Here is a 57,671-nt window from a genome sequence, read left to right on the forward strand (position 1 = left end):
AAGCCATCGCCGCGAGATGGTCTCGCCGGTATCGAGCTCGAGCGCGCAGGCAGGGGGATCGCGTTCGACCTGTGTCTCAAAAAGGCGATAGAAATTTCCATCAAACATGCTCAGGTGCTCCACGGTCTATCGCTGGTTTCGAATACGCCATCCGCGGCCCCCACGCGGACGGCCTCTTCGATCGAGCCTGGAGTTGCAAACGCCGCCTTGTTGAGTGCCCCCATGGCGAAAGGCGGAAGCACGAAGAGCTGGGCGTCGGCCATCATCGTCACCGACGTGGCTCCGGCGCCGAGTGCTGCCTGAATGCCGCCCCCCCCGCGCTCCGCCACGACGAGCTCCATGCGCAGCCCTTGACGATGCAGAGCCCGCATCACCAAGGCCAGATGCGCGAGATATTCCGACAGGACAAAACGCTCATCGAATAGGCTCGAGCTATGGCCGTCAGCATTGAGAATGACCAGGCAGTGCCCCGGACCGTCAGGGCGCGCAGCGTCAATCAGCGCCTGCGCGAGCGTCAATGCTTGTCGAGCCCCAACCCCGCGGTCCGCTTGCAGGATAAATCCCCACGAGCCTCGCCGTGCCTTGCTGCTTACGACGGGAATGCTATGCGATCGATCCACGTCGTATCCGTCACCAAAGAACGCACGCAGAGCATTCCCCACGCTCGATCCGATCTCGGCGACTCGCAAGTCGCAGGATTGGCCAGCCCGGGCATTCGACAGAAGGCGCCGCTCCAATGACCGTCCTGAGTCGGCCAATTGCTCCAGCGTAAGCCTCCCGATCGGCGCCGCGCACAACCAGGCGCGAAATCTCTCGATCAACGCCTCTTTGGCCGCGGGCATGAGCTCGAACCGCGTAGAGCACGACGCCCGTGCGGTTCCCGAAATCAGCCGGCCGATCGTACCCAAGTCATCGGAGTCCGGATTAGCGGAGTGCGCAATGAGCTTCGGCCCCGACATTGCGAACGCGCAGCATCCATCAATCAGCCGGAGCTCGCACAGTGACGCAAGCATGCTGGCGCCGCCAAACGTATGGTTCGTCGCCACCGCCAGCATGTCTTTCCCGTCTAGCCGAGCATCGAGAGCTTCGCGCAAGATCATGCGGAGCGAGGCGATACCCGCGATACCATCGGTGACGCGTATGCCGCTGGTATCTAGAACTAGAGCCAAGGCCGCGTCGGTATTTCGAACGCGCCGAAAGGCATTGACTAACTGCGTCGCTTCCTGCACCCCGATCGAGCCATGGTTACGCTCGTAGTCGAACGACACCACCAGGCATCGCCGGGACGCGGCGGCGATCTCCACGGCGACCAGATCTCCGGGCCCGAGATCGACGGCTGCCGAGCCGCCGATGGCTCGCAAACTCTCGAGGACGGTTCGGGAGTTGAGTCTGGCGCTATCGAGAACGTCAAGACGGGGCATACATCGCTCCGCCGTCCGCATCGATGACGACGCCACTGAGGTAAGACGCCCGAGCGGATGAGAGGAACACCACGAGATCGGCCATCTCCTCCGGAGTGGCTGGCCGTCCGAACGGAAGGTGCGTCAGGCAATCCTGCCACCTCTCTTCGTCCCCAAACCGCTCCCGAGCAATTCCCCGGTAGAGCGAGATCAACCGTTCCGTCCTGGTCGGACCTGGATTGACGCCGACCACGCGGACGCCCTTGCTGGTTGCGTGGGCGCCGACCGCTTTCGTGAAGCTGATCAACGAGGCATTTGCCATAGATCCGCAGACATAGTCATACCGCGGATTCGCCCCAGCAATGCCGATGACATTGACGATGACACCTGACCGGCGGTCCATCATGGCAGGCAGCGCCGTCCTAACGGCGTTGAGGTAGCCGTAGACCTTCAGCTCCCATGCCTGACGCCATGTATCGTCATCGATGCTCAGAAGACCGCCACCGGGAATCGCGCCAGCATTATTCACCACAACGTCCGCCGATCGCAGGCTCTCTTGGAGCCGTAACGCATCGGATTGTTTTCCGAGATCGATGGAAAGACCGACAATCCGGGCGCCGTGCTCTCGCGACAGCTTGTCTGCAGATGCCCGGACGGACTGCTCGTTCCGACCAACGATCGTGACCTGTCCTCCTTCCTCAAGGAACGCCTTGGCGCATGCAAAGCCAATTCCCCGCGATCCACCGGTGATGACGACACATTTCCCTTTGAGTCCAAGGTCCATCACTTGCTCCGGTGCTTATATTCGACGTCCGAGATGAAATCAGACACAACCCGGTTGAACATCTCTGGCTCTTCCAGATTGACCGGATGCGTCGTCCGCGGAACAACCCAAAGCCGGGCATCCGGGATGCATCGCTTCATGAACAGCGCAGGCTCCAGGCAAGGCTCATCGTCGTCGCCGGTTACGACCAGTGTGGGGATGTCCATTACCCTGAGGCCCGCCTCGAGACCGTAAATGGTAGGTCGGCGCAATTGGCAGCCTCGCGTGGTGAGCGACGACCCAATGGCGGAGTGTTCCGCGAACTGCCGGTTGAATTCCTCGAAGCCGCGCGGATCCTTTTCCTTGTATCGCCGCCTGATCGGGCTGTTCGCGTAGTGAACGATACCCTCCTGCATGCCGAGCTTGATCAATCGATCAGCCAGTTCGGAGCTGTCGTGCAAGAACTGCATCCGCTTGTCCGGATCGGACCCGTGACCGGCTCCGGTCACCACAAGCGACAGAGCCATCTCCGGGTGAGCGAGACCGAAATTGAGCGTGGCATAGCCGCCCATCGAGAGCCCGATGATGTGGGCGCGTTCGACGCCAAAGTGCCGCAGCACGCTAGCAATATCTTCCACCGCCAACGCTTGGCTATATTGCTCGACATCCTCAGGAACATCTGAGGGCGGATAGCCGCGCGCGTTGAAGGTGATGCATTGATGCTTGCGGGCGAAGAAGCGGACCTGGTTTTCCCAGTTCCTGTAGTCGCCAGCGAATTCATGCACGAAGACGATCGGTGTACCAGTTCCGGTCGACTCGGCGTAGATCCGCACGCCTTCTGATTGGACGAATGGCACTTTACATGCCTCCCTCAGATTTTCCGAATGAGTAGATGTTGACGCCCTTCGTCTCCTTCAGCAGCAGCAGGCCGATCACGAAGCAGGCTCCAGACAGCGCGACTGGATACCAGAGACCTGCGTAGATATCGCCTGTACTTGCCGATATCGCGAATGCCGTCGCCGGCAGGAATCCACCGAACCAGCCGGTGCCGACGTGATACGGCAGTGACATTGCGGTGTAGCGGATGCGAGACGGGAACAGTTCGACGAACATCGCCGCGATCGGTCCGTACTGCATCGCTCCGGCCAGTGCGAGCAACAGGATGAGCAGCACGATCATCGGCTTGTTGATGTTGTCCGGGTTCGCCGGCCCTACCGAGTAACCCGCGCTCTTCAAAGCAGCGCCGAAGTCGCTCGCGAGGCGCTTGGCCTTGGCGGCTGCATCAGGGTCGCGACCATTATAGGACTCGACCGTCGCCTGACCGACCTGAATCGTCGCCACCGAGCCAGTTGGGGCTGAGACCGACCGGTAGTTCAGGCCCGCCTTCGTGATCGCGCTGCGCGCGATATCGCACGAACTGGTGAAAGTCGCTGTGCCCGTCGGATTGAACTGGAAGCCGCACTCAGCGGGATCTGCTACCACCGAGATCGGAGCCGCCTTCTGCGCCTCCTCGAGCGCAGGGTTAGCGTAGTGCGTCAGCGCCTGGAAGATCGGAAAAATGGTGACCGATGCAATCAGACAACCCGCCAGGAACACCGGCTTGCGGCCAATGCGATCGGACAATCTGCCGAAGATCACATAGAACGGCATCGAAATGACTGCGGCGATGATGATCATCAGGTTGGCCGTGCTACCATCGACTTTGAGCATTTGGGTCAGGAAGAACATTGAATAGAAGTGGCCGGTGTACCAAACCACTGTCTGCCCCATCGACATGCCAAAAAGCGAGATCAGAACCAGCTTCAGGTACCTCCACTCACCGAATGCTTCCCTGATCGGCGCCTTGCTGGTTCGGCCCTCTTCCTTCATGCGAGTGAACTCGGGCGACTCGTTGAGGCGCGTGCGCACCCACAGCGATATCGCGAGCAGGACTATCGACAGCAGGAACGGAATGCGCCACCCCCACGCAGTGAACTGCTCTTCGCCTAGGATTGCGCGACACGGCAGAATTACGGCGAGCGACAGCAGCAGTCCGAGAACGGCAGTCGTCTGGATCCATGCCGTTTTCTCGCCGCGTCGCTCGTTGGGCGCGTGTTCCGCCACGTAGACCACGGCACCGCCATATTCTCCGCCAAGGGCGAGGCCCTGCAGCATTCGCATGGAAATGAAAAGGATCGGCGCAATGATGCCGACGCTGGCATAGCCGGGCAGCAGGCCGATCAAGAACGTGCCTGTTCCCATCAGCCCGATCGTGACCAAGAAGGTATACTTGCGGCCGACCCGGTCGCCAATCCGGCCAAACACCAGTGCGCCGAACGGACGCACAGCAAAGCCGGTAGCGAAGCTCAAAAGAGTGAAAATGAACGCAGCTTGCGGATTGACGCCCGAGAAGAAGCTCTTCGATATCTCTGCGGCCAGCGCGCCCGCGAGGAAGAAGTCGTACCATTCGAACATCGTCCCTAGGGACGACGCGATCAGTACCCGAGTCTGTGTACCTCTCTCGACCGGCGCGCTTTCGGCTATGGAAGTCGAAGCCAAAACACTCATGGTATATGATCCCTCTTGCGTTTCCTGGTTCGAGCAATCTTGGCGCCTGTCCGCGATTGGTGACTGCGGACCCGGGATTGCTTTCTTGCGTTGTTGGACCGTCGTGCGTGCCACCGGCACACTCATCGGTCTGTTTCTGGGAGGCTGGCGACAATCGAACGACTCGTTCAACTAACTCGCGCGGTAGACGACTCCTCATCCAAGCCGCGCCGTTCGGTAGCCATCAAAACGCTACTGTTGCGCGCTATTGTTTGGAAATATTAAGAAGTGATCCATAAATAGAATTATCTTATGCCCCCGCGACCTGCGAGTTACGAAGCGCGATTTGCAATCGCCGTCCACGGCTACTTCGCGACGATCAAAACTATCGCTCATGTTTCGAGAGCGCTTCGCCCATAGGCGTACCAGGCGGAAAGGCCCGCACCGACAGCAGCAACTCCAGCCGAAACGCCACCAAGAGCAGCGGGACGGCGTCGCCTGAACCTTAGGAATCGAGACGGCAAGCTCCAGTGCCCACGCCGCTCTTCTTCGCCGCCCGCAATTGGCGGCCGCGCCCGAAACACGAGCACGCCGTGGCTGAGCACCTCAGCAGCCAGGCCGACGGTCCCGCGCCCGCTTCTCTCTACCGGATTTGTGTCGCCCTCGGCGATGATCTTGCTCTGTTGATCATGATCCCGGTGCAATAGGCTGACTTGTCCGGCAGGCCGCTGTACGCTCCCACCTAGTTGTTCAGCAGCACCGGAGTGGTGTGGTGGCGCCTTTTGCGATCGTCTCGCGCCTGCTTCAAGCCGCAGAGACTTAAGGACAGGCGCGGCTTGTCACAATTCGTCCAGCGTAGGTGCTTCGAACCAGTTCGTGAGCGACAGGCCACCGTCGACGACGAACGCAGCACCCGTGACATAGGCGGAGATCCGGTTCGAGAGAACCGCCAACGCCATCGGTGCAAGGTCTTCGGCTCGGCCGAGGCGCCCGAGAGGGATGTGCCGAGTTAGCGATAAATCGGCGACAAACCCGCCCGCGGCGATCGCTCCGGGTACGAGCGCGTTGATCCGGATACCAAAGGGCCCCAGCGTCTTCGCCAACTCCTTGGCTAGCATCGCGAGTGCGGCCTTAGAGGCGCTGTAGTGCGGTAGATTGCGTGGTGTGCCAGCGTGAAGGGAGGTGAGCAGGAGAAAGGAGCCGGGCTTGCGGGCCGCAATGAGCTGACGCGCAAGTTCGCGCGAAAGATGGAATCCGGCATCGACATTGACTGCGCGCATCTGGTCCCAAGTTTCGGCGTCGACCGCCAAGGCGTGATCGGTCTCGCGTCGCGGCGGTGAGGCGCTATGAACGAAATGAGTGACCTGCCCCACGGCGGTTCGTGCATAAGCGAGGAGCTCCTCCCAACTGTCGGGACGCGCCAAATCGCCAATCCACGGCACCGCGAGCTCCGGACGAGGCGCAACCGCGATCGCGGCCGCCACCCTGTCAGCGCTCACGTCGGCGAACACCGTTCGTACGCCCTCGCCGACCAGGGCCTGCGCAATGGCGCGGCCGATGCCATTTCCCGCGCCAGTCACCAAGGCAGCGTCGTGCGCGGGTTCGAATGGATTGTTGAAGAGGCTCATCGTCTCGATCCGGTTCGATTGAACAAAACACTAGGTGGTCGGCGCCATAAGCAGTGCGCCGACCGATTGTTCTTTGATGCCACAGCCGCGGAGTGAAGCGGCAAGAGACCGCTCACTCCACGTCCGAACCTACGCCTTCATGTTCGCCTTCACCGCTTCCGCCGTGATCGGCAGCGCCCGGACGCGGGCGCCTGAGGCGTTGAAGATGGCGTTGCCGATGGCCGGAGCGACCACCGTCACCGCCGGCTCGCCGACGCCGGTTGCCTTTTCGCCATTGGCGATCACGGCCACCGCGACTTCGGGCATCTGGCTCATGCGGAGCGGCGTGTAGCTGTCGAAGTTGGTCTGCTCGATGCCACCATCCTTCAGCGTCGCCTTCTCGTACATCGCAAGCGACAGGCCCCACAGCGCCGCACCCTCGACCTGGGCGCGGATGTTGTCGGGATGCACCTGCGTGCCGACATCGGTCGCGACCGTGAGCTTCTTCACGGTCACTTCGCCTGACGGCGCCACCGCGACATGCGCGACGCAAGCGGTCCAGCTTGCGGTCGCACGTTCCTGCGACGACACGCAGGCCACGCCCATGCCTTCTCCCTTCGGGAGTTTCTTGGTGCCGTAGCCGGCGAGACCCATCGCGGCGAGCAGCGTGTTGCGCAGCCGCTGCGCGCCGCCTTCGTTCTTGCCGGCGCCGTCGAGCAGCGAGATGCGGTATTGCGCCGGATCCTTGCCGGCCGCCGCCGCGATCTCGTCGATCATGCTTTCAACCGCCCAGAAGGTCCAACCCGGTGCCACCGAACGGAGCTGACCCGACGGGGTGGCGTTGTGCGCCATCTCGTTCTTGATCGCCCGCACGTGATGGTTTGGCACCGTGTAGAAGAAGTCCGATCCGTTCACCGTGAAGGAATCGAGCGGACCCTTCTTGTCGACCGACGGCGTGAGGAAATCAGGAATTCCCCAGCGCTGCGTCGGCCAGGCCGAGACCACGTCGTGGCTGAGCGCGACGAGCTTGCCATCGCCATCCACGCCGGCCTTCACCTTCTGCAAGGTGAGCGGACGCGAGAAATCCATCGTCATGTCGTTCTCGCGCGTGTAGATCACCTTCACCGCCTTGCCCACGGCCTTGGCCGCCTGCACCGCCGGCACCATCATGTCGGCATCGAGCCTGCGGCCAAAGCCGCCGCCGAGCCACATCTGGTGCATCACCACGAACTTCGGATCGATCCCGGCGGCACCGGCTGCAATCGCACCGGAGCGTGTCGCGAACTGATTGCCGGAATAGATGTGCAGGATGTCGCCCTTGAACTCCGCGGTGGCGTTCATCGGCTCCATCGGCGCGTGGATGTTGATGCTGGTGGTGTATTCCGCCTCCAGCACTTTTGCCGCTGTTCCGAACGCAGCCGAGGGATCGCCGTCCTTGACGAAGAACTGGCCGGAATCGTCCAGCTTCTGAAGCCGCTTGGCCTCAGCGAGCAGCGACTCGCTCGACGCTTTCGCATTCGGACCGCCGTCATAGCTGACCTTCAGCGCCGCTGCCGCCTTCTTGGCGTTGGCGTAGGTGTTGGCGACCGCAACCACCCAGCCGGTCGTGGTCTGGGTCTTGTCGTCGAGGGTGACGGCCTTGATGAAGCCCGGCACCTTCTTCGCAGCGGAGTCGTCAACCGATTTCACCGTGGCGCCGTAGCGCACCGGCGGCGTCACCACCGCGCCATAGGCCATGCCCGGAATCATCACGTCGATGCCGTACTTGGCCGTGCCGTTGGTCTTGGAGGGGATGTCGAGCTGCGGCACCGACACGCCGATCATGGAATACTGATCCGGCGTCTTCAGCTTGATCGCCTTGAGCTCGTCCGGCGTGAAGGTTTTGGTCGCCTTGCCGCTCTTCACGACATCGGCGAACGACATCTGCTTCTTCGATTTCGCATGCACGATCATGGAGTCGCGCACTGCGAGCTCGCCTGCCGGCACGCCCATCGCGGCGGCAGCACCTTCCGTCAACGCCATGCGTCCGGCCGCACCCGCCCGGCTCATCGCGTCAAAGTTCATCATGGTCGACCAGCTGCCGCCGGTGATCTGCGCCCCCAGTACGGGGTCGTTGAACTTCGGATCGTTGGAGGCGAGGTTGACCCGCATGTCGCTCCACTTCGCGCCGAGCTCCTCGCAAACGATCTGCGCCATGGTGGAGGCGATGTGCTGGCCCATGTCGGCCTTGCCGCAGGTCACGGTGACCAGGCCATCGGGCGAGATCGCGTACCAGACGCTCGGCTCGAAATTGGTAGGCGCCGCAGCGAGCGCTTCACTGACACCGGGCACGCCGGCATAGCCGAGCACGAGGCCGGTGGCCGCGGTGCCGACCAGGAAGGAGCGGCGGCTGAGATCTGATATCTCGGGGGTGACGTTCTTCACGTGCTGATTCATGTGGGCCTCCGGTCGTTGCCGGCGGCGGATGCGGTGCGCATCTCGGTGGCGGCGCGCATGATTGCCTTCTGGATCCGCGAATAGGTCATGCAACGGCAGAGATTGCCGTCCATATGCGCCACGACCTCTTCCTTGGTCGGATTGGCGTTCTTCGCCAGCAGCGAAGCCGCCTGCATGATCTGCCCGGACTGGCAGTAGCCGCATTGCGGCACCTGCTCGGCGATCCATGCCTTCTGCAAGGGATGATCACCCTTGGCGGACAGGCCCTCGATGGTGGTGATCTTCTTGCCGGCGACGTCGCCGACCATGGTCTGGCACGAGCGCACGGCTTCGCCGTTGACGTGCACGGTGCAGGCACCGCACAGCCCGGCGCCGCAGCCGAACTTGGTCCCGGTCATCTGCAATTGCTCGCGGATGGCCCAGAGGAGCGGCGTGTCGTTCGCCGCATCCACGGACATACTCCGCCCGTTGATGTTTAACATAGGCATGAGCAAATACCCTCCATATTGGTATCTCTAGTGCTGCTCTATCATCGAGCGACGTCCTCGCAGCGATGTTCTTCGGCTTCCGTCAGCGCTCCCGCGGCAGGTGAAAAGGCCGGCACCGAAGCGCCGGCCAAGTTTCGACGATGACTAACACCGTCAACTCCCGGGGAGGAGTGCGGGAGATTGTTGCGTCGAGTGGCGAGCTCTCGACTTAGCGCATGGCGGCTTTCGTACAGCCTCTTGCGCTAGCATACATGTTGATCTCCATGCCCACGGACACTTCAACGATCTTTGGCGGCGTCCACTTCATTTGCTATCCTCCTGGTTGAGATCGAACTTCGACGACTCGGCCTTTGAACAGACCTAACAACTTCCACTATCGCTCAAGCCACGCGCACCGGCTGGAACACTCGTTGCATGTAGCTGGTCATCGCTTCGACCACCTCGTCGCGCGATTCCGACGATATTCCGGCCAATTCCTTGGCAAGATCCTTCTTGAATTCCAACTCCATCCCACGCGCGATCTGAATCCGTTGCGCCTGCGGCGAGCCTGCGCCATGCATAGATTCAGTCAGGTATCCGACCGCATTCCGTCCCATCGTCATGTTCTCGATCAGTCGCAGAATTCGTATTCTCGCCTCGGTCGGCACGTCCGGGCGCCCCTTGAGGTACTTGTCGATCAGGGCGCCGATTTCCGGATGCCGCAGTTCCCGTTCCGAGGGCAGCGTGACCATCAGACCGCCCGCCAGATCCTGGGCCAGCCGACCGATTTCGAAGGGCAGCCTAGTCACATGATGCTTGCAGACGTTCGCCAACATCTCGTCGGGTTGATAGACGCCCGATTTCATCGCCGTGCCTTGATAGCTCGCGGATACTCCCGCGGCGTAGATCGTTTCGTTCAGGAACGTCATCTCGACCAGCTTGTCGCGCACGTGCGACGCACGTTCCACGCCGTTGTAGTCGGCAATCGTGGCCGCCGCTCCGATCAGAACGTCGCCAACGCCTGTTTTGCAGACATAGCTTCGGCGGTGATAACAAGTGAATCGCTCGACCAGGCTGGAGGCGAATTCGAACTCTCCGTCCATGAAGACGTGCTTCAGAGGAATGAACACATCGTCGAAAATGATCATCGCTTCCTGGCCGGCGAAGCGGGCATTGCCGGCATCGATATTCCCCTCTTCCATGCTGCGGCTGTCGCAAGACTGCCGTCCATAGATGTAGGTTATGCCTTCGGCGTCGACCGGAACGGCTCCGACGACCGCATAGTCTTCGTCAGCCGGCCCCAGTCGCATGGTGGGCATCACGACAATCCAGTGCGAATTCAGACAGCCAGTCTGGTGAGCCTTCGCGCCACGGATGTAGATTCCTTCCTTCGTGCGTCGGCTGACATGAACAAAGAGATCGGGGTCCGCCTGCTCGCTTGGCATTTTGCTGCGATCGCCTTTGACGTCCGTCATTGCACCACCCACGACCAGATTGCGGCGCTGTATCTCCGCAAGGAAATCGAGCAGGCGCGCATGATAGCCGGTGCCGTGCTTCTCATCGATATCTGCGGTAACAGAATGCAATGAGTTGAGTGCGTCCATTCCGACACAACGTTGGAAGCAGGTTCCTGTAAGCTGTCCGAGACGTCGCTGCATCTTGTTCTGCATCACAAGGTCTTCCGGGCCCCTCGCGATGTGCAAAAATCTGTTCGTGCGCTCCTGAACGTAGGGCGAGTGCGCCGTCGCAAGCTCCGGTTCACGCACGGCTAGATCGTATGTTTCCGCGAGGGCATTTATCGAGGGACGGATCATCGGATGATCGACCGGCTCAGATACCAGTTCTCCCATCAGATAGACCTTCAGACTACGACCACGCAGGCTCTCGACGTACTCTGCGCCGGTCCTGATTGGGTCGGCATCCTTCTTGCGGCACGCCGATGCCATGGCAGAAGTCCCTTCCGTCATGCGACACCGCGCAATCGTTCTGTGTAACTGACACTCACCGATACGCGCGTGATGGCTGCGTTACTCTGCATCTTCCTGAACCGTCTTTAGAAAGCCGTAGATGGCGTCGATCGTCTTGGCGTCGAGCACCTCCGCCCAAACGGGCATTCCCTTGTCGAGCCGCCCGTTGATGACGGTCGACCTGAACACGTCATCCATGTCCGAGCCGTAGCGGGCCCGGAGATGCCTGAGATTGCGCTCGGGCTGCCCAGCCGCTGCGTCCGGGCCGTGGCAATGCGCGCATGTCTGATTGAAGAGGGAGCGGCCTTCTTGCGCTTGCGCCTGATCGTCCACGCGAGTCGAAGCAGATGACACACTCGCTGTGAGCGGGGCGTCCGCCGACGACGCCGGACAAGTTGCAGACGCAAACGCCACCAGCGCCGCGGCGATTGTCGAATATGGGATCCTGGCCATCGCCATGTCCTTCGCAAGGCCTGCCGATGGGACCGGGGTCGGTCCCATCGATCCAAGCGCGCCTAGTTTGGCAGTTCGAACACGAAGAGCGTTGAGCCCTCGGTCGTGGAGGAAAGCAGCTTCTTGCCCTGCTCACCCATGAAACTCGGCGGACCGACGAGACGTCCCGATGCGACGGCGATGTACTGCTTGCCGCCGACCTCATAGGTTACCGCTCCTTGGTTGATCCCCGAGCCGGTCGGAAACCGCCAGAGCATCTCGCCCGTCTTTGCATTTAGGGCCTTGAAGTCTCCATCCATGTTTCCATAGAAGACGAGTCCGCCGGCGGTGGATAGGGCGCCGCCCAAGAACGGTTTCGGCTCTGTCACGCCCCAGATCTTCTTCTTCGCGATTGGATCCCAGGCCACGAACTCGCCGCCATGTCCGCCCGGACCATATTTGCCGGCGTCGAACTCGGTCCCGAGGAAGAAGATGCCCTTCTTGGGTTCTCCCGCATCGCGCCCGACCTCATCCATGCAAACATTGAAGGTTGGGATGTAGACCAGATGCGTATCCGAGCTGTAGGAGACTGGCGGGAAGTTCTTACCACCATAAAAGCTGGGGCAGACGTCACGCGCCCAGATGTCCTTCTTCGGCCGCTTGTCGGGATTCTCCACCGGCCGGCCGTCCGCATCGATGCCCTTCGCCCAGTTGACGTGCACGAATGGTGCGGCAGAGATGAGCTTTCCGTTTTTGCGATCGAGCACGTAGAAGAAGCCGTTGCGGTCGGCCGTCATCAGTGCCTCGACGGTTTTTCCGCTGATCGTGAGATCCGTCAGCACCTTCTCGTTGACCCCGTCATAATCCCATGCATCGTAGGGTGTATGCTGGAAGGACCAAACGATTTTTCCGCTGTCCGCATCGAGAGCTAACGTCGACGACGAGTGGAGGTTCGTGTACCTGCCGTATTCGCTGCTGTCGGTGCCACGCGCGTGCGCCGCCCAGGGCGCTGGATTGCTGGTCCCGTAATAGATGAGGTTCAGCTTGGCATCGTATGAGCCGACGAGCCAGGCGGCGGCACCCCCGCGCATCGCGATGTCGGACGATGGCCATGAGTCACTCCCGGGCTCGCCGGGTCCGGGGATCGTGTGAGTCCGCCACACCTCCTTGCCGGTCTCCTGATCGAATGCCGTAATAGCGCCGCGCGTCGCATACTCGCCACCGGCGTAGCCGATGACGACGAGGTTCTTCGCAAGCGTTGGCGGCGACGTGATGTCGTCCCCAGCCTTGTAGTCTGCAACCTTCGCTTTCCAGAGTTCCTTGCCGTTGCTTGCATCGAGCGCAACGAGGATGCCGTCGAGCCTACCAACGAAAACCTTCCCGTTTGCGTAAGAGACACCACGATTCACCAAGCCGCAGCATACGGCAGATGCAATGTCCGCCGGCATCTCAGGCGCGTAGCGCCACTTGACAGCCCCGGTCTTCGCATCCAGCGCGAAGACGTATTTCGGGCCGCGCGGAGACGTCACATACATCGTGCCGTCGATGATCAGCGGGGTTGTCTCCTGTCCTTCGAGCACGCCCAGGGGGAATGCCCAAGCGACTTTGAGGTCTTTGACGTTCTTTGTGTTGATCGAATCGAGCGTGCTGTACCGCGTGTTCGCCCAGTCGCCGCCATACGTTGTCCATTCCTTCCCGCTCTCGGCGCGAGCAGGACTGGTCAGAAGTTGCGATGCCAGCAATGCGACCGCCGCCGTTCCGAGCAGCCGCGACATGCGTGAGCTAAAGATCTTGTGCACGATATCCTCCCTGATACTAAGCGCCATCTGACGTAAGCCTCGTTACGTCTTATCTAGCCCTGTCGAGCGAGCGAGATGTGATTGCGATGATTTGCGTTTCCCCAGGTCTGCCGGATTTGAGTGGTTAGCTCGAACCGCCACACCGTGATTGTCTCGGACGCTTTTCAAAGTTTCTTCTGCGTCACTAGCTGCGGACCGTAGCGCCGGCAGTCATTGAAACAAAATATGAAGAAACAATAGGTCTCTAAGAAAATCATATCGCGCATTATCCGGTCTTGCGCGCGTGCGAGGGCTGGTGCGCCCTCCAGCTGGCGCCGCGACAACTAGCATCAACCTACGGGCTCGACGCGCATCCATTGCTTGGACGATATGAGATCCTTCACGATTTCTATGATGTTCTCTCTGACCAGTTGGGCCGCGTTGCTGAGTGGCAGGGTGTCGGAGACGCAGATTGCAAGCTCCCGCCGCAGCGTCAGGTTTTGGATCGGAAGAGCAATCACATGGCCGCGGTTGATATCGTCGGAAACCGCTGACCAGGGAAGCAAGGTCCAGCCAATCCCCGCCCTAACGACCCTGACCAGCATATCCGTGGCGCTGACTTCCCCAACGAGTTCGTAGGTCAGTTGCGCATCCATGAGAGCCATGTCGATCCGCTGACGGATCGTGCTTGGCCAACTCGGCAACACCAGTGGATTTTCTGCCAGCTCCTTCAGGGTTAGCGAATGTCGCTGGCCGATCGAATCCCTTCGAGCAATCACCAGGAGCTCCTCGAGCAGGATCGGAGACAGTGCGATCCCACGGCCCGGGGCAGCGTCGACCACCACGGCGACATCGAGTTTTCCGCTGGCGACAAGAGCCTGGAGTTCCGCACTGGGACGCTCCACGATCTCGAGTAGGATCCGACCTTGCTTCTTCAGCTTCTGAAGCAAGGGCACAGACAGTAGCTTACCGGTGCTTCCGGGAATTCCGATCATGACTTTCCCGGTGGGATGCATGTCCTCGTCAGAGACCGCCAAGCGTGCATCATGAACCTGCTTCAGGATCGATTTTGCATAGCGGTAGAGAACCTCACCTGCCGGGGTAAGCTTGACGCCTGATGTGCTGCGGTCAAACACGCGCGTTCTAAGATCGCTCTCCAACTTCGCAATCTGCTGCGTGAGCGCGGGCTGGGCGATATTCAGCGTCTCCGATGCTCTCGTCATGCTCCCAAGATCGGCAATGCTGATGAAGTATTTGAGCTGCTTGATGTCCATCGTCACCCCAATCAAATGAGATCCAATTTTGCGCAATCTGCGAGGTCGATCGCTTGCTGCGTGGAGCCTCCGTGAGACCCCTTCCAAATATCCGCTGAGGCGACCAGGTAGAGATCTTCTACAAACAACGGTGTAACTTGAAGGGTGACGAACGGCATTGACGTGGTATAGCATTCCAAAATCGATAGTTGCTTCCGTCAGCCATTGCTGCACGTGACGCTCATTGCATCCATCGCCCTGAGCACAACATCAGGGTACCCCTGTCGCACGGTTTCGGCCAGTGGCACCATAAGGACGTTGCTGATAGAGCTTGGAAAGGCGAAAGGTGACCCCACCGTTCGATTTAAACGGATTGGCGCGCACCTCATCTATCGCGGCTTCGAATGCACGAATGATCTCAATATCTCTCGCATAGAGACTCTGCCCGCTTTTCCGTTAGCGTTAGTCCGCGCGCGTGATCTTTGACGGTCCCAATCCTCCTCGAGGATGGTTTCGACGTTACCCACGAATCCAAATCCAGCATTGTTAACGAGAACGTCGATCCGCCCGAACCGCGCAACAACCGATCCTTACGAGACTACGTACCTCCTCGGATCTGCTAACATCAGTTTTGATCGCGATCGCCTTTGCACCGATCGCGCACACGGCCTTTTCTCCTGCCTCACCATTGCTGTCGGCGATCACCACGTGAGCGTTCTTCGCCGCGAACACCGCGAGGTAGCCAGGCCAATTCCGCTTGCGGAGCCGGTGACGATGAGGACCTTGTTTTCAAACGGCATACGATCTTTCCCCCAATGGTCGGGCCGAGAAGGCGACAGGATCAGTGGCACTGGCCATTTGTGGCACGGCCGGCGAACGCGCCCAGACCTGCCACCTGCGAGTGATCGCCCTCTTAAGCAAAGTCGATCACGTGTCTAACCACCTTTCCTTCATTGAGCAGGTCGAATGCTTCATTTATTCCGTCGAGAGATCCTGTGCCCGAGAGAAGCTTGTTCACCGGCAATGCGCCTCTCTTATAAAGCTCAATGAACCGCGGGATATCGCGAGATGGAACGCAACTTCCCATGTAGCTGCCATGGATCGTCCGCTCCTCCGCAACGAGATTCACCGGAGGCAGTTGGATTTGACTGTTCGGATTGGCCAGTCCTGCGGTCGCGGTTTTTCCGCCTCGCCGCGTAATTCTGTACGCGAGATCGAACGCTTTGACGGAGCCGGCCATTTCGATCGCGTGATCCACCCCGCCCTTGGTGGATTCTCGGATATCTCCAACGACATTGTCTGAGGCGGCCGAAAACAGGTCAGTCGCGCCCAGTTCACGAGCAATGCGCAGCTTCTCGTCCGAAATATCCACAGCGATCACACGTGAAGCTCCGCTTGCAACCGCTCCCAGGACGGCGGCTAGCCCTACACCGCCAAGCCCGATTACCGCTACGCGGTCTCCGGGCCTGACCCGGCAAGTATTCATCACGGTACCCACTCCGGTCATGACGGCGCAGCCAAACAAGGCTGCTTCGACCGGTGCGATTTCGCCGTCGATCTTCACGATGGATCGACGCGAGACGACGGCATATTCGGCAAAGGCCGAGACGCCGCTATGATGGTTGACCGTCACACCCTCGCAGTGGATCCGACGGGCGCCGGACAGCAGGGTCCCATTGCTGTTTGCGGAATGGCCGGGCTCGCAGAGCTGCGCCCGCCCTTCGGCACAGGGCTCGCAATGACCGCAGGTGGGCAAGAAACTCATCACCACCTTATCGCCGGGGCGGAGATCATGCACGTTTGCACCGATCTCTTCGATGACGGCCGAGGCCTCGTGACCGATGAGCATCGGTGTCGGCCGCGGCCTGTCTCCGTTAATTAGAGAAAGATCAGAATGACATAGGCCCGCTGCAGTGATCTTGACCAATACCTCGTCAGGACCCGGCGGATCGAGATCGATGACGCCGATCTTCAGCGGCTTCGATACGGCGAAGGGCGCCCTATGCGGCGCAGTTTGAAGGACGGCGGCGCGGACCCGCATGAATGCATCTCCCTGGTTGAAGCCCATAGATCGTCTAAACGGTCAATCGGCGCGGCGCCCCTCATCGGTTTGCGGCGTCAAGCCGCTGAGCTCGACTTGTCGCTCAGCGTCGCGCCGGAGAGCGCCTCGCTCAGCTTTGCAAAGGCCGTATGATCCTGTCCCTTTCCCAGCAGCGCCTGGGCACTTGCGCCGAGCTCCCGACACATGGCCGAGAACGGTACGGACACGCCGGCATCGCGCGCTACATCGAGTGCGATCGAGAGATCCTTCACCATCAGATCGAGACCAAATCCGCTATCGAAATTGCGCGACAGTACGAACTGCTTGAACTTCTTTTGGGTCGAGTTGTTCATGCCCGTCGAAGCGTTGAGCACGTCGGTCATTAGCGCTGGATCGATGCCGAACTGCTGACCTATGATTAGCGCCTCGATTCCGATTAGGAAGCCGCCCGCGGAGACGAGATTGTTCAACGCCTTCATCGCCTGCCCCGAGCCGAGGGAGCCGATGCGATGAATGACAGTCCCTATCGCCTTCAATAAGGGCTCAATGCGATCGAGTGCTGCGGCGTCACCTCCGGTCATGATCGCAAGCTCGCCGTTAATTGCACGCGACACGCCGCCGCTGACCGGCGCATCGACGACGACGACACCGACTTCGGCGAGATCATCGGCTATGGCACGGGTCGCCGACGGTGCACCGGAACTCATGTCGACAAGGATCTGCTTGCGCTTGAGCCCGCCCCGCATCGCAGCGACGGCGTCGGCAACGTGCCTGCTCGTTGGAAGCATCGTGATGATTACGTCACATCGTGCGGCGGCCGACGTGAGGTCGCCGGCGACATTGCCACCGACCTGCTTGACGAACTCGGCCACACGACTCGACTGGACGTCGGCGACCTCGATGGAACATCGGGCGCCGATCAGACGGGCGGCCATCGGCCACCCCATGTTTCCGATCCCGATGAACAGGACCTTAGGGAGTTCGCTCATTTGGCTGCCTTTGGGGCCAAGGCGCCCTCGGCGAGCAGCACCTCGTGCGCCGCCTTGAAAGCCTCGAGGCCGGCCGGAATCCCCGAATAGACCGTGGCGTGGAGCAGGATTTCCCTGATTTCGTCGATCGTCACGCCGTTCTGGAGCGCACCCCTAACGTGAAGCTTGAGCTCAGCCGGCTTGCTCATTGCGGCGAGCATCGCGAGATTGAGCATGCTGCGAGTGCGTCGATCGAGGCCGGGTCTGGTCCAGGTATATCCCCAACACCACTCAGTGGTAATGCGCTGAAACGCCATCATGAAATCGTCGGCCTTGGCCAAGCTACCGTCGACATAGGCGGCACCAAGCACCTCGCGACGCACATCGAGGCCTTGTTCGAACATCGGGGTCTCGCTCATTTCAACTCTCCTGAGGGTTTGCGGGCGCAGCTTAAAGCGCATCGGCATACTAACTGTCAATCAGACAATCTGAGACTTGACAGATTGTCTGATGAACGCCAGTTTGTCGAGATGGATACCCTTGAATTGCAGGTCGAACGCCGTGCCGCGACTTTGCGGCTTCAGGTTGAGGAGCGGTTACGCGCAGCCATCGCAAGCGGACGGTTCAAGCCAGGCCAGAGGCTTGTTGAGCGTGAACTATGCGAATTGACCGGTGTCGGCCGGACCTCGATCCGCGAAGCACTACGCCAGCTCGAGGCGGAGGGCCTCATCACGTCTGTCCCTCATCGTGGACCCGTCGTTTCCACGATTTCGCGAGAGGAAGCTGCTCAGCTTTATGATCTGCGTGCCGTACTGGAAGGTTTTGCCGGTCGCGCCTTCGCCATGCGAAGGCGCGCTGAAGACCTTCGGGCCATGGCGGAAGCGGTCACGGCGTTTGCAAAATCCGCGAAAGCCGGCAAACAGGACGAATTGATCCGGACCAAGAGCGAATTCTATGCCGTGCTGCTGCGCGGCTGCGGCAACATGTTTGTCGAACAGACGCTGACGATGCTGCACAACCGGATCAGCCTACTTCGGTTCACGTCGATGACGCAGGCCGGACGCCTCAAGCACAGCGTCGCTGAGATCCGCGCGATTGCCGAAGCCGTCAGCGCTGGAGATGCGGATAAGGCAGAACTCCTCTGTCGCCGCCACATCGAAGAGGCCGCCAAGGTGGCTCTGAAAGTCCTCGATACCGTTAAGCCGCCGGCGGCTGATTACCAATACGTGGAGAAGTAATGTCCGTCGATTTGACGGCCGCTTTTGGTCAGGCCATCGCACGAGCGGAACTGGGTGTTAGCGCCCGCGGACTGGACGTGAAGGTCCGCTTCGTGAGCGACGAAGAGAGAATCGACCTGCTCATTTCAAGTGATAGTTGTCGCCTTGTGACCTCGACCGGAGGTGCCGACATCACGGTCCGAACGTCGAATGCCGAATGGGGACGTATCCTGGCTTCCCTCCCGCCTCCGCGCTACAACTGCTTTACCGCTCTCCAGATCAAGAACGACGCTGTCGACGTGTCGGGCGCCCCCCTCATCATTGCGCAGTCACGTGCAGCCCTCGAACGCATCTTCGAGGGACTTCGCGAGCCCCTAGCCTACGAAGAGGTATCGCGACATCGGGATGTTCGACAGATCTGCGGCCGCTATGCACCTGTCGTTGCCGATGGTGTGTCAACCGACATCTATTTTGAGGAGGCCGGAAGCGGCCCTCCCGTGGTGCTACTTCACACAGCGGGCGCGGACTCTAGGCAGTATACGCGATTGCTCGCGGATACCGCGCTGGCGAAGCACTTTCGCATGATTGCCTTCGATATGCCCGGCCACGGCCGCTCATTTCCCAGCTTCGAAGCGATGAGATCGGTCCACAACCTAACTCAGGCCGGCTACGTCGCCGTCGTCGACGCATTTATCTCCTCGATAATCGGCGAACCTGTGCTCCTCACCGGATGCTCGATGGGCGCCGCGATTTCGCTGGCGCTTGCAGCGGAGCGCCCTGAGTTATTAAGAGGGGTCATTGCGCTTGAACCGCCTCTTAAATCTCCCGGCCGCAGCAATCCTTATCTCGTGGACGTACGCGTCGCGAACGGGTCTCACAACAGCGCCTACGTCGCCGGACTAATGTGCCCAAGTGGTCCAAGTGAGGAACGGGCTCGCGCGGAATGGATTTATGCGCAGGCCGCGCCGGGAATCTATTCGGGCGACCTGACCTTCTATTCCGAGGAGTTCGACGGATTTGCGGTTGGACCCCGGATCGAGACCTCCAGGGTACCAGTGCATCTGATGACCGGCGAATACGATTATTCTGCGACGCCGGCGGACGGCGAGCGGCTTTCACGCCTTATACCCGGAAGCAGCTTCGAACAGATGAGCGGACTTGGCCATTTTCCAATGACAGAGAATCCAGACGCATTCATCCCGCGCTTTGCTGCCGCACTGGCGAGATTTCTACAATGAGGTGCGAAAGGGACGCCGCTTCGTGCCGCAGAACCCTTTCAATCTCCCTTCAGTGACCAGCAGGTTTTTGTTGCGCAAACCGGCTTTTTGACGACGATGATAACTCCTTAAAGGCCAGCCCGACGAAAGCGCCAGTCCCGGGTAAGCTCGTCAAGTCGGGACGATCGTAGCCGTGGCGCTGCGTTCAATGATCATCACAACTTTCCGAGATCGCAGGAGAATGCCTATAGCGCCAGGTAACGACGGCGGATCGCGTCGTCGGCCTTCAGTTCATCGATTCCGGCGGCGTAGACGATCTGGCCCTTGTCAATGATGGTGGCGTGGCTCGCCAGCCCCAAGCAGAAATGCATGTTCTGCTCGGCGATCAGCACGGTCGATCCGAGCTTACGAAGCTGCCGAATCAACTCGCCGATCCTTTGCACGATGATCGGCGCCAGCCCCTCGCTCGGCTCATCCAGCAGCAGCAGCGCCGGGTTGCCCATCAAGGTGCGCGCGATCGCCAGCATCTGCTGCTCGCCGCCCGAGAGGCGTCCGGCGATGCGGTAGCGCAGCGGCTCGAGCAGCGGGAAAACCTCATAGATGCGCTTGATCGACCATTCATCCTGACCTTCCGGCCCGCGCTTCCTGCCGATGACGAGATTGTCCTCGACCGTGTGCTCTGGAAAGATCTGGCGATCCTCCGGCACGAAGCCGAGACCCGCACGCGCGATATGGTGCGGCTTGAGGCCGGAGATCACAGTGCCATGCAGGCTGACCTTGCCCCGCCGCGGCGGCGCCAGCCCCATGATCGCCTTCATGGTCGTCGATTTGCCCGCACCGTTGCGCCCGAGCAGCGCCATGGTCTCGCCCTGCCGCACCGAGAGGCCGACGCCGAACAGGATCTGACTGGTGCCGTAATAGACGTCGAGATCGGCGACTTTGATGACGACGGCGCTCATGCGGCGGCTCCCGCATGTTCGGTGCCGAGATAGGCGTCAATCACCGCGCTGTTGTTGCGGATCTCGTCGGGCGTGCCGGTCGCCAGGATGCGGCCGTAGCAGAGCACAACGATCTTGGGGGCTATCTTGAACACGATATCCATGTCGTGTTCGATGAACACGACTGTGATCTTCTGCGTCTCCCAGAGCTCGCGCACCTTGTCGATCATGCGCCAGCGTTCCTCCGGGCCCATGCCGGCGGTCGGCTCGTCCAGCAATAGCACCTTTGGCTCGAGCACCAGCGCCAGCGCGATATCGAGCAGCTTCTGGTCGCCATGCGACAGCGTCGCCGCGGTGCGGTTGCGCTTTCCGGCGAGGCCCAGGAGTTCCATCACATGCTCGGCGCGGTCGCGCGTCTCCGGCAGCGGAAAGCGCTTGTGCAGCACCGCGGATGAGTGCTGGTCAGCACTGACGGCGGCGAGCATGGTTTCCTGCACCGTGAGCGATTTAAAAATGCTCGCGACCTGGAAGGCGCGACCGATGCCGTGGCGAACGATCTCCGGCGGCGAGCGGCCGGCAAGATCAACTCCATCGAGCAGCACCTGACCGGAATCCGGCTTCAGCGCACCCGTGATCAGGTTGAAGAAAGTGCTCTTTCCGGCGCCGTTCGGCCCGATCACCGCGGTGAGCGAGCCGCCAGGGAAGTCGAGCGAGACGTCGTTGGTTGCCTTCACGCCACCGAAGGACTTTGCGAGGTTGCGGATCTCGAGCATGGCTAGCGCCCCTCGCCTGTCTCGCGCCTGTGCGCGAACCATTCGGCGACGAAATCGAGCAGGCCCTTGCGCAAGCCCAGCGCGAAGAACAGGATTACGGCGCCGAGCACGATGCCGTGATACTCGGTGAATCGCGTCACGGTGTCATTGAGCAGCAGCAGAAGCACCGTGCCGACCATCGGCCCCAGGAACGTCGAGACGCCGCCGAGCATGTTGATGAAGATGCCTTCGCCCGAGATCGTCCAATAGGCGAATTCCGGATAGGCGCCCGAGACGAACAGCGACATCACCATGCCGCCCATGGACGCGAACAGCGCCGCCAGCACGAACACGGTTAGCTTGGCGCGCCAGACGTCGATACCGAGGAAGCTTGCACGCGCGGCATTGTCGCGGATCATGCGCAAGGTGTAGCCGAACGGTGATTGTGCGATCTGGCGCATCGCGAGCAGGCAAAGGATCAAAAGGGCGCAGCTTGCGACATAGAGATGAATCTGATTGGAGAGATCGATGCCCAGGAAGATGGGGCGCGGAATGCCGCCACGCAGGCCCTGGTCGCCGCCGGTGAAGGATGGCCACGACAAAATGGTCGAATGGATCAGCATCTGGAAGGCGAGCGTGACGAACGCGAAATAGATCTCCCTCAGTCGCACGCAGATCGCACCGATGATCGTGGCAACGATCGCAGTTATCGCGAGGGATGCCACAAAGGCCACCGGGATCGGCACGCTCAGCCGCTGCATAATTAGGCCAAACCCATAGGCGCCAAGACCGAAGAACATGCCATGGCCGAACGAGGTCAGGCCGGTGTAGCCGACCAGCAAATTGAGCGAAGTCGCGAACAAGCCATAGGCCGAACAACGGATGACGAAATCGAGCAGCGCCTTGCTCTCGGTAAACAGGGGCAGGCTTGTCAACACGGCGAAGGCGATGAGCGCAATCAGGATATCGCGATAGCGCCCGCTTACCGTCGTGGCTTGGCGCCCCGACGCCAGCGTCTCTGTCCGTCCAGCCTCAAGCTCGGTCATGCGACCTCCTTGCCAAACAGACCAGAGGGCCGCGAGACCAGCACAATGACCATAAACAGATACATCAGGCCTTCCGTGAACAAGGGGAAACCGAGCGAGCCGAAGGACCTGATAAGGCCGAGCAGCAGCGCGCCGATCAGCGCACCCAGAATGGAGCCCATGCCGCCGATCACGGTAACGATGAAGGATTCGATCAGCACGGAAAATCCCATCCCAGGCGTCAGCGAGCGCACGGGCGCCGCAAGCGCACCGGCCAGCCCGGCCAGCATGCCGCCAAGCGCGAACACACCGCCATAGATCAGGCCCGTGTTGATGCCGAGCGCGGACACCATGCCGGGATTTTGCGCGGCTGCACGGATCACCTTGCCGATCAGGCTGCGCGACAGCCCGATCCCGAGCACGACGGCGGCCACGAGCGCAACACCTATCAGCAGCAGGTAGTAGGGCGGGACCACTCCCCCGGCGATGAACAACGGCATCACCTGGAAGGCGGACGGCATCCCCATCGCCTTGAATTCCGGCCCCCAGATGATGCGCACGACATCGTCGAAGATCAGCACGAAGGCGTAGCAGACGAGGAGCTGCATTAGGACGTCTGCGCCGTAGACGCGGCTCATGAAGACGCGCTCGAAGATCAGGCCAAGGATCGCGGTACCGGCCGCGCCGGCCAGTATCGCGAGCGCGAAGCTGCCAGTGAGCTGATAGGCCGTCATCGCAAAATAGGCGCCGAACATGTAGAAGGCGCCGTGGCTGAAATTTACGACCTTGAGCACGCCGAATATCAGGGTCAGCCCGACCGCGACCAAGAAGAGCAGCATACCGATGATGAGCCCGCTGGTGGTTTGCGTCACCAGGCAGGCGGAACTAGAGAGACACCCTGCAAGCGTATCAAGATCCACTGGTACAACTCCGTTGCCGCGCGCCGAAACGACCGGTGCGCATAAAGCGAGTTGGGGGAGAGCGGAGACAACGTGCGCTTCCGCTGTTCAAATGTCAGGCGTAGCCCTTGCTCTTCTTCCACTCGGCTTCGAGCTCGAGGATGATCTTCCAGTCGCCAACCTTGACCTCAGGTACATAGGGCTCCTGCGGTATTGTGGTACCCCACCCGATCGCGTAACCGATCAGGGTCTGGTCCTCACCGCGCATGGTCACAGTGCCGTCGGCGCCGAACGGGCACTTGATGGTCAACCCGCGCATGGTCTCCGCAAGCTTCTTGCCGTCGGCCGAGTTGGCCTTCTTGGCGGCTTCGGCGATCAACATCATTGCGGTCGCGTTTTCCCATGACCAGTTGGTTGGGTACTCGTTGTACTTCGCTCTGTAGGCATCGCCCCATGCGGCATTTTCAGCCGTCGCCGGGAATGTCTTGATATAGCGATTGCCCGAATGGATGCCCTTCGGCAGGTTTTTCACCACGGTGAGCGCAGTGTAGTCGGCCATGTTGACCGCAAACACTTCCATCTGGCCGAACAGCGCGTAGATATTGGCTTGGTCAATATAGGAGGTGAGATCGCCACCCCACAGGCAGGAATAGAGCGCCTGCGGCTTCGCCTGCAAGATCTTCGTCACCACCTCGGTATAGTCGGGCTGGGCGAGTTTTGGCCAGGACTCGCTGATGATCTCGATGTCGGGCGCAAAGCGCTTCAGGTACGAAGTGAATTCGGCCGTAGTGTCGCGACCATAGGCGTAGTCCGGCGAGCAAGTCGCCCATTTCTTCAGGCCCTTCGCCTTGGCGATTGCTGCGGCATAGCTACCGCCGACTATTGAGTCATGCACACCCTGCCGCGCGGTGCGGAAGGCGTTCGGAATATGCTGCTTCGGATCGGCACTCAGCGCCGAGGTCTCAGAATTGGTGTGGATGCAGAGCACGCCGAGATCGCGCGCGACCTCGTGCACCGCAAAGGCACCGGAAGAAGCTTCCGCATCGATCAGGATCTCGCAGCCATCGGTGTTGACGAGTTCGCGGGAGACGCGTGCAGCCTCCTGCGGCTGCCCCTTGGAGTCACGGATCACCATCTCGATCTGACGGCCGGCGAGGCCGCCGATGGCGTTGATCTTCACGACCTCGAGCATCACGGCATTGCGCGACGAGGTGCCGAGCTGCGCAACCCGGCCCGACAGAATCGTCGGCATGCCGATCTTGATGGTCTTGGCCTGGGCGCGCGCCACCCACGGCGCAGCAACACTCATGGCACCGGCGCCCATCAGCGCTAGCGTTGAACGGCGGCTGACAAGAATCCTTTTCCGAGACACGCTTCCCTCCCCTTTAGATTCAGATGCCTTTGGCGGAAGGGCTGCTTCCCCTCACTATTAGCAATCCGCATTGGGATTTTGATCCCGGGAAGTAATTTGTGATTTTCGCTCTTGATGTGTCCAATAGCTTGCTCCAATGCCCCCCAAAGGGAAAACCTATGGCGCCAGCCACTACCGGGCGTCTAGTCTACTCGGCGTTCACGATTCATCGGAGCTGCCGCATGAGCGGGTTCAAGTCGGGCCATGGCAGACGGAAGTATCCGGGTGCCATCCTGGCTTCTGTAAGAACCCGAGCAAATTCCTGTATTCTCTTGGGCTCATTCCAAAGCGTCGGCGAAAGGAGCGGCTGAAATGCGAAAGATCATTGAAACCCCATCGTAAAGCGACATCTGTGATTGAGTAGTCGGCCCTCTAGACGAGGTCGCGGGCGCATCGTTCGAGCCGACCTTCCAGGACGAGGCGGCCAAACGATTGGCCTCCGTTCTCCAGCACTTTGTGAAGGTACCGGGGCGATGCTCGAAAGCGGGCGGCTACGGCGGCCGGGCTGAGAGAAAGATCTGCAATATTCATTTGGATGTGTTCGACGAGGGATTCAAGGAACGCTTTGGCGGGCAGACGGCGCCGTCGTTCTCGAACAGCAGCGTTTAGACCCAAAGCTGCCTCAACGAGCCTGACCACGCTGGTACTTGACGTGCTGCCGGCAGGGGAGGTGAACGATGGAGATTCCCGGCGCGACGTCGCCGCTGGCGATCGGCTGCCGACGCGTTGCGTAGGCAGAGAACACGCTTCGGGCAGCGTGAAGAAAGGCTGCACCGCGTCCGGAGCACGGCTGAGATTTCCATCGTCGCTCCAGAACTTGAACTCCTTTTCGTGCAAAACAAGCTCAGCGTTCGGGAATAGAGGCGCCGACGGTGTTGCGCTAACGAGACCACCAATGTGATCTGGATGCGCGTGCGTGAGGGAGATCTGATTGATTTGGCGAGGATCTACGTTGGCAGCGGCGAGCGCAGTATGAAGTCGCCCTCGCCACCCATTTATTCCACCTCCGCCGCCGTCAAACAGAATTGTCTTGCCATGTCCTTCGACGAGATAGGCGCTTACGGTCACCGCGGACGTCCTGAAGAGACGGTCATGCTCTCGGCGTCACCCGGGCTAATACCTGCCAACAGGTCGAATGGAACATCCACCACGCCATCTACGATAGCGGTTACAATGTAATCGCCGACCCGCCTCCGGTTTAGACCTGGCGCCTGCCATTGCGTTCCTACCGTCATGTTGATTTCCCCAAATTCGGTCTTCAGCCAGCCTTTGATCGTAGCCACCCGGACAAACCGAATCGGCACAGCCGATTTCCATTATCCATTGACGCCATACTCCCAGGCCTTGGTGACCGCCGACTGCGATTTGTCAGGACGCTTCGTTCACGGAAGACTACCAGCGCGAAGCGCTTTAACGTCATCGTTTAAGACCGGGGCGTTGGCTACTCGTCCGCAATCTCATTTTTCGGTAGGGAGCCTTCGGTTGGCTCGAAGGGTTTGCCCGAATACAGCCGGGTCAGAGCCCAGGTTCACCTAGGCCTTCCGTCAGGCTTGGCTTGGGAGTAGCCGAACAGGGTAAGCCGGCAGCACTAGGCTGCCGACTTTCGCGTCATCCCCTCACATCTCCATCTTCATCGGACTGGGGAAGTAGCGGAATCCGTCCCCTTGAGCCGCAATGTGGCCGATGCCTGGCCAGGCGAAATGATAGGCAAGCACCGGTATCCTGTTGGACGCCAGCATCTTCAGCATTCTCACCCGCGACTGCGCCGACTGCTTCGGATCCGTATCGTAGGAAAATTCCGTAAGTGGCTTCTCAAGCAGCAGCACGGGGTGGTGGGTCAGATCGCCGATGTAGCAGAGCTGATCTTTGTCGGAGTTGATCATGAAGATCGTGTGACCGACGGTATGGCCCGGTGCAGCCAGCGCGGTGATACCCGGAAGGAACTCCTGCCCATCTTTGACGAAGACGATACGATCTCTGTTTGGCACCAGGTTCTTGCGAGCCGTATCCAGGAACACCTTCATGGACGGCGCTACCTTGTTCTCGTCGGTCCAGTATTCGTAGTCCGCCTGGGAAATGTAGAACTGAGCATTCGGGAAATTCCGACTTCCATCGTCTGCCATGCATCCGCCGCAGTGGTCGACATGGGCGTGGCTCATTACGACGGCATCAATGTCTTTCGGATCAATCCCCGCCTGCTTCAAGGTCGACAGCAACTTTCCGGTGGTAGGGCCGAACATCTGCAGCGACCCCATCCCGGTGTCGAACAGCACCATCCGATCGCCCGTATTCAGGATCAACACGTTCTGCTCAAGGACGGCGTTGCTGAGCGGAAGATAGTTCTGCGTCAGTTGGCGATCGATTTCCTCTGCAGTGATCCCAAGGAAACTCTGGTGCGGGTCGCCCAACGGAAGGGTGCCATCGGAAACGATTGTCGCCTCGCCGTTCCCGAACTTGAAGCGATAATAATAAGGTGACGGCTTGCCCACCATCGGCGCCTTTGCGATCGCGCCGCTTGTCAACGCCAGCCCTCCGACGGCAGCCGCGCCTCCCAGCAAAAGGTGTCGTCGTGAAAGTCCATCGTAGTGTGGTGACATTTCATTCTCCTATGCGTTTCCCAACGGACAGCAGCGACGTTGCGCTCTTGCCCGATTGCTTGCCGGATGCGTACGTTGGGCCCTCCGGCCAGCCGCGACAATTCGTCATCACCAACCGGGGAACAATCGCATTAATTTTGTCGATTATGCAGATTGGTCGATTAGTGCGCCCGTGCCCACCGAGTCTCGTGCGTGCCAAGCCTCAGACGGATTATCGGTCGTCACGCACCTCCTGACAGCCGTGCTTGTGGCGTATCTCCGTCAGTTCACATCTGTCGTACTAGTTGTCGGGCCCCGCCGACATAGCTTCCGCGCCATTTAAACTTCGCCACACGTCTCTGCGACCGGTCTGATCATCAGGGCTTTTGTATCCAAGGACTTTGCAATGAGTGGAACAGATCGACAATCCAGTCTGCGAACACGCGCACCTGGGGCGCAAGATGCTGCCTGTTCGGATGCATAATTGACAAGGGTAGGCGGTGCGCCCGGCTTTCTGGCAATACCTCGACCAAGCGCCCGGCGCGCTTGACGCCGGCGCACATCATGTAATTGCTACCGAAGAGGAGGACCTTGTCGCGAAGGTCATGGAAATCACCAACGGCGTCGGAGCGCGCGTCGTACTTGACCCGGTTGGCGGACCATCGTTTGAGCCACTCACGCTAAGCATGGCTCGTGGTGGTATCCTGCTCGAGTATGGCGCGCTTAGCACGCAACCAACCCCATTCCCTCTGTTCACCGTGCTGGGCAAGAGTCTTACGACCAAAGGATATCTCTACAACGAGATCGTATCCGATGATGCTATCCTCGACCGCGCGAAGACCTTCATTTCTCATGGGCTCGCATCGGGGCAACTGAAGCCGTTGATCGCGCGCGTTTTCCCGCTTGATCAGATTCAGGAGGCGACACGCTTCCTGGAGTCAAACGAGCAAGTTGGCAAAGTAATTGTCAACGTCTGAGGAACAAGGAGGTGCTCGTTGTCACGACAACGAGAACCTGTTCGACTTCTGCGACGTGTTGCCGCTCAGCTCCGGTCAAGCGAGAATAGAGCTAGTCGGCCCGATGCGGGCGGCTCCCATCACTTCCAGGCAGCGCACTTGCTTTCAGCCTGAGTCGTGAACGCCTGGTCCCCAGGGATCTTCTCGACAAGCTTTAGATAGTCCCACGGATACTTCGATTCGGCGGGCGACTTTACCTGCGCAAGATACATATCGTGCACCATCCGGCCATCTGGACGGATATAACCACCAGTTGCGAACACGTCGTTTATCTTCATTGACTTTAGCTGCGGCATTACTTTTTCACCGTCATCTGTCCCGGCGGCCTTTACTGCGGTCAGATAGGTCATGATCGCAGAATAATCCGCAGCATGGCCGCTGTTGGGCATCTTCCCAGTCTTTTCGAAGTACCGCTTCGCCCACTTCCTGGTCTCCTCATTCGTGTCCCAGTACCAGGCGTCAGTCAGGTACAAGCCTTCAGTCACTTTGAGCCCGAGCGAATGAACATCGCTCAGGTACATCAAGAGCGCAGCCATCTTCATAGTCTTGGTCACACCAAATTCATTCGCGCCCTTGATCGTATTGATCAGGTCGCCTCCCGCGTTGGCCAGACCTAGTATCTGAGCTTTGGATCCCTGCGCTTGGAGCAAGTTCGATGAGAAGTCTGAGGAATTGGTCGGATGCCTAGAGGAACCAACCACGGTGCCACCATTCGCCTTCACCACGTTCGTGGTGTCTGCCTCAAGTGAAAGGCCAAACGCGTAGTCTGCGGTGATAAAGAACCACGACTTCCCTCCTTGACGCACCACCGCACCACCTGTTCCCTTGGCAAGTGCTACCGTGTCGTACGAGTAGTGAATCGTATAGGGTTTACAATCTTCGTTAGTCAGGCGTGCAGTGGCTGCGCCAACATTGATGTATACCTTCTTCCTCTCCGTGGCGACAAAAGCCATCGCGAGCCCTGCGGCCGAATTGGATCCTCCCAAGAGCATATCGACCCCCTGGGCATCGAACCATTCCTTCACCTTGTTGGCCGCGATGTCGGCCTTGTTCTGGTGATCCGCATACACGAGTTCGATTTTCTTGCCGTTGACGGTCCCGCCAAAATCCGCGATCGCCATTTTGACGGCCTCGACTCCCCCCATCCCGTCGATGTCAGCATAGGGTCCGCTGATGTCGGTGATGAAGCCGATCTTGACCACATCATCGGACATTTGAGCGCGTGCGGGAGCTCCTATCCCGAACGAAATCAAAGATGCCCCAGCAATGGCAAGCGCGGTTGTTGCATGCTTCATCTTCTGTTCCTCCCCGGTCGGATTAAATGGGGGTCTTCAGACCACCCCTGATTCCAGAACTAGAATCGGCAGGGCAAACCGACAAACAGATTTATCTCGCTGATTATGCTGTTTGGCTTCACAAAAGCACCCGGAAGCATGACAAAGAAGCCCGGCACGAAACGTGCCGGGCTTTAAGTTGAGCACCCTTGGAGGGGATGCCCAGGGAGAACTGCTATCTTCCGGGTCCGCACGACCCGCGCAGAGTTGCGCGTCGTTTCTTAAGCCACCTGAGGCGAGGCATGATGGGTCGCTATTTTCCAAACGCCCTTTTGCCGAACGAGGACATGCGTCATCCGATACGGCAATTCCACATCCTTACCGTCGATCTCCCTGATAAAGACAACATTGACCGAAGCGACAATTACATCCTCATTTAGCCGCAAGACGTGGGGGCGCGCGTAGAGCGAACGCTTGTAGGAGGGCGGCAGATTTGTGAAGTAGCGTCGCACGCCCTCCGGATCAGTATGCAGATCGTTCGTTGAACCCCAGAACGCGGTCTGTGGTGAGTAGAGAGAAATCAACCGGTCGAGATCCCGCTTCTCGAACGCGTCTGCCCATGCGGACTGCACGGCGGTCGCTGTGGCGTATTCATCTTCCATAGGTTCTTGTCCTTGCCCTTTCGCGGGGATCATGTTGAAAGACGGATACCGCCTACGACGAGGCGATGCGCGCACCGACTTGGGTCCGCGGTGTCCTCTGCTCAGCCAGGATGATATCCGCAGCCTTCTCCGCAATCATGATCGTCGGCGCGTTGGTATTTCCCGATGGAATCCGAGGCATAATAGACGCGTCCACCACTCGTAAGCCGGCTATCCCTCGTACTCGCAATTCCGGATCCACCACGGCGTCGTCATCCGTGCCCATTCTACAAGTACCCACTGGATGATACATCGACTGCGCATTCTCGCGCAGATAGCCGGTTAGTTCGTCGTCCGTCTGGAACTGCGAGCCAGGAAGCAATTCCCCGCGGAAATGCTCGCGGAACGGGGATTCGTTGAAGATACGCCGAATGACGCGAAGGCCTTCGATCAATGGCTGCAGGTCGCGCTCATCGGTCAGATAGTTTGCCACCATCTTTGGCGGGTCCTTTGGATCCTTCGATCGCAGCGAGACCGAACCGACCGAGTACGGCCGGAGAAGGGTGCACGAGGCCGTCACCGCGGGCGCGGGATCAGCCTTGTACATTCCCGACTTGCTGATCATGCTAAAGGGACGCATCTGGACCTGCAGATCAGCGACGTTGGTGTGATGTCCCGAGCGCATAAACAAGCCCACTTGGGCGGCGGCCGATGTCAACAGCCCACGGCGAGAAACGACGTATCTCAACACGTCGGGTATCATCCGCCAGTTGCTCGCTATCAGTTTGTTGATCGAGAATGACGGATCCACGCTGGCCAGTGCGTGAGCATAGATATGATCCTGAAGGTTCCTGCCCACGCCAGGTAAGGCCTGTTTGACATCAATACCCAAGGACATCAGATGCTGCGCCGGGCCGATACCCGATAACATCAGCAATTGGGGTGAGTTGATCGTTCCACCCGACAAAATAACTTGTCGCGCGCGCGCCTCCTGGCGATGCCCCCGTTCCAGGTACCCAATGCCGACGGCTCGCTTACCTTCGAGGATAACGTTCTGCGCGAGAGCACCCGTCACAACCGTAAGATTGCTTCGATGTCGTACCGGACGGAGAAACGCGGCGGCGGCCGAGTCTCTTAGTCCTTTGTGGATCGTGAACTGCAGATACCCAACGCCCTCCTGCGCTATGCCGTTGAAATCATCGTTCCGCGGAATTCCTATCCCAGCAGCGGCTTCGACGAACGCTGCGGACGCCCTGTGCGGCTCGAGCAACGGCGAGACGTGGAGCTCTCCTTCACCGCCATGCAGGTCACTGGCTCCCTGAAAATGGCATTCACTCCGTTTGAAATACGGGAGAACGTCATTCCAAGCCCAACCGGGATTTCCGAGGCCCTGCCAAGCATCATAGTCAGCGGCGTTTCCTCTCATATAAACGTGGCCGTTGATCGAACTGCTACCCCCCAGCGTTCTGCCTCGGGGCCAGATGATCTTCCGACCGTTCAATCCTGGTTCCTCATCTGAGGTGTAACCCCAGGTCAATGCAGGGTGCGAGACTACACGCGGCACCCCAGCAGGTATTTTGATCCACACGTTACGGTCCACACCACCGGCTTCCAGCAAGAGAACTCGATTATTCGGATCCCGCGTGAGACGATTGGCCAGAACGCATCCGGCGGACCCGGCACCGACAATGATGTAGTCGAAAATCTGAGTGCTCATGTGTTATTCGCTCTATGCTGCCCGTTGCTTTCGCCCTCGGACGAACAATTGCCACTTACCCGAAGCTAGTCAGTGCGCACCGCCCAAATAAGCCGCTCGCACGGCAGGATCGCTCTTTAGATCCTGCGCTGGCCCTTCGACCGCGACCCGACCGCTTTCAAGCACGTAGGCATAATCAGAGACCTCGAGGGCCGCCGCCGCGAACTGCTCTACGATCAGCATCGTAACGGAGTCTTGTTTCAGCCGCCGAATGATGCGGAAAACTTCCTCGACTAGAACGGGGGCGAGCCCCATCGACGGCTCATCAAGCAGGATGACGTCGGGTTTCAGCATCACTGCTCGTGCCATTGCGAGCATCTGCTGCTCTCCGCCTGAGAGTGTGCCGGCAAGCTGCGAACGTCGTTCCTTGAGGCGTGGGAACAAGTCCATGGCCAGAGTCAAGTCGCCTTCGACATCGCCTCGTGGCCTGCTGCCACTAAGGCGCGGGAATGCGCCAAGCAGCAGATTGTCCTTGACTGTCAAAGTCGGAAATACGCGTCGCCCCTCAGGCGAATGGGCGAGCCCCAATCGCGCAATTCGATGGGAGTCGAAACCCGTCACGTCGCGTCCATTGAGGTGTACGCTTCCGGCCTTCGGCTTGATCATGCCGGAGATAGCTCGCATGGTCGTCGACTTACCCGCACCGTTCGATCCGATGAGGCTCACAACCTTCCCCTTCGGGACCTCAAGCGAGATACCGTAGAGAACGTCAGTCTGACCGTAGCCGGCCTGTAGCTTTTCGACCCTCAGCATGCCGCTTCCACCCTTGAATGCGAAGGCGTCTCTGGTGCGAACGACCCGCCTGCACCGAGATATGCTTCGATCACCTTGGGATCGTTCTGTACTTCTGCGCCGGTCCCCTCTGCGATCTTCTGCCCGAAATCGAGCACTGTTACGCGGTCGCAGAGACTCATTACGACATCCATGTGATGTTCGATCAGAACCACCGTAATAGCGTGGTCACGAATTTTTCGAATGATTGAGACCAGGTCGGGCAACTCCGCCGGGGGCAATCCGGCTGCCGGTTCGTCAAGCAGCAGCAGGGTCGGGCCAAGTGCCAGCGCGCGACTGATCTCAAGTAGGCGCATCCGGCCGTAAGGAAGGTGACGCGCTTCCTCATTTGCAGACTTAGAAAGACCGACGAACTCCAGCAGGCTAGCTGCCCTGTCACGAGCCGCCCGTTCCTCGTTCTGATAGCGGCGCGTATTCAAGATCACATCGAGTGGCGACGATCGGAAGGTGTGATGCAAACCGACCAACACATTTTCAGTACTCGTCATATCGCCAAAGAGCTGAACGTTCTGAAATGTGCGTGCAATTCCGCTGAGCGCGATTTGAGAGGACGATTTGCCCTCCAGCGTCGAGCCAGCAAACATTGTGCTCCCTTCGGTAGGCTCGTAGATCCCGGTTAGCACGTTCATCATTGTGCTCTTTCCGGAGCCGTTTGGCCCGATGACCCCGTGCACAGTTCCAGCCTCCACGACTAGATCGACACGATTAAGCGCTTTAAGTCCGCCAAACTGCATGATGATATCGCTGGCGCGAAGGAGTGGTTCACCCGCCGTTGCAGTCACAGTCGGCTTCCCGAGAGCTTCGGTGCGAACAGATCGCTCGGAAACGACCTCGTGGTCATGGATCCAATCAGGGCGGAATGTCCGGATTGCCTCTCTGACAAATCCGATGAGACCGTCTGGCAAGTAGAACACCACCCCCAGGATCATCAAGCCGAAGATCGTCAGGCGATGCTCCGAGATGTCTGTCAGCGTGAAGGCGAACGCGAGGAACGCCGCAATCGCCCCCAAGGGGATCAGCAACTGACGTGGCGCGAGCCGTGATGTCGACACTCCGATAATCGCATATCCGACCGCCACCGCAGCGATAACCACGCTGAGCGTTCGGAAGAGAAACATGTCGGAAAGCAAATTCGGCAACACGATCACGACGGCAGCGCCGATGACAGCTCCAGCCCTTGATTTTCGTCCTCCCAGCGTAAGGGCGAGGAGAAACAGAACCGCAAGTTCAAAATTGAACGTGCTTGGAGCGATGTACTCCTCTGAAAATGCGAACAAGCCGCCGGCGAGGCCAGCGAGGGCCGCGCTGATGGCGAACGCCAGCACCTTGTAGCGATAGACCGAGACACCCATGCAGTCAGCCGCGATGGGGCTGCCGCGAAGTGCGATGAACGCCCGGCCAAAGTGGGAGCTCAGCAATCTTGACACAGCTATGGTAGCCAAGAAGACGAGCGCGAAGGTGAAATAGTAAAAGTCTACGGCCGTGACCTGGTGCCCCAAGATGCGGGGCTTGATCACCTGAAGTCCCTGCGGTCCGTTAGTCAGGAAATCCATCTCGTTGATGAGGATCCCGATGATGGTTCCAAAAGCTAGCGTGACCATGGCAAGATATGGTCCCGTGACGCGCAAGGCGGGCACCGCCAGGAGCACGCCCACTGCCGCCGTAATGGCCATAGCAGCCGGCAGTGCGATCCAGAACGGTAGGCCTACCTTCACGGCAAGCAGGCCGGCGGCATAGGCGCCAATTCCAAAGAGGCCCGCATGCCCCAACGATATCTCACCCGTGTACCCGACGACGATATCGAGGCCGAAGAGCAGGATGACGTAGATGCCGATAACAACCAGCAAGTGAATGTAGTACGGGTTTGGCACGAGGATAGGGAAGGCTGCCAGACCGACAAAGACCACCGCTAATAGTAATGCGTTGCTGGTCCTCATGATCAGAACTTCCTGATGGCGGTCTTGCCGAACAGGCCAGCCGGCTTTACCGCTAGTACTGCAAGCAGAAGGACCAAGCCCGGAACGTCTTTGTAACCGGTCGAGAAATAGTAGCCGGTGACGGTCTCGGAAACTCCAAGAACCAAACCGCCGACGATCGCACCGAGGCCGGATGTCAGTCCCCCGATAATCGCGACAGCGAACGCCTTGAGCCCAAGAGCTCCCCCCATTCCCGCACCGGCGAGCGTCAACGGTGCCACCAGCACTCCGGCGAAGGAGGCCGCCGCACAGGACAGCGCGAACGAGAATGACACCACCTGGCTTGTGTTGATGCCCATCAGGCCCGCGGCATCGCTGTCAGCTGCTGTAGCCACGACTGCTTTCCCGTAGATCGACGTCCTGTTGAAGAGCTCGATAACAAGCATCAACGCAAGTGCGCCGACCACAACGATGATTTCCATCGGCAACAGGTTCGCGCCGAAGATCTTCAGCGGCGCTTCCGACACTGGAGACGGGAACCTCATGTCCTCCTTGCCCCAGATATTCTCAGCAACGTTCTTTATGATGATGCCGACCGCGATCGTTGCCATGATCCAGCCCTCCGACTTGACCTTGAGTGCGGGACGGACGCTGATCCGCTCGACGCACACTCCGTAAAGTGCGCCGAACACCAGGACCGCGGGCAACATCAGCCAGTATCCGGTGAACGGGACGACAGAGAGGCCGACAAGCGCACCAACGGCGAGGGCCTCTCCTTGACCGAAATTCAACGTTCCGGATGTCGCAAACGTCAGCTGATACCCGAAGGCGATGACCGCATAGATCATTCCCAGCGCGCAGCCGCTGAACAATACCTGCAAGGCAACGTCCATGTCGTGCCCTCCTCCCTGGTCCTAAGACGCAACAACGAATGACCAAATGGTCACGTCCGCGGTTCATCGGGACGACGGGCCATAAGGCCCGCCGTCGTCGCAGCCACAACTCTCAGTTTGCTATCGGCTGCTGATCTTTACGACTTCGCCGTTCTTGATGGTCGACATCACAGCTTTCGACGGATCAGTGAACAGCTCGTGCACGTCCTTGGAGAAGGGCTTGTTGTAGGTCATCAATGTCCCCTCCACCTTGTCGTTGAGTGTTTCGAGGGCTTCGCGAACCTTCGCGCCGTCTGTCGAGCCGGCCTGCTTGATTGCGGCGACCAACAGGTAAACCGTATCGTAAGCAGGTGCCGCCCAACCAACCGCAGCGATCCGCTCCACCTTGTAGGTCTTCTTGAAGTTTTCGATAAATGCCTTGGCCTTCGGATTCGCGTCGGCTACAAAGGTCTGCGGAAAAACCGCTCCCTCAGCGTTGGCTCCCGCCGTCTCAATGAAGTTCGGCATTGACAGCGTATGACTGCCAATCATCGGCACCCTCCAACCAAGCTTGGTCATGCCGTTCGCAATCTGCGCGAGCTCAGGACCAACTCCATAAGTGAGGATTGCCTCCGCTTCAGCGCTCTTCGCGCGAAGCAGCTGCGGCGTCATATCCACGTCCTTGATATTGAACTTCTCCACCGCGACTGGCTTGACGCCCCGCTTCTCGAGCGCGGCTACCATATCTTCACGTCCCAGCTGCCCATAGTTGCTGGAGTCCGCGAGAATGGCGACTTTCTTGTAGCCGCGCCGTCCAACGGCTTCTTCGGCAATCATTTCGGCTTGAATGTTGTCCGGGAGCGAAACGCGGAAGATGTAGTTGGCCGGGTGCTCGGGTGGCTGAAACAGCTTCGTGACGGTGGTGCCAGTTGGACCTGGCGTGATCATTGGGATCTTGGCTTCCTGATAGAACCGGGCGCTGGCCAGCATGACGCCGGTATTGATCACGCCAAGCGAGGCAACGACGTTCTCCTTGTAGATGAGCTCTTGGGCAACCTGAGCCCCGCGTTCATTCTTGGCTTCATCGTCGCGTTCGATAAGTTGCAGAGGTCGCCCTAGCACGCCGCCTGACTTGTTGACTTCGTCGACAGCCAAGCGGACGGCGTCGCGCATGGAAATTCCCATGGGGCTCGATCCGCCAGTAAATGGCCCTGACAACCCAATCTTGATCGGATCCGCGGCCTGCGCGTTGAACGCGAATGCGGCAGCGAACGCCGTGATTCCGATACAAGACAACAACCGTGACATGATTTCCTCCTCATGATCGCTCTTGAACGAGCAATATCTGTTCTAGTGAATATGGAAGCCGCCGTTGACGTCGAGCACCACGCCAGTGACGTAGCTCGAGAGATCGCTGCAAAGGAACAGCAATGCGTTGGCAATGTCCTGCGGCGTGCCAAGCCGACCAAGCGGAGTGCTTTCGGCGACGCGCCGCTTGCCTTCGTCGTCGATCTTACCGGTCAGAAGTTCGGTATCGATCAATCCCGGAGCAACAGCGTTGACTCGGATGCCGTCCGGTGCGAGCTCGCGCGCCATGGCCTTCGCGAGCGTCTGAACGCCTCCCTTCGCCGCGGCATAGTGGGGGCCGCCAAGAACCCCGCCGCCGCGCTGAGCGGCGATCGAACCGATGCACGCTATGTTTCCGCTCTTGCGTGAACGAAAATGCGGTACCACGGCGCGGGACATGTTGTACGCGCCGCGAAGACTAACATCCATGACGATGTCGTAGTCATCGGCGGTGCTGTCCATTAATCGCTTTGCCTGGCTGACACCCGCATTGTTGACGAGGATATCGACCGTTCCAAACGACGCGATAATCTCGGCCACCACCTCGTTGCATCGCTTTGCATCACGAACATCGCACGCATAGCCGATGTGAATTGGTCCAATTTCTCTGGCGGCCGCGTGTCCGCCTTTCTCGTCCAAGTCGAGCAAAGCCACAGTCGCCCCTTCGTCCGCGAAGCGCTTCGCCGTTGCCCAGCCTATGCCCTTCAGGGAGGCGCAACCCGTCACGATCGCCACCTTGTTTTTCAGCAGCATGAGAACTCCTTCAATCCGTTTGATCTCTTAGATCAGGGCACCAAGACCACCGAGCCCAGGGTTCGCCCGGCTACCAAATCTGCATGCGCACGCGCCGCTTCGCGAAGCGGATAGGAGTTGCCGACCTTGATTCGCAACTTGCCTTGCTTGATGAGATCGAACAGGGCCGCTGCACCGGCTCGAAAGTCCTCGCTTTCGGCGGTGTACTGGGTGACCGTCGGTCGGGTGATAAACAGCGATCCCTTGGTGCGCAACGTCATGAGGGAGACATTGTCCGGATCTCCGGAGGGCCAGCCATAGGAAGCGATCAGGCCGAAGCGCTTAGCGCAATCAAGCGAACGCTCGAAGGTGGCAACGCCGATGCTTTCGTAGACGACGGATACGCCCTTGCCTCCAGTCACGTCCTTGACCTTGGCGACGAAGTCCTCGTCCGGCATCAGGACGGGATGGGGACAGCCGAACTCACGCAGCGCCTCCGCCTTCTCGCGGGTATCTACCGTACCGATGACCGTCACACCCAAATGAGCCAACCATTGCGTGAGGATCAGGCCGACGCCGCCGGCCGCGGCGTGAACGAGGGCGGTATCGCCCTTTCCAAGAGGTTTCAGACGGTTGGCCAGGTACCAAGCGGTCAGGCCACGAAACAGCGCGCCCGCAGCGAGCTCGGGCGACAACGTCTGGTCCGGCAAGGCGACGACCCGATCGGCAGGTACGACGCGCTCTTCGCCATAGCTTCCGGCGACAAAGTACATGTAGGCGACCCGATCGCCCTTCTTGATGTGCTTCACGTCAGCACCAACCTCGACGGCCTCCCCGACGCCAGCGAATCCGAGTCCGGTAGGCAATGTAGCCGGCAGAAGTCCTCCACGAATCTGAGTGTCGATGTAATCGACCCCGATCGCCTCATGTCGAACGCGGATGTCATTTGCCCCCGGATGTTGGACCGGCTCGGAGATCCATTTCATCACCTCGGGTTCACCGGTCTTCTCGACGACAAAGCGTCCGTACGTAGCGCTCATGTTCATGACTCCAAGTTTGAAAAACGCGCGTTATTGGGCAGTCCAGCCGCCATCAACCAATAGGCAAGTCCCCGTCACCATTGCTGCGGCCGGAGAGGCTAGGTAAATGGCTGCGGCCGCGATGTCCTCGGCTCTCGCCATCTGTCCCATCGGAATCTTCGAGACCAGAAACTGATACTTCTCGGGCGTATCAACGATCTTACGGATCAGCGGAGTGTCGACGAAGGTCGGACCGATGCTGTTGACGCGAATACCCACCGGGGCCAACTCGACAGCCATCGCTTTGGTCAAGCCTTCTACCGCATGCTTGTTCATGCAGTAGACGGTGCGGTTCGGTGATCCAACATGTCCCATTTGGGATGAGACATTGATCACGACCCCGCTCTTCTCTTTCCTGGCCGGATCTTCAAGCATCTTCCTGACGGCGGCTTGCGCAACGACGAAGCAAGCACGCACATTGAGGTTGCTCATGAAGTCGAGATGCTCGTCAGATACCTCTAGGAACGGCTCCGGTACGTTGGTGCCAGCGTTGTTCACGACGATGTCGAGTTGAGGCAATTCGGCAATGACTGACCGAATTGCCGAAGAGTTTGTCACATCGCACTCGCGAACTTCGACTCGTCCCCCAGCGGCACGAATTCGTGCAGCTACGGCCTCTAGGTCACCCTGCGAGCGAGACACAAGGATTACGTCGGCTCCGGCCTCCGAAAGGGCCGCGGCGATCGCGGCACCGATTCCGGCTCCGGCGCCGGTCACCAATGCCGTGCGACCAGTAAGACGAAATGCCGGTAGTACTTGAGCGAAAGGGCTGGCTGTTGTCATTTTCGCCATCCAAGTGTGGTCTTGCATACGAAGACGTGCATGGTAGCGCCTACCGGATCACAAAAGGATCCGGAACTTCCTCCGCGGTACTGATCCAAACGCTCTTAGTCTGAAGGTACTCGCGAATGGCATCCATGCCGTTTTCCCGGCCGAGGCCTGAGCGCTTATAGCCGCCAAAGGGCGACATGTAGCTCACGGCGCGGTACATGTTCACCCAGACGATGCCCACGTCGAGACGCTTCGGCAGCTCGATCGCGCGCCGCAGATCGCGTGTCCATAGTCCTGCCGCAAGCCCGTACAGACTGTCGTTGGCAATTGAGATTGCTTCGTCATCGTCCTTGAAACGAATGCAGCTGAGCACTGGCCCGAACACTTCCTCTTGTGCAATACGCATATCGTTGCGCACTTCGCTGAAGATCGTCGGCTCGACGAATTGACCCGCGCCGCACTCCGGGCGCGTAGCCACCTTTCCGCCGAGAAGGCAGCGCGCTCCCTCGGCCTTTGCGATATCGATGTACTCAAGAATCTTCTTGAACTGCGGCGGAGTGGTCACCGGTCCGACCTGGGTCGTCGCCTCTTTCGGGTCACCCATTCGGGCCTTCTTGGCAAACTCGACCAAGCGACCAACGAATTCATCATAGATGCTATCTTGTACCAGCAGTCGCGAACCAGCCACACATGTTTGGCCGGTGGCAGCAAAGATGCCAGAGATCGCACCCTTGACAGCATTATCGAGGTTCGCGTCTGCGAACACAATATTGGCCGATTTACCGCCCAGTTCCAGGGTCGCGTGCTTGAAGCCGCGAGCGGCCGTCTCATAGATGCGTTGACCGCCGGATTCACTTCCAGTGAAACCAATCTTCGCGACCCTTGGATGCTCCACCAACGGGGCTCCAACTTCGTTTCCGAAGCCAGTCACGACGTTAATTACACCGTCAGGAATTCCGGCTTCCTTGGCGAGCCGCGCGAATTCGAGCGTCGAAGCCGACGTAAATTCGGATGGTTTGACAACAAAGGTATTGCCCGCTGCAAGGCCCGGCGCCAGCTTATTCACGGCGAGAAGAAGCGGAGAGTTCCACGCGGTGATCGCGACGCACACGCCCAGTGGCTCGTGGCGGGTGTAATTGAATGTATCTGGCTTGTCGATTGGCAGTACCGCGCCTTCGATCTTGTCCGCAAGGCCACCAAAGTAACGAAAGTATTGCGGCAGGTAGCCGACTTGCGCCCGCATTTCAGCGATCAGTTTGCCGTTGTCGCGGACCTCAATCCGCGCGAGCTGCTCTGCGTCGCGGGCGATTAAGTCCGCAAGGCGGCACAAGAGGAGCCCCCTGCTGCTCGCGGTCATACGCGACCACTCGCCCTTCAGAGCTTTCGCCGCCGCATCCACGGCTCGATCGGCATCGACCTGCTTCGCCCTTGGCAGGGTCGCCCATACCTGGCCGGTGTAGGGATCTGTCGTCTCAAACGTACTTCCGTCTGCGGCGTCGACCCATTCACCACCGATCAACATTTGGTACTTCTGAATACCCTCGGCACTCATCTGCTAACTCCTCAAATGACGCCGGACGCGCGAGCCGCGCGGAACTCGTCGGCACTCAGGCCGATAAGGTTCATAAAGACGTCCTCATTGTCGGCCCCAAGTGGACGCCCGGTATGCCTGAATTCCGGTGGCGTTTCCGAAAGCCGCGGAATTGGTGCTGGAACCACCAGCTCGCCAATGCGCGGATCCTCGACGCGCAGAAGATTGCCTCGCGCCTTGTATTGGGGGTCCTCAAAGATCTCTCGTATGGAGTAGATCTGAGCGCATGGCACACCGCCCTCTCGCGTCAGCGTGATCACGTCAGCGAGGGAATGCTTGGCCATCCACTGAGCCACCAACGAGTTGATGTGATCACGATTCTGCACCCTGATAGCGCTCGTCGGAAACTCTTTTGCTAGCTCGGGCCGCCCCATCACCTCGGCCAGCCGGGCAAACATTTTGTCGTTCGTGCATGCGAGCGCCACCCACTCGCCGGTTTGCGTGCAGTAATGGCTGTGCGGAACAACGTTGACGGTATCTGCCCCCATTCGCTCGCGCACCGTGCCGTACTTTGCGTACGCAGGAGCGATCTCATCCAGCAATCTAAAGACGGACTCGTAAAGGCCGAGATCGATGAATTGGCCACGCCCCGATTTGTCCCGCGCGCGCAGGGCTGCCAATACACCTATCGCTCCCCACATCCCCGAGACGTAGTCCGCCATCGACGTCGAGCCCGGTACAACCGGCGGGCCATCGGCCTCTCCCGAAAGCCACGAAAGACCGGCGAACGCGTGGGCGATGCGGGCAAAACCAGGCTCGTCACGCTTCGGACCGGTCTGTCCGTAGGCACTGATCCGCAGCATGATCAGTCCTGGATTTATCTGCCGCAGCGCCTCGAAACCCACCCCCCATTTTTCGAGCGTCCCCGGTCGGAAATTCTCAAGGATGACGTCGGTCTTCGCGACAAGCTTCTTGAACAGTGCGGCGCCCTCAGCCTGGCGCAAATCGAGCGTCACGGTCTTCTTGTTTCGCGCTTCACTCAACCAGACTAGGCTATCTCCGCACTCGCTGATCGTACCGAACTGCCTGAGCGAGTCACCGCCCTTTGGCTGCTCGACCTTGATAACCTCCGCGCCGAAGTCCGCGAGAACCGTGCCGCAGAACGGCGCCGCGACAAATGTCGCGATGTCGAGGACACGCAGGCCCGCCAAGGCTCCGACGCGTTGCTTCGTGGTGTCAGACGTGGGCAATGTTGAGGAGTTCAATTTCGCACCCATCGGGCTTAAAGAGCGATGGCCAATCCGTAGGTGCGCGGGCCTGCACAGACAAACGCATTTATAAGGCAGATTATGCAATCTGGCTGCAGAATGAGCGGCGAGTTGAATTGCTGTTGGCATCATGACGCGACTTGAACAGCTGCGCATCGCATCTGACAGCATGCCGCTTCCGTTCGCCTGGGCCGACCGATGCCTTCATTAGCCATCAGCGATGAAGGCTCGGACAAAATGCCCCGAACCCTAATTCGCCAACGCCGCTGGTTGATCGATAAACCTGCATAATCGGCTAGATAACTCTGATTGTTGCACTGATGCAGCGAGATTAGCTTCTTCGACTGAAGGTGAGCTTGGCTCCCGGACTCAACCACGCTTTGGGGAAAGTGATGAATTATCAATTTTTGCGGGGATTGCGGGTTGTGGAGAGCTCCGCGTTCGTTGCCGCGCCTCTCGCAGGAATGACGTTGTCGCAGTTCGGCGCAGACGTGATCCGTATCGATCTGCCTGGTGGAGGGATCGACTACGCGCGGCAGCCCACAATGCCGGGTGGCAGAAGCCTGTACTGGACCGGCCTCAATAAGGGGAAGCGCTCGTTTGCTGTGGACATTCGTCGACCAGAAGGTAGAGAGCTGGTCCAATCGCTTGTAACGGCCCCCGGTGCTGATGGCGGGGTGCTGCTTACGAACGTCGGTGGATCATGGCTGTCACATGCCGCACTTTCAGCCCGCCGGCGCGACATCATCACCTGCACGATCGAGGGCAATCCGGATGGATCGACTGCGCTCGACTACACGGTCAACTGCGCTGTCGGCTTTCCCGCCATGACAGGTGGCGGGTCGCTCTCGGCGCCTGTAAATCATGTGCTGCCTGCTTGGGATATCGCGTGCGCCTACCAAGCGGCTTTCGCGATCGCCGCTGCTTCGGCCACCCGTCGCGCGACACAAAACGGGGCTGAATTGCGCATCGCCCTAGCCGATGTTGCATTTTCGATGCTGTCGCATCTTGGCCTCTCGGCCGAAGCCGAACTTCTGGACCAAGAACGACCGTCAATCGGTAACTATCTCTTCGGTGCGTTTGGACGTGATTTTCCGACTAGTGACCAACGTCGAGTTTACGTGGCCGCGATTTCGCTGACGCAGTGGAAAAACCTTGTCAACGCTTGCGGCATGCAGCATGCGATGGAGATACTCGAGAAGGAACTCGGACTTAACTTCGCCAGAGAAGGCGATCGCTATGAAGCGCGCGAGGAGATCGCAGCATTTATCCAATCTTGGACTTCCTTTCGAACCCTGGCTGAGGTTGCCGATAAATTCGACAGCAATGGCGTCTGTTGGGGGATTTATCAAACTGTTCGGCAGGCGCTCCGGGACGACTCCCGTATCAGCGCAGCAAATCCAATATTCGAACGCATCCGAACACCAGGAGTTGGAGAACATCTTTCTGCCGGCACACCGGTCCGCGTTCGTGACACAGCTCGCGGGCCGATCGATCCGGCTCCACTGCTCGGCCAGCACACGGACGAAGTCTTGATGGATGTCCTGGGGCTCGATTCAACCGCGGTCGGAAAGCTACACGATGCCGGGCTAGTCGCCGGCCCAGAGCGAGATCCATTCCATGGATCCTAGATCACCTCTTCGGGCGGAGTAGCGAAAATGCCAATGGATCGGTACGGAAACTTCTTCGAGGACTTTCACCTTGGTCAGGTCTTCCGTCACGCAACCCCGCGAACTGTTATTGACGCGGACGCTTCGCTTTACGTTGCGCTCACCGGGAGTCGGTATGCGTCCAACTCTGCCGTTACAGTCGCACGCACTCTCGGTTACCCCGGCCGACCGATCGATGACATTCTCGTTTTCAACCTGGCTTTCGGCAAGACAGTGCCCGAGATATCGCTAAATGCGGTGGCAAATCTTGGTTACGCCGAGCTTCGGTTCATCGAGCCCGTGTTTTCCGGAGACACGCTGCGATGCGAAAGTGTGGTCATCGGACTGAAGGAAAACTCGAGCCGCAAAACAGGGGTGGTGTACGTCCGTTCGACCTGCTTCCAGCAGGACGACCGACCAGTCCTGAGCTGGGTGCGCTGGGTAATGGTGCACAAGCGAAACGCGGAATCTGCAGTAAATGAGTCCCACGAGCCTGAGCTGGCAATTGTCGTGCCTCAGGACCAGTTTTGCCCATATGCGCGAGTTGGATCAAAGGATGCGCTGGACGACCTTTGCGAGGCAACGGGATCACCGAATCTTTGGGAGCATTTCACGCCGGGGATGCGAATAGATCATCCTCTAGGAATGACGGTTGAGGAAGCTGACCACATGTCGGCGACGCGCCTCTACCAAAACAACGCCAGGCCGCACTTCGACGCCGTCAGTATGAAGCAATCCCACGTCGGGAGGCGGCTGGTCTATGGAGGGCACGTCATCTCGGTTTGCCGCGCTCTCGCATATGACGGCCTCGAGAACGTTTTGAGTGTTCTCGCGATCAACGGAGGCCGCCACGTATCTCCAACGGTAGCCGGAGACACACTCTACGCGTACTCGGAAATAATTGACAAATGGAAGCTGCAGGGTCGATCGGACGTGGGAGCTACGAGAGTTCGGTTGATCGGATTGAAAAACGTTGCGCCAGACGGAGTTGTTTCGGCACAGCCAGGTGGTGAGCGAAATGGATATCATCCCGCCGTGGTACTTGATCTCAACTACACCGTTCTGATGCCGCGTAGGCAGTCAGGCAGCGGTTCGGTCGCGCACCGTTGAGGACCAGCAGAACTATCATTCGGGCATCGCGCGGTAATCTAGTGACGCAAGGCTCACTCTCACCGCGGCAGCTCCGTTTCTGGCAACTTTCGAGAGGATTACCAGCATGAGTGCTACGATCATTCAACCGGCTGCTCCGCGCCTCCAGCGATCTCAATTGGCTGTCCCAGCGTCAAACGTCACTTTCATCGAGAAGGCTTCGAAAGCTCGCGCCGACGTGATCTTCCTTGACCTCGAAGACGCCGTTGCTCCCAGTGAGAAGGTGGCCGCTCGACGCAACGCCATCGTGGCGTTGAACGATCTGGACTGGGGTCAGAAGACAGTACAAGTCCGCGTGAATGGGCTCGATACGGAGTACATGTATCGCGATGTCGTTGAGGTTGTCGAAGCCTGCCCTCGGCTTGATATGCTGCTTCTGCCCAAGATCGGCGTCACCGCTGATGTTTATGCAGTTGACATGTTGGTGACGCAAATCGAGTTGGCAAAGAAGCGGTCAAAGCGGATCGGATTCGAAATTCTCATCGAGACTTCACTTGGTATGTCCAATGTCGAAGCAATCGCCGCAAGCTCCAAGCGCATTGAAGCCATGAGCTTTGGCGTGGGTGACTACGCGGCCAGTACCCGTGCGCGCACCACCATCATCGGAGGATCGAGCCCAGATTACGGGATGTTAGTAGGTCAAGGCGACCCAGCGGATCGCCAGTTCCATCCCGGCGATCTTTGGCACTATGCGCAATCGCGAATGCTGGTCGCGTGCCGAGCCTATGGTCTTCGACCAATCGATGGTCCGTTTGGTGACTACTCGGATCCTCTCTCGTACGAAAATGCTGCGCGCCGCGCCGCCGCTCTCGGGTACGAAGGCAAGTGGGCCATTCATCCTTCGCAAATTGAGCTGGCAAACTCGGTCTTCTCGCCCCGACCGGAGGAGATCTTCGCGGCTAAGCGGATATTGAACACAATGAGCGAGGCGGAACGCGCAGGCCGCGGAGCGGTCAGTCTTGACGGTCGACTGATCGATATCGCGAGCATCAAGATGGCGGAGAATCTTATCGGAAAAGCTACACAGCTCGGGCTCGCATACTAACAGGCATGGCGGCAAGCGCGTCCAAAATTGGGAAGTTCGCTCATCATAGGTCTAGTCAACCACCAACTGCGGTTGCTTCGTCAGAGCTCCGAACATTTCAAGCTCATTCTTGATTTGAGTCACCATCTCGACCGGCGAGTTGCCGATTGGCTCGGCCCCGAGCTCGAGCAGACGCGACTTCACATTTGGGGAGTTGACGCTCTAAACGGTCTCGCGGTTCAATTTCGTCACAATCGCCTTCAACGTATTTGCAGGCGCTAGAAGCCAGAACCATGTTTCAACGTCAAAGCCAGGGATCGCACCTTCAGCATGTGCGGGATGTGGGGCGTGGCCAAAGAACGTTGCGCAGTCGTGACCGCCAGCGCGCGTGTTGTACCCTCCTTTAGCTGGGAAAGGCCGGACGTAACCGTGTACAACATGATGTCCATCTGTCCACCAATCAAGTCGGCCAAGGCGGGAGCGCTGCCACGATCCGGAACTGAATGATATTCGTGCCAGTCTTCAATTTGAACATTTCGCCAATGAGATGGTGCGCGGTTCCAGCACCGGCCGAGCCATAGTTTAGTTGACCCGGCTTTGCCTTAGAAATGCGAACCATTGCCTCCTTCGACCAGCCCAGCTTGCTCGCCATCTTACTCGTGGTGAGACCAAACAGCTTTTGGTACAGTCGCTCAGGTGCGAGTGCATCCTCTCCGACGATCAGGTCTGACAGCCCCGAAGTCCAAGGCTTTAAGGGATAGTCGATGGCAGTATAGCTCGTTGCCGAGCCGAAGCCGTCCAGTCCTTCGTCCGTCTAGACCCGAACGAGGAGTTCATTAGCCGAATAATGAAATGGCTGGTCCAATGAGGCCGTTCTTGTTTAGGAGCGCGCAGCGCAAAAATTCACTTTGGTGATTTTCATCGAGCTGATCCCAGGTGGCGCTGAAGCTTAGGCCATTGCCCGAGGACCAATAAGCGGTATGTTCCGAATGATGCATTCGTCAGGACCGAACATAGGCGAGCTCGCGGCTAAAGATGCGCTACGATTTAGTCGACCTTAGAGTTTTTCTTGCCGTTTCTCGATGAAGGCAACCTGTCTCGCGGTGCACACTCGAACGAAATCGCGAGGGGGCGAGCCCCACGCCCGCTGGCATGGTTTTGGCTGACTATGCTCGCAAGTCGTTTGAGCTGCTCGAGCAGATGCACGCCGATATGCTTCCATTCTCGGCCGGCATGCCTGGCAGGATAACACTGGTCGCCAACACCAATGCCGTAAATTCGTTTATCGCGGATGATCTGGCAATTTTCTTCAAACACCATCCTTCCGTCCGAATTGCTCTTGAAGAGAAGTACAGTCACGACATTTTGGCAGCGGTGACGGATCGGCGTGCAGACGTTGGAATTGTCGCGCTTCAGGCCAATCACAAGGAGTTGGCCCTCTTTCCTTACTGTGACGATGAACTGGTAGTGCTTGCGCCGCGTAGCAGCTCCATCAAATAGGGGAAAGCCGGTACGGTTCGAAGAATGCGTTTGTGAACCATTCATCGGGCTGCAGCGTGGCGCGGCAATTAACGCCTACCTTCTAAGTCATGCCGCCGCACTTGGTGCGACACTCGACATCCACGTTCAGGTACCCGGCTATCGAGCCGTTGCACCGCTGGTTGCATCTGGAGCGGGCGTCGGAATTATGCCCCGATCCGGCGAGAAGGGTTACGAGAGGCGACTGGCGATTCTACCCCTAGCAGAGCCGTGGGCGCGTCGAAACTTGCGAATTTGTGTGCGACAGGACGCTCCCGCCAACCACCACCGCGACGAGCTCGTGAGGATCCTTGTCGAATGCGCAAGCGCAGCCGTGACAGGATGGAGAACGAATATTGACGAAGCAACTGCCTCGCGTTGATTGAGCTAAGTTGCCGCGAGCGCACTACGCCTGTTCGAGTTTCGGCCTCTTCAGTGACCTCACACGCTCCTGTGGCTCTGGTATGAGCTCTTGAAGCAGTTGCACAAGACGCTCTGATGCCGGCGAAAGCGATTGCCCTTTCAACGTAATCACAGCGACTTGTCGGATCAGAGGCGGATTCACAATCCGAAGCGCAAAAGCATTGCGACTAGCTCTAGTCGGCAAGGCGACCCGGGGGAGTATGGCCGCTCCAAGGCCTGCGTCCGCCATTGAGATTAGCGTTTGCGCCTGAGCAAATTCGTAGCGAGTCGTAAAGCTAAGATTTCGCTCTCTAAGGGTAGCCTCAAGCATGCGACGCAAGGCCGTCGCGGCGCTCAATACAAGCAGAGGCATGTTAGTAAGCGTCGCTAGAGAGATCGTGTCTTTCGCAGTGTTTAGGAAGCGCTTTGGCACTAGCGCGTACAGGGGATCTTCCAAGATCGGCTCGAACTGGAACTCGGTCGTATCGACGATAGGTCCGATTCCAAAGTCGACCTCTCGCCTGCGAATACTCTCAAAGAGCGCCGCCGATGTCAGTTCTCTGACCGAGATCTCGATGCCGGGATAGTCCTTTTCGAAGGCGGCCAGCACTCTTGCGAGTCTGGTTTCTGCGATAGTTGGGGAGCATGAGAGCGAAACCTTACCACGTCGGATGTCGGCGGATTCTCGGATCAGACGTAACCCGGATTCCACCTCCAGCAACGCGCGCTTGGCACACTCTAATAACTGAAGGCCCTCTGCCGTCAGGTGCACGCGCCGCGTGGTGCGATGAAACAGTGGGATTCCAAGCTGCTCCTCGAGATGGCGGATCTGGGCGCTGACCGCCGATTGCGAACGGAATACCTTTTCCGCTGCGGCACGAAAACTGCTGTGTTCTGCGACCAGTAGAAAGGTCTGCAGAAGCTTCAAATTGAGATTTGCGGTCGTCGAGGGGCTGATCTGCATAATCTCCTCTGATGCTCTCAAAATTAGCATAATCGCCCCCGCGGCGAAAACCTAGGGGGCAGCGAGGGTTCTGTCGGCCCAAGTCAGCGAAGTCGCCATGCCGTGCCTCAGAAAAAAAATGGTCGGCGCCCAAGTGCTAGCCAAGTCCGTCAGTGTACGGCACATCGACCAGTCTCTCGAGGAGGAACGCGGGAGTCCTAGTTTGCGGCATAGGCCCGGGAGAGCGGCGGGTAGTCTTCTCCGTGTCCCTGCAACGGCGGGAGCACGGGCCGCAGGCCGCCTCCCGCCGGTACCACTAGCCGTGCTTGATGATCATCGTCTTCAGAGTGGAAAACTCGTACAGCGCTTCGAAGCCTTTCTCGCGTCCATGACCGGACTTCTTCATGCCGCCGAAGGGCAATTCGATACCGCCACCGGCACCATAGGCATTAATGTAGACTTGTCCGGCCTTGACCTGCCGCGCGACCCGTAGGGCACGGGAGCCATTCCTCGACCAAACCCCTGCCATCAGACCAAAATCGGTGCCATTGGCAAGACGAACGGCGTCCGCCTCATCCTCGAATGGAAGGATTGAGAGAACTGGGCCGAAGACCTCCTGCGTGGCAAGCTCGTTTGTGCGCGGCACCGGCCCGTAGATGCGCGGAGCAACGAAGTAGCCGCCCGCCGGGACATTATCCGCGATCGCGCCTTCCGCCAGGATCGGCACGCCATTTCCTGTAGCGCGCTCAAAGAAACCTTCAACTCTCTTCTTTTGGTTCGCACTGATCACCGGCCCGAGATCGAGATCCATCTCAGGCGTGCCTGCGCGCAGTGTTTTGAACTTCTCCTGAATGCCTGCGACGACCTTATCATAGGCACTCTTCTCGATGAGGAGCCGCGAACCCGCTGAGCAGGTTTGGCCGGCATTTTGGACCACAGTGTTTACAATAACAGGTATTGCAACTTCCAGATCTGCGTCGGAGAACAGGACGTGTGGGGACTTGCCACCCAGCTCGAGCGTGCAGCCGATATGATTCTTGGCTGCGGCCGTCTGAATGAGCGTACCGACCTCAGGTGACCCGGTGAACGATATGAAATCGATTCCCGGATGATTGGCGAGCGCGGCACCAGCCTCCTCGCCAAGACCCGGGACGATATTGATGACGCCATCTGGAAATCCGACCGACGCGGCGAGCTCGGCGAAACGCAGGGGCGTCAAACACGCCTCTTCGGCAGGCTTGATGACCGTCGTGTTGCCGACGGCAAGTGCTGGCGCAATCGTGCGCCCAAACATTTGGGCGGGATAATTCCATGGAATGATGTGCGCCGTCACTCCGAATGGAACCCTCTCAGTGGGTACGAAATAGCCGTTGAGAAAGGGGATTGTCTCGCCATGCAGCTTGTCGGCTGCCCCACCATAGAATTCGAAGTAGCGGGCAGCTGCAACGATGTCCGCCCTCGCCTGCTTCAGTGGCTTGCCAGTATCGCGCGCCTCGAGCGCAGTGAGTTCATCCGTGCGCAGCTCAATGGCTACCGCAAGTTTCGACAGCAGACGCCCTCGTTCGGTCGCCGTCATTCGAGGCCACGGGCCCTCCTCCGAAGCTCGCCTAGCAGTCGCAACTGCTTCGTCGATGTCGGCCTTTCCACCTGCGGCGATTTTGGCAAAGGGAGCACCGTCCGCCGGCGATACGACGTCAAGCGTGCGACCGGACTGCGCGGCCTTCCAGTGATTCCCGATAAAGACGCCTCCGGTTGCGAAAGCGGACGACAATTGTACGTTCATGACTTCTCTCCTATGCCTGCGCTGAAGCCTAAATGCGGTAGGACAGACTCGATCTGGATGCAGTCGGATTGTTCGCCTACGGCCCGAACGGGGTCGAGAGGTAGGGAGCAGTAACCGCCGCCTCGATCACGTCCGCCAGAATACGCTCAAGATCCGTCTGCCTTGCCATTTCCGAATACTTCAGATGGTCCGACCGCCATCGACTTCGAGAACGACGCCGGTCAAGAACTCTGCCTCATCTGAAGCGAGAAAGAGGGCTGCCGCCGCAACGTCCGCCGGCTTTGCAAATCGACCGAGCGGAATAGACGCAAGAAACTTGGCCCGCACTTCCGGTGAATCCGATCCTAGGAATGATGGAAGGAGTGGCGTATCCCCGGCGACCGGAGCAAGGCCGTTGACCCGGATCTTGTCCGGAGCCAATTCCACCGCCATGGATTTCGTCAGCAGGTTCGCTGCCCCCTTTGATCCATTGTACCAGGTGAGACCCGGTCGAGGCCGCAGCCCAGCCGTCGAGCCCACATTAATCATCACTCCGCCACCCTGAGCCCGCATGATCGGGACCGCGGCATGGGCCATGTGAAACAGCGACTTCACGTTCACAGCGAACACGCGGTCAAACTCAGCCTCAGCGACGTCCAACATAGGCTTGTTCTTGTGCGTAGTGCCGGCATTGTTGATGACAATGTCGAGACGGCCGAAGTGCGTTCTCGTCTCCTCTACGGCATTTCGTACATCGGCGGCGGACGATACGTCGCAGCGTACGGGCAAGCTCGCATTTCCGATCTCTGCGCTAACGTTGCGGGCACCATCCGAATTGAGGTCAACGACGGCAACCAGCGCCCCCTCGCTGGCAAACATACGGGCTATTTCGGCTCCGAAACCAGATGCTGCTCCGGTGATAAGCGCGACTTTGTCCTGTAATCGCATATAAGTCTCCCTTGCGTTCGTGTTTAAGCGGCTTTTGGTGCGCCGATCTGCTCGCTCAGAGCGCCCCGCTCAATTAAGAGCGTGCGGTCGGCCAAAGGAGCCAGCAGAGAAGAATTGGATTCTGTGGCTAGAACGGCCAGCCGCCGGACGCCTAGCCCGCGGGCTGCCTCGCCATTTCCTTGAACTCGAGGGATCATGCTATCGATGTCATTCAGGCGGTTCTCAATGTCCTGGACTAACAAATGCGTGGCCTGCGCTGGCAGTTGATGCTCTCTCGACGTAAAGGCCGAGAACAGCTGGATCTTCCGACGCACCGCCGATGCCAAGTGGGACGCTGATGCGAGCTGACATCGGTGTTAATCCGAGGGAACACCGTTTCAGAATTCGCGCCCCCTTTAAAGGACGTGACTACCTAGAGGGGATATTGCCACAGCCTATGGCTGGTTCTTATCAATGATCCTCGCACGCCATTTTCGACGCCGGACCAGCTCCTGCAATAATGTGGCCGACAGTTGCTCCACCTCGAGGCTGGCCCGGGTCACCACGCGGCTCGGATTCCTGACCAGAGATACGACCCGGATCATTTCCGGGTCCTTGATCGGAACGAGCACCAATTCGCTTCGTTCGACCTCGTCGAGAACTGCAGCATGCGCCAAGATCGTGTAGGCGCTTGCCCTCGCTACCAACGCCTTGATCTGAGTGAGAGCATCGATTTCGAGCGTCACGTTGAGGGTGACATTCTTGGCCCGGGCGTGTCGTTCAATCATCTCGCGCAAGCCGTGCCTCCGGCTAGGCAACACTAGAGGCAGCTCAGCCGCTTCGGCGAGCGAAACAGGTTCATCGCTGGGTTTCGACCAATTGTCCGGAGCAGAAACCAGATACAGCTGCTCCTCAAAGAGCGGGCGGGAAGAAAGATGTCGCAATTGCTGGACGTCATAGAGGAACCCTAAATCGATTGAGCTCTCCGTTATCCATGACTGGATGTCTCCCGACATCGCCTCGACGAGACGGAGCGTGATCTTGGGGTAATCGTTCGTTATTGTCTCTGCGAGTGGTACGCTTAGGATCATGCTGAGAGAGGACGGCAAGCCAATCGACACAGATCCTTGTGGCTCACCGCCGAAGTTCTTCACGTCCTGCTCTGCAAGCGCTAGCGCCTCCAGAATCGTCCGGGCGTGCCCAGCAAGGGCCTGCCCAGCGTCAGTCGGCGTAATCCCTCGCGGCGTACGGACGAGGAGCTGGGTGCCAAGCTCTTCTTCAAGCTTTGCAACGTGCTGAGAGAGCGACGGTTGGGCTAATTGGAGCTTGACTGCGGCTGCGGATAGCGAACCTTCTTCGACCGTGGTGAGGAAGCATCTAAGTTGCCGGATGTCCATACTGTTTGCCCGATCAAAGCATCAGCGGCAGCTGATAAAGTTCGCGCGCCAGCGCGCGATATCTCGCGACTTCATTGACGCATCAAGAACGATAACACGGCTCGATTAAAAAACTCCGGATTCTCTCTATTCACCGCGTGAGTACGACAACTGGGACGGATAGCATACCATTGCAACGCCTCATAGCCTCAATCATTTCGCCATAACGGTTGGACTACGCGCTCCCGTTAGAAACAGAATCGGAGAATCTAACTGCTGAATTGCGTCGCAGCCAATCGCCGGCCTGGTACCCGGATCGCCAAGCATAGTTCCCATATTGTCGATCGTCTGCTGCTGCTCCTTCGTGCGTTGCTCTAAGTGCCAGGCGCCTTCAGCCAACGACTCAGTTTCGTGTCATCTCGCTGATGGATGCCTGGGCGCGCCGAGAGCTACGTATATGTGTCCGTGCCTTGTTGATCGCTCCAAGTACATTTCCGAGCTTGTTACTTGGTTGGCGCAATCCGGCGCAACGTCCTGAGCGTCCAGGCGAAAGAACGTTCGTGCTTCTGCCAAATGCACCGAGAAGTTCTACGAGATCGTCTCGTCCTTTTCCTGCGACACCGCCCGAAGACCGCTCCGCGATGGTGAACTCGTTTCCCGCAGACAGGATGGATGTTGTCGGACGATTTGTTGCTGGTGCGTACTTTACGTCAGCGAAAGTCTCGAAGGCACTACGCTTTCCAGGTTTCCAAGCCATGCACGAGACCGCGTATGGTGATAACATGGAAATGGTCGAACCGATCATAGCGTCGCGGCCCCTGATTCGTGGAGCGCTGAAATAGATGGAAGGGGACGCTCCCTCGCCTCCCCTTGCATGTTCAAGCGTCGTCTACAATTTTAATTCGTCTGGCCTGGTTTCGAACGACGTGAGCGGCGTGGAACGAGCCGCCCCCGTCTTCAGCCGAGGATCACGTCGCAGGGGCCGCCGTGACGGTCTTCCACGATCACTCGGAGCTGCCGCCCCGCAGTCGCTTGCCGCGATTGGCTCGCCTTGACTGACGCCTTTGCCTGCAGCTCTTCAAAATCGAGTATCGGTACTTTTGCCGTCTGCAATGCGGCAATCAGATCACATCGACGCGGATTAATGCAAACCCCAACGTCCGTCGCAATCGCGTCAATATGCCGACCTCGCGTGACGCTGCAGCCGACCTTATCTACCACCTTGGCAAAACCGCCCCCGGTCAGGGCCGTCGTCACAATCGCCAATTGGCAGCCTTCGGCAGTATCCGGATGGCCGCCTGGCCCACCTAGAACGCGCCCGTCTCCTGCCAGAGCCACGTTGACATCAAAATCGCGGTCGATCTCGATCGCACCCATTAGCATAACCGACAGACGGTTTACCAAAGCGTTGGGATTATTGGGGTTTGCATAATTGTCGGCGCTCATTGGGACGTGATTCCAATCGGAGTTCGACGAGGCAATTGCAGCAGCATCGAAGCTTTGCACATCATAGATGTAATCGACCGCTCCGGCACGCAGCAGGCGCACATGCTCGCCCGTAATTCCACCCGATATGAAGGCTCCGCGGGACTTGCGAGCCAGCAGCTCCGTAGCCACGGCGCTGGCAGCTGCAAGTGAGAATCCGCCAGCTCCGGTTTGGAAGCTGAAACCGTCGGTCAACAAACCTGAAGCCGCTACAATGGCTGCAACGTTTGAGGAAACCTTGACACTTTCCGGCGTTGCAGCGGGGCGCGTTGACCCCGAAGCTATGCCTGCCACGTCGCCAACGAGTGGCACCTCAACAACGTGATCAACCTGGTGGGCCGCTATTTCGAAAGGCATCGGACATGGCTCGCAGGTTGCTGCCGCTACGACAACGACTTTACGCGCGGCTTGCGCATCGACCATCGCGTAGCCGAGAGGGCCACAAGGGCAAGGACCGAATCGCCCTGTCGCAGCACCCTCGGTCGTGGCAAGAGAGGCGCCGATAAACGCCGCGTCAATTTGCAGCTGGCCGGACAGAATCGCCCGCGCCCTACCACCATGCGACTGAAGAATGAGTGGGGAAGTCAACTTCCCCCGCATTACAGCTTCCGCTACCGGACCAGCTATGTAGTCTGTTACGATCCCTCTGATAACTCCTCGCTCCATCAGATCCGTCATCATCGTATTGTTTGGAAAGATCGAGCTTGCCGCCACGCGTATGTCGCGGAGACCCAACCGATCGATTTCGGCAAGGACTCGGTTCATGACGTGGTCGCCATTCCGATAATGGTGATGGAATGAAATCGTGCTGCCATCGCGGAGGTTGGAGGCCCGTATCGCCGCTTCGAGAGAGCCAATGATCTTCCGGCCGCCACCCACGTCGCGCGTGACAGAGCCGTTGCAACCAGCTCCGCCGAGAGTGCTGGCCAAGGCGGCGCTGGCCTCGCCGTAATCAAAGTTCATTGGGCCCTCCAAGGAATTTCTGGATCAACTATTCAGCGACCGTGATCCTGACCGCGAGCTCCTCGCGCAGCGCAGGGCCATGACTGACAAGTTCGGGAACAGCGCCAAACTACTTGCCTTCGCCGCGCTCGCGATTTCCAGGCGCGAGCAGATCAACGAGTTCGCCATCAACTTCCACGTGGATATAAGCATTTGCGGATGCACAAGCAGATCTTCGCGCTCTGAATAGTGGCCGAACGCAATGCGCGCCGTCGCAGGGCGGTCCACGAACTCGTCAGCAGAATTGCCGGACAAATCGCACACGAATTCTTCCTCCTGCCTTCGAGAGCAGGCCACTTCTAGTGCTTTCCGCAACGGCGATGTCAAGATGGGTGCTACTGGCCCTGCCTATCGGGGCCTCATACGGAGCCATAGGAAAACCCAATAGCACCTCAAGCATAAAACTATTTGCCCACGTGTCAGAGATAGGTCGCTGATGGGGGCGCCCAGTAGCAAGGAAAGTCAGGGGACGTGGATACCGAGGGCCACATCGAAGACACGGCTATAGCCTGTTACCGACCCGATCACATCGTTGAAAGCCTCCGACGCCGCTACAGGAAATCTCCAGCTTTCGTGCTGAGTCCTAGCGGCCCATGAGCACCAGCATGGTCGACCTCCTCGATTCCACTCCGTTCGGACATCTGATGTGTCCGCGCGCAGGAGACGCTGGGACAGCTATCGGGCCTAGTCAAGCAATATTCAGACCAAACAAATTCCAACCGACGCCCGAGGTGCATTGACCCCTTGCTGGCATCCACCAAATGGTGGATCGCCTTACGCTCGACCCACAGAATCCGACGATTATGGTCACCGAGACGCCGATTGCCACCAGACCCGCGAGGACTGAGAATTAGTGGATCGACCTTTGGCTGACGGCCGCGTCGAAATCATCGTCCTGTCTCGTAGGGAGGCTGAATTGGAACACGGCGCCACGCGGCTCATTCGCAGTCACCCACAGCCGACCTCCATGTGCCTCGATGATTGAACGGCAAATAGCCAAGCCCATTCCCATTCCCTCTGGCTTGGTGGTGTAAAAAGCATCGAACACGTGGTCCATGATTGTCGGTTCCAGGCCCGGTCCGGTATCTCGCACGCACACGGTCACGCACTCGCACGCATCATTTGAAGTGCTAATCGCTAGTTCTCTCTTGCCCTCAGCTAGACAACCCATCGCGTCCACGGCGTTCATTATAAGATTGAGAACCACCTGTTGCAGTTGGACGCGATCGCCTTCGACGAGCGGCAACTCTGGCATAAGGTCAGTCTGAAGCGATAGATTGCGTTTTAACATTTCGCTCCGGGTCAAAGCAATCACATCAAGGACGGTATTGTTGACGTCGATGCTATCTTTCCGAGGCGGTGCATTCTTCACAAGAGAACGTATCCTGCTAACGACTTCTGCGGCGCGCTCTCCATCGTCTACGATCAGATCTAGCGACTGACGGGCCTTCTGAATGCGCGGCGGATCTGCATTGAGCCAGCGCAAACCCGCCTGGGCATTCATTACTACCGCAGCAATGGGCTGGTTAACTTCGTGGGCGATCGAAGCCGTCAGCTGCCCCATGGTTGCGACGCGATTGGAGTGAGCGAGTTCCGCCTGCGCTGAGCGCAAAGCCTCGGATGCCAATGCATGATCTGTGAGGTCGCGGATAGTGATAAGAATGGCTTCGACTTGGTCCGACTTGGGCCTCAAAGGCGAATAGCTCACCGAGAGATACCGTTGGCCCTGAGGGTACGTAAACCACTCTGTTAACCCCACTTCTTCT

51 protein-coding genes and 2 pseudogenes (2 of these 53 cut by a window edge) are annotated in these 57,671 nt (G+C 58.9%); 8 read left to right on the forward strand and 45 right to left on the reverse strand.

Annotation, left to right across the window (positions count from 1 at the left end; genetic code table 11):
- The 16 genes from MOV75_RS00265 to MOV75_RS00340 form a co-directional block, all read right to left on the reverse strand.
- Positions 1-108, reverse strand: partial view of an AMP-binding protein gene (locus tag MOV75_RS00265; RefSeq protein WP_247004377.1) — the 5' portion only. Its footprint begins 1,425 nt before the window's first position; 108 of the gene's 1,533 nt are visible here — the first part of the coding sequence; it begins with the start codon at positions 106-108; its stop codon lies off the left edge, out of view.
- 2 nt (positions 109-110) lie between these two features.
- Positions 111-1,421 (reverse strand): hypothetical protein, encoded by a 1,311-nt coding sequence (locus MOV75_RS00270; protein ID WP_247004379.1) that lies wholly within the window; start codon positions 1,419-1,421, stop codon positions 111-113.
- On the reverse strand, positions 1,408-2,184 hold the full coding sequence (locus MOV75_RS00275) for a short-chain dehydrogenase/reductase (RefSeq protein WP_247004381.1): 777 nt from the start codon (positions 2,182-2,184) through the stop codon (positions 1,408-1,410). Before MOV75_RS00275 ends, MOV75_RS00270 begins: the two co-directional genes overlap by 14 nt.
- The gene (locus MOV75_RS00280) at positions 2,184-3,020 is read right to left on the reverse strand and encodes an alpha/beta fold hydrolase (protein WP_247004383.1); all 837 of its coding nucleotides are present in this window, start codon (positions 3,018-3,020) and stop codon (positions 2,184-2,186) included. Before MOV75_RS00280 ends, MOV75_RS00275 begins: the two co-directional genes overlap by 1 nt.
- A 1-nt stretch (position 3,021) precedes the next feature.
- Positions 3,022-4,710: an MFS transporter gene (locus MOV75_RS00285; protein ID WP_247004386.1), complete on the reverse strand. Its 1,689-nt coding sequence runs from the start codon at positions 4,708-4,710 to the stop codon at positions 3,022-3,024.
- Between the two features lie 818 nt (positions 4,711-5,528).
- A complete protein-coding gene (locus MOV75_RS00290) occupies positions 5,529-6,317 on the reverse strand; it encodes an SDR family NAD(P)-dependent oxidoreductase (RefSeq protein ID WP_247004388.1) in 789 nt (262 codons plus the stop codon).
- A 129-nt stretch (positions 6,318-6,446) separates the two neighbouring features.
- Positions 6,447-8,732 carry a molybdopterin cofactor-binding domain-containing protein gene (locus MOV75_RS00295; protein ID WP_247004390.1) on the reverse strand — a complete coding sequence of 762 codons (2,286 nt, stop codon included), beginning with the start codon at positions 8,730-8,732 and terminating at the stop codon, positions 6,447-6,449.
- On the reverse strand, positions 8,729-9,220 hold the full coding sequence (locus tag MOV75_RS00300; RefSeq protein WP_247004392.1) for a (2Fe-2S)-binding protein: 492 nt from the start codon (positions 9,218-9,220) through the stop codon (positions 8,729-8,731). Before MOV75_RS00300 ends, MOV75_RS00295 begins: the two co-directional genes overlap by 4 nt.
- Positions 9,221-9,428: 208 nt before the next feature.
- Positions 9,429-9,527 (reverse strand): pyrroloquinoline quinone precursor peptide PqqA, encoded by a 99-nt coding sequence (gene pqqA / locus MOV75_RS00305; protein WP_247004394.1) that lies wholly within the window; start codon positions 9,525-9,527, stop codon positions 9,429-9,431.
- Between the two features lie 73 nt (positions 9,528-9,600).
- Positions 9,601-11,145: a 4-hydroxyphenylacetate 3-hydroxylase family protein gene (locus tag MOV75_RS00310; protein WP_247004396.1), complete on the reverse strand. Its 1,545-nt coding sequence runs from the start codon at positions 11,143-11,145 to the stop codon at positions 9,601-9,603.
- 81 nt (positions 11,146-11,226) lie between these two features.
- A complete protein-coding gene (locus tag MOV75_RS00315) occupies positions 11,227-11,499 on the reverse strand; it encodes a cytochrome c (protein WP_247004398.1) in 273 nt (90 codons plus the stop codon).
- 182 nt (positions 11,500-11,681) lie between these two features.
- On the reverse strand, positions 11,682-13,397 hold the full coding sequence (locus tag MOV75_RS00320) for a PQQ-dependent dehydrogenase, methanol/ethanol family (protein ID WP_247004400.1): 1,716 nt from the start codon (positions 13,395-13,397) through the stop codon (positions 11,682-11,684).
- Positions 13,398-13,726: 329 nt separating this feature from the next.
- The gene (locus MOV75_RS00325) at positions 13,727-14,650 is read right to left on the reverse strand and encodes a LysR substrate-binding domain-containing protein (RefSeq protein WP_247004402.1); all 924 of its coding nucleotides are present in this window, start codon (positions 14,648-14,650) and stop codon (positions 13,727-13,729) included.
- A gap of 892 nt (positions 14,651-15,542) precedes the next feature.
- Positions 15,543-16,670, reverse strand: a complete 1,128-nt coding sequence (locus MOV75_RS00330; protein ID WP_247004404.1) for a zinc-dependent alcohol dehydrogenase family protein — start codon at positions 16,668-16,670, stop codon at positions 15,543-15,545.
- Positions 16,671-16,747: 77 nt separating this feature from the next.
- Entirely contained in the window at positions 16,748-17,659 is a 912-nt protein-coding gene (locus MOV75_RS00335; protein ID WP_247004406.1) for an NAD(P)-dependent oxidoreductase, read from the reverse strand.
- Positions 17,656-18,057 carry a carboxymuconolactone decarboxylase family protein gene (locus tag MOV75_RS00340; RefSeq protein WP_247004408.1) on the reverse strand — a complete coding sequence of 134 codons (402 nt, stop codon included), beginning with the start codon at positions 18,055-18,057 and terminating at the stop codon, positions 17,656-17,658. Before MOV75_RS00340 ends, MOV75_RS00335 begins: the two co-directional genes overlap by 4 nt.
- Before the next feature lie 111 nt (positions 18,058-18,168).
- Between MOV75_RS00340 and MOV75_RS00345 the strand changes: the two genes are divergently transcribed.
- Together MOV75_RS00345 and MOV75_RS00350 are read left to right on the forward strand one after the other, a co-directional pair.
- Positions 18,169-18,876, forward strand: a complete 708-nt coding sequence (locus MOV75_RS00345) for a GntR family transcriptional regulator (RefSeq protein WP_247004491.1) — start codon at positions 18,169-18,171, stop codon at positions 18,874-18,876.
- Positions 18,876-20,093, forward strand: a complete 1,218-nt coding sequence (locus MOV75_RS00350) for an alpha/beta fold hydrolase (RefSeq protein WP_247004410.1) — start codon at positions 18,876-18,878, stop codon at positions 20,091-20,093. Before MOV75_RS00345 ends, MOV75_RS00350 begins: the two co-directional genes overlap by 1 nt.
- Before the next feature lie 224 nt (positions 20,094-20,317).
- Here MOV75_RS00350 and MOV75_RS00355 read toward each other — a convergent pair whose 3' ends face one another.
- The 9 genes from MOV75_RS00355 to MOV75_RS00395 form a co-directional block, all read right to left on the reverse strand.
- A complete protein-coding gene (locus MOV75_RS00355) occupies positions 20,318-21,031 on the reverse strand; it encodes an ABC transporter ATP-binding protein (protein WP_247004412.1) in 714 nt (237 codons plus the stop codon).
- Positions 21,028-21,783 carry an ABC transporter ATP-binding protein gene (locus MOV75_RS00360; RefSeq protein ID WP_247004414.1) on the reverse strand — a complete coding sequence of 252 codons (756 nt, stop codon included), beginning with the start codon at positions 21,781-21,783 and terminating at the stop codon, positions 21,028-21,030. Before MOV75_RS00360 ends, MOV75_RS00355 begins: the two co-directional genes overlap by 4 nt.
- 2 nt (positions 21,784-21,785) lie before the next feature.
- Complete coding sequence (locus MOV75_RS00365) at positions 21,786-22,808, reverse strand: branched-chain amino acid ABC transporter permease (RefSeq protein ID WP_247004416.1); 1,023 nt, start codon at positions 22,806-22,808, stop codon at positions 21,786-21,788.
- A complete protein-coding gene (locus MOV75_RS00370) occupies positions 22,805-23,707 on the reverse strand; it encodes a branched-chain amino acid ABC transporter permease (protein ID WP_309486917.1) in 903 nt (300 codons plus the stop codon). Before MOV75_RS00370 ends, MOV75_RS00365 begins: the two co-directional genes overlap by 4 nt.
- Positions 23,708-23,801: 94 nt before the next feature.
- Positions 23,802-25,058, reverse strand: a complete 1,257-nt coding sequence (locus MOV75_RS00375) for an ABC transporter substrate-binding protein (RefSeq protein ID WP_309486918.1) — start codon at positions 25,056-25,058, stop codon at positions 23,802-23,804.
- Positions 25,059-25,289: 231 nt separating this feature from the next.
- Positions 25,290-25,454 carry an AraC family transcriptional regulator gene (locus MOV75_RS00380; protein ID WP_247004493.1) on the reverse strand — a complete coding sequence of 55 codons (165 nt, stop codon included), beginning with the start codon at positions 25,452-25,454 and terminating at the stop codon, positions 25,290-25,292.
- Between the two features lie 15 nt (positions 25,455-25,469).
- Positions 25,470-26,165: an MBL fold metallo-hydrolase gene (locus tag MOV75_RS00385; protein ID WP_247004422.1), complete on the reverse strand. Its 696-nt coding sequence runs from the start codon at positions 26,163-26,165 to the stop codon at positions 25,470-25,472.
- Positions 26,162-26,401, reverse strand: a complete 240-nt coding sequence (locus tag MOV75_RS00390) for a hypothetical protein (RefSeq protein ID WP_247004424.1) — start codon at positions 26,399-26,401, stop codon at positions 26,162-26,164. The genes MOV75_RS00385 and MOV75_RS00390 overlap by 4 nt, the downstream gene beginning before the upstream one ends.
- Before the next feature lie 312 nt (positions 26,402-26,713).
- Positions 26,714-27,694 carry an MBL fold metallo-hydrolase gene (locus MOV75_RS00395; RefSeq protein ID WP_247004426.1) on the reverse strand — a complete coding sequence of 327 codons (981 nt, stop codon included), beginning with the start codon at positions 27,692-27,694 and terminating at the stop codon, positions 26,714-26,716.
- 514 nt (positions 27,695-28,208) lie between these two features.
- Between MOV75_RS00395 and MOV75_RS00400 the strand changes: the two are divergent.
- Positions 28,209-28,650 (forward strand): annotated as a pseudogene (locus MOV75_RS00400) (zinc-binding dehydrogenase); the annotation flags it as partial.
- Between the two features lie 119 nt (positions 28,651-28,769).
- Here MOV75_RS00400 and MOV75_RS00405 read toward each other — a convergent pair.
- From MOV75_RS00405 to MOV75_RS00460, 12 genes are all read right to left on the reverse strand, one after another.
- Positions 28,770-29,984 carry an ABC transporter substrate-binding protein gene (locus tag MOV75_RS00405; protein WP_247004428.1) on the reverse strand — a complete coding sequence of 405 codons (1,215 nt, stop codon included), beginning with the start codon at positions 29,982-29,984 and terminating at the stop codon, positions 28,770-28,772.
- 260 nt (positions 29,985-30,244) lie between these two features.
- The gene (locus MOV75_RS00410; RefSeq protein ID WP_247004430.1) at positions 30,245-30,625 is read right to left on the reverse strand and encodes a nuclear transport factor 2 family protein; all 381 of its coding nucleotides are present in this window, start codon (positions 30,623-30,625) and stop codon (positions 30,245-30,247) included.
- Positions 30,626-30,677: 52 nt separating this feature from the next.
- Positions 30,678-32,321, reverse strand: a complete 1,644-nt coding sequence (locus MOV75_RS00415; RefSeq protein ID WP_247004432.1) for a GMC family oxidoreductase — start codon at positions 32,319-32,321, stop codon at positions 30,678-30,680.
- A gap of 69 nt (positions 32,322-32,390) precedes the next feature.
- A complete protein-coding gene (locus MOV75_RS00420; RefSeq protein ID WP_247004435.1) occupies positions 32,391-33,113 on the reverse strand; it encodes an ABC transporter ATP-binding protein in 723 nt (240 codons plus the stop codon).
- Positions 33,107-35,089 carry an ATP-binding cassette domain-containing protein gene (locus tag MOV75_RS00425; protein ID WP_247004437.1) on the reverse strand — a complete coding sequence of 661 codons (1,983 nt, stop codon included), beginning with the start codon at positions 35,087-35,089 and terminating at the stop codon, positions 33,107-33,109. Before MOV75_RS00425 ends, MOV75_RS00420 begins: the two co-directional genes overlap by 7 nt.
- 2 nt (positions 35,090-35,091) lie before the next feature.
- Positions 35,092-35,961, reverse strand: a complete 870-nt coding sequence (locus tag MOV75_RS00430; protein ID WP_247004439.1) for a branched-chain amino acid ABC transporter permease — start codon at positions 35,959-35,961, stop codon at positions 35,092-35,094.
- 120 nt (positions 35,962-36,081) lie between these two features.
- Complete coding sequence (locus tag MOV75_RS00435) at positions 36,082-37,248, reverse strand: ABC transporter substrate-binding protein (protein ID WP_247004441.1); 1,167 nt, start codon at positions 37,246-37,248, stop codon at positions 36,082-36,084.
- A gap of 42 nt (positions 37,249-37,290) precedes the next feature.
- On the reverse strand, positions 37,291-38,040 hold the full coding sequence (locus tag MOV75_RS00440) for an SDR family NAD(P)-dependent oxidoreductase (RefSeq protein WP_247004442.1): 750 nt from the start codon (positions 38,038-38,040) through the stop codon (positions 37,291-37,293).
- Between the two features lie 32 nt (positions 38,041-38,072).
- A complete protein-coding gene (locus MOV75_RS00445) occupies positions 38,073-39,059 on the reverse strand; it encodes a quinone oxidoreductase (RefSeq protein ID WP_247004444.1) in 987 nt (328 codons plus the stop codon).
- Positions 39,060-39,089: 30 nt separating this feature from the next.
- Positions 39,090-39,881 carry an SDR family NAD(P)-dependent oxidoreductase gene (locus MOV75_RS00450; RefSeq protein WP_247004446.1) on the reverse strand — a complete coding sequence of 264 codons (792 nt, stop codon included), beginning with the start codon at positions 39,879-39,881 and terminating at the stop codon, positions 39,090-39,092.
- A gap of 49 nt (positions 39,882-39,930) precedes the next feature.
- The gene (locus MOV75_RS00455) at positions 39,931-41,406 is read right to left on the reverse strand and encodes an aldehyde dehydrogenase (protein WP_247004495.1); all 1,476 of its coding nucleotides are present in this window, start codon (positions 41,404-41,406) and stop codon (positions 39,931-39,933) included.
- Between the two features lie 26 nt (positions 41,407-41,432).
- Positions 41,433-42,611, reverse strand: a complete 1,179-nt coding sequence (locus tag MOV75_RS00460) for a CaiB/BaiF CoA-transferase family protein (RefSeq protein ID WP_247004448.1) — start codon at positions 42,609-42,611, stop codon at positions 41,433-41,435.
- 449 nt (positions 42,612-43,060) lie between these two features.
- Between MOV75_RS00460 and MOV75_RS00465 the strand changes: the two genes are divergently transcribed.
- The 3 genes from MOV75_RS00465 (at position 43,061) to MOV75_RS00475 (ending at position 46,511) form a co-directional block, all read left to right on the forward strand.
- Entirely contained in the window at positions 43,061-44,299 is a 1,239-nt protein-coding gene (locus MOV75_RS00465; protein ID WP_247004450.1) for a CoA transferase, read from the forward strand.
- A 33-nt stretch (positions 44,300-44,332) separates the two neighbouring features.
- On the forward strand, positions 44,333-45,427 hold the full coding sequence (locus MOV75_RS00470) for a MaoC family dehydratase (RefSeq protein ID WP_247004452.1): 1,095 nt from the start codon (positions 44,333-44,335) through the stop codon (positions 45,425-45,427).
- A gap of 106 nt (positions 45,428-45,533) precedes the next feature.
- Entirely contained in the window at positions 45,534-46,511 is a 978-nt protein-coding gene (locus MOV75_RS00475) for a CoA ester lyase (protein WP_247004454.1), read from the forward strand.
- Positions 46,512-46,768: 257 nt separating this feature from the next.
- Here MOV75_RS00475 and MOV75_RS42910 read toward each other — a convergent pair.
- Positions 46,769-47,142 (reverse strand): annotated as a pseudogene (locus MOV75_RS42910) (tripartite tricarboxylate transporter substrate-binding protein).
- A gap of 500 nt (positions 47,143-47,642) precedes the next feature.
- Between MOV75_RS42910 and MOV75_RS00480 the strand changes: the two are divergent.
- Entirely contained in the window at positions 47,643-47,990 is a 348-nt protein-coding gene (locus MOV75_RS00480; protein ID WP_247004456.1) for a LysR substrate-binding domain-containing protein, read from the forward strand.
- A complete protein-coding gene (locus MOV75_RS42915; RefSeq protein WP_369010433.1) occupies positions 47,962-48,390 on the forward strand; it encodes a LysR substrate-binding domain-containing protein in 429 nt (142 codons plus the stop codon). The genes MOV75_RS00480 and MOV75_RS42915 overlap by 29 nt, the downstream gene beginning before the upstream one ends.
- Positions 48,391-48,414: 24 nt before the next feature.
- On the opposite strand, the gene MOV75_RS00485 is transcribed toward MOV75_RS42915, so the two are convergent.
- The 7 genes from MOV75_RS00485 to MOV75_RS00515 all read right to left on the reverse strand — a co-directional run.
- Positions 48,415-49,374, reverse strand: a complete 960-nt coding sequence (locus MOV75_RS00485) for a LysR family transcriptional regulator (protein ID WP_247004458.1) — start codon at positions 49,372-49,374, stop codon at positions 48,415-48,417.
- Positions 49,375-49,669: 295 nt separating this feature from the next.
- A complete protein-coding gene (locus MOV75_RS00490) occupies positions 49,670-51,136 on the reverse strand; it encodes an aldehyde dehydrogenase family protein (RefSeq protein ID WP_247004460.1) in 1,467 nt (488 codons plus the stop codon).
- Positions 51,137-51,316: 180 nt separating this feature from the next.
- On the reverse strand, positions 51,317-52,063 hold the full coding sequence (locus MOV75_RS00495) for a glucose 1-dehydrogenase (protein ID WP_247004462.1): 747 nt from the start codon (positions 52,061-52,063) through the stop codon (positions 51,317-51,319).
- A gap of 23 nt (positions 52,064-52,086) precedes the next feature.
- Positions 52,087-52,389, reverse strand: coding sequence for a hypothetical protein (locus MOV75_RS00500; protein ID WP_247004464.1), 303 nt, complete (start codon positions 52,387-52,389; stop codon positions 52,087-52,089).
- 108 nt (positions 52,390-52,497) lie between these two features.
- Positions 52,498-53,439 (reverse strand): LysR family transcriptional regulator, encoded by a 942-nt coding sequence (locus MOV75_RS00505; protein ID WP_247004467.1) that lies wholly within the window; start codon positions 53,437-53,439, stop codon positions 52,498-52,500.
- Between the two features lie 936 nt (positions 53,440-54,375).
- Complete coding sequence (locus MOV75_RS00510) at positions 54,376-55,866, reverse strand: citrate lyase subunit alpha (RefSeq protein ID WP_247004469.1); 1,491 nt, start codon at positions 55,864-55,866, stop codon at positions 54,376-54,378.
- Between the two features lie 889 nt (positions 55,867-56,755).
- A protein-coding gene (locus MOV75_RS00515; RefSeq protein ID WP_247004471.1) for an ATP-binding protein crosses the window boundary here: on the reverse strand, positions 56,756-57,671 show its 3' portion. The gene runs 788 nt beyond the window's last position; 916 of the gene's 1,704 nt are visible here — the last part of the coding sequence; its start codon lies beyond the right edge, outside the window; the stop codon is at positions 56,756-56,758.

It is taken from the genome of Bradyrhizobium sp. PRIMUS42 (assembly GCF_023006515.1).
Lineage (GTDB): Bacteria > Pseudomonadota > Alphaproteobacteria > Rhizobiales > Xanthobacteraceae > Bradyrhizobium.

Bases quoted from the DNA above. Each gene is read 5' to 3' on its own strand.
- MOV75_RS00330 (WP_247004404.1), bottom strand. From the start codon at position 16,670: ATGCGGGTCCGCGCCGCCGTCCTTCAAACTGCGCCGCATAGGGCGCCC.
- MOV75_RS00345 (WP_247004491.1), top strand. From the start codon at position 18,169: ATGGATACCCTTGAATTGCAGGTCGAACGCCGTGCCGCGACTTTGCGG.
- MOV75_RS00275 (WP_247004381.1), bottom strand. From the start codon at position 2,184: ATGGACCTTGGACTCAAAGGGAAATGTGTCGTCATCACCGGTGGATCG.
- MOV75_RS00340 (WP_247004408.1), bottom strand. From the start codon at position 18,057: ATGAGCGAGACCCCGATGTTCGAACAAGGCCTCGATGTGCGTCGCGAG.
- MOV75_RS00505 (WP_247004467.1), bottom strand. From the start codon at position 53,439: ATGGACATCCGGCAACTTAGATGCTTCCTCACCACGGTCGAAGAAGGT.
- MOV75_RS00310 (WP_247004396.1), bottom strand. From the start codon at position 11,145: ATGGCATCGGCGTGCCGCAAGAAGGATGCCGACCCAATCAGGACCGGC.
- MOV75_RS00285 (WP_247004386.1), bottom strand. From the start codon at position 4,710: ATGAGTGTTTTGGCTTCGACTTCCATAGCCGAAAGCGCGCCGGTCGAG.
- MOV75_RS00445 (WP_247004444.1), bottom strand. From the start codon at position 39,059: ATGAGCGCTACGTACGGACGCTTTGTCGTCGAGAAGACCGGTGAACCC.
- MOV75_RS00270 (WP_247004379.1), bottom strand. From the start codon at position 1,421: ATGCCCCGTCTTGACGTTCTCGATAGCGCCAGACTCAACTCCCGAACC.
- MOV75_RS00350 (WP_247004410.1), top strand. From the start codon at position 18,876: ATGTCCGTCGATTTGACGGCCGCTTTTGGTCAGGCCATCGCACGAGCG.
- MOV75_RS00420 (WP_247004435.1), bottom strand. From the start codon at position 33,113: ATGCTGAGGGTCGAAAAGCTACAGGCCGGCTACGGTCAGACTGACGTT.
- MOV75_RS00475 (WP_247004454.1), top strand. From the start codon at position 45,534: ATGAGTGCTACGATCATTCAACCGGCTGCTCCGCGCCTCCAGCGATCT.
- MOV75_RS00430 (WP_247004439.1), bottom strand. From the start codon at position 35,961: ATGGACGTTGCCTTGCAGGTATTGTTCAGCGGCTGCGCGCTGGGAATG.
- MOV75_RS00465 (WP_247004450.1), top strand. From the start codon at position 43,061: ATGAATTATCAATTTTTGCGGGGATTGCGGGTTGTGGAGAGCTCCGCG.
- MOV75_RS00360 (WP_247004414.1), bottom strand. From the start codon at position 21,783: ATGCTCGAGATCCGCAACCTCGCAAAGTCCTTCGGTGGCGTGAAGGCA.
- MOV75_RS00300 (WP_247004392.1), bottom strand. From the start codon at position 9,220: ATGCCTATGTTAAACATCAACGGGCGGAGTATGTCCGTGGATGCGGCG.
- MOV75_RS00405 (WP_247004428.1), bottom strand. From the start codon at position 29,984: ATGAAGCATGCAACAACCGCGCTTGCCATTGCTGGGGCATCTTTGATT.
- MOV75_RS00325 (WP_247004402.1), bottom strand. From the start codon at position 14,650: ATGGACATCAAGCAGCTCAAATACTTCATCAGCATTGCCGATCTTGGG.
- MOV75_RS00440 (WP_247004442.1), bottom strand. From the start codon at position 38,040: ATGCTGCTGAAAAACAAGGTGGCGATCGTGACGGGTTGCGCCTCCCTG.
- MOV75_RS00335 (WP_247004406.1), bottom strand. From the start codon at position 17,659: ATGAGCGAACTCCCTAAGGTCCTGTTCATCGGGATCGGAAACATGGGG.
- MOV75_RS00395 (WP_247004426.1), bottom strand. From the start codon at position 27,694: ATGTCACCACACTACGATGGACTTTCACGACGACACCTTTTGCTGGGA.
- MOV75_RS00365 (WP_247004416.1), bottom strand. From the start codon at position 22,808: ATGACCGAGCTTGAGGCTGGACGGACAGAGACGCTGGCGTCGGGGCGC.
- MOV75_RS00495 (WP_247004462.1), bottom strand. From the start codon at position 52,063: ATGCGATTACAGGACAAAGTCGCGCTTATCACCGGAGCAGCATCTGGT.
- MOV75_RS00290 (WP_247004388.1), bottom strand. From the start codon at position 6,317: ATGAGCCTCTTCAACAATCCATTCGAACCCGCGCACGACGCTGCCTTG.
- MOV75_RS00485 (WP_247004458.1), bottom strand. From the start codon at position 49,374: ATGCAGATCAGCCCCTCGACGACCGCAAATCTCAATTTGAAGCTTCTG.
- MOV75_RS00355 (WP_247004412.1), bottom strand. From the start codon at position 21,031: ATGAGCGCCGTCGTCATCAAAGTCGCCGATCTCGACGTCTATTACGGC.
- MOV75_RS00425 (WP_247004437.1), bottom strand. From the start codon at position 35,089: ATGAGGACCAGCAACGCATTACTATTAGCGGTGGTCTTTGTCGGTCTG.
- pqqA (WP_247004394.1), bottom strand. From the start codon at position 9,527: ATGAAGTGGACGCCGCCAAAGATCGTTGAAGTGTCCGTGGGCATGGAG.
- MOV75_RS00450 (WP_247004446.1), bottom strand. From the start codon at position 39,881: ATGACAACAGCCAGCCCTTTCGCTCAAGTACTACCGGCATTTCGTCTT.
- MOV75_RS00415 (WP_247004432.1), bottom strand. From the start codon at position 32,321: ATGAGCACTCAGATTTTCGACTACATCATTGTCGGTGCCGGGTCCGCC.
- MOV75_RS00490 (WP_247004460.1), bottom strand. From the start codon at position 51,136: ATGAACGTACAATTGTCGTCCGCTTTCGCAACCGGAGGCGTCTTTATC.
- MOV75_RS00470 (WP_247004452.1), top strand. From the start codon at position 44,333: ATGGATCGGTACGGAAACTTCTTCGAGGACTTTCACCTTGGTCAGGTC.
- MOV75_RS00295 (WP_247004390.1), bottom strand. From the start codon at position 8,732: ATGAATCAGCACGTGAAGAACGTCACCCCCGAGATATCAGATCTCAGC.
- MOV75_RS00435 (WP_247004441.1), bottom strand. From the start codon at position 37,248: ATGTCACGGTTGTTGTCTTGTATCGGAATCACGGCGTTCGCTGCCGCA.
- MOV75_RS00510 (WP_247004469.1), bottom strand. From the start codon at position 55,866: ATGAACTTTGATTACGGCGAGGCCAGCGCCGCCTTGGCCAGCACTCTC.
- MOV75_RS00410 (WP_247004430.1), bottom strand. From the start codon at position 30,625: ATGGAAGATGAATACGCCACAGCGACCGCCGTGCAGTCCGCATGGGCA.
- MOV75_RS00480 (WP_247004456.1), top strand. From the start codon at position 47,643: ATGGTTTTGGCTGACTATGCTCGCAAGTCGTTTGAGCTGCTCGAGCAG.